The following is a 40992-nucleotide window of genomic DNA, read 5'->3' on the forward strand; positions in this document are numbered from 1 at the left end:
AAGACGACCGTCTATGCCCGGTCGTCTTTTCTTATTTTTGATTTGATTGCAAAGCTTCTTTTAACTCCTCAAACTTCTCATTTAATTGATCTGTCATCATTTTCATAACGGTTTTTCGATCTATTTGTTCTCCACCCTCAATTTGAATTGGATCTCCAAAAATCAATTGTGCCTTTTTCCCCTTTATTAATTCTTTTACACTTGATGGACCAACATAAGCTGCTGGTACTAACGGAACATTAGAACGCATCGCAATTGTCACAGCACCCGCTTTTAATGAAACATCTTCCGCTGATCTTGTTCCACTCGGAAAAATCCCTACTACCTTTCCTTCTTTTAATAAACGTGATGGAATTTTAAGTGTACTTGGTCCTGGATTCGCACGATCTACAGGGAATGCATTTACATTTTTAAAGAACCAATTTTTGAATTTCCCTTCAAATAATTCTTTTTTTGCCATGTAATGAATTTGAGTTGGGTACATCCCTGTAGCTAACATTAATACATCCATAAAACTTGTATGTGTACACGCAACAACATACGGACCACCTTCTGGTAGCTTTTCTCTTCCTTGCACTTCTACTTTCCCAGCTGTTTTAAATATATATTTCAACAAAAATGTAATTGGTTTATACATTTATTTCGTTCCTTTCTAAACATCCGAAGTATAATCATATTCTTACAATAATTATAACACTAAGTTTTAGGAGTTGGTAATAAAATTAAGGATGAATTGTTAAATTTCAATTCTTACAAAAGTGTAATTTTCTTGTAAGCTAATTCGATAGTTACTTCTTACTATATTTCATACAATTAAGTCAGAAACAGGGCAACAATTATTCGAAAAGGAGTGGATCAATATGATGAACAAAATGAAAACGAACAATTTCTTAAATACAATGGGCATGGTATTATCGGCTCTTTTCGATGCAAAAGCTGTTGCTTCTGCATTAAACAAGTAAGGAGAATGTATTATGAATAACATTACTTTTAACAAATTAGATTTTTTAGGATTAGCTAGCGGCTCTCTTCTTCTTACTGCTTTCATTTACGCTGCTACGCTTGTATAACTTTGTGTCCCCTTTCCCCTTTATTATAAATAGTAATAGAAAAGACGACCGTCTATGCCCGGTCGTCTTTTTAATTTTTTCTTTCTTTCAATTCTTTTAAAAGCTGTATCAGCTCAGCTTGTTGTTTTATCTTTTTACGACCATTTCGATTAATTGCTGCAAGCTCACAAGCAACTCCGACGGCGAAGAAAAACAATAAACTTTCTAACATGTGAAATCCTCCATTTGCCTATTAAACAGCTTGACGTAATTGTTCTTCTTGTAAAACTCTCTTATTTATATTTTCTTCTTTTCTCTGGCAAACGTTATTGCGAATAAGCGCTGCAATAACAAGTACAGTCCCTATAATATCAAACATTGTGATCTGATACCCTTGCATCATCATAATAACTAAAGTCGTAATTGGTACAAAATTAATAAATAAAATCCCATTAATGGATGATAAAATTTTCACACCATAGTTCCAAGCAAGTAGCGCTACAATACCTGGCAATGTCATCATAAATAACAAATCATACTTCACAATAGAAATCGTTCCCATACTAGGAACTGAAACATATCCAAGCGACGTAATAATTACCGTTATAATTCCTGTAACAGTCGTACCGAATACACACGTCAACGTAGAATAACGTAATGTTGACCAATCACTACACGTTTGACCACCCATCGTATAAATAACCCAGCCTACAACACCAATAAATATAAATGCTAATGAGAACATATTATCTTTCAATGTTACAAAGAAACTCATGTCACCTTTTGTAATAACAAACACAGCTCCTACAAAAGCAATAACCATACTCGTTATCATATACTTCTTCGGTTTTATATGCTTATATCCCCATAAAATACAAATAGAAATCATCGGCATAAGTGATTCCATAATGGAAGCTACCATTACACCCGACTTACCCATCAACATTTGCCCTAAAAATATGAGGACATTATATACTGTAAATGCCATCGTTCCAAAAAAGACGAGTAACTTTCCTCTTCCCTCTAAACGAAATGCCTGTTTTCCTTCTTTCATTAACAACAATACAATCAGCATTATCGCCACTGCTCCATAGCGAATAAGCGAAAAATAAAATGGATCTATGTATTCTAGCGCATGATCAGCAACTGGAAACATCGCTCCCCATGACATACTCGCAATTAAACACGCTACAGCCCCTATTATCATTTGACCTCTTCTCACCGCAATCCCCCGTTTCTTTCTATTTGCACAAAGAGAATTGTAAAAGAAAAAATATATCACGTAAAATGATTCAAAATGATGTTAACTATCATTTATAATGATAGTTAACATCAAGGGGGATTACAAAATGGAATTACGAGACTTACAAATCTTTAAAAGCGTTGCCGACCAGGGTAGTGTAAGTAGCGCAGCAAAGGAATTAAATTATGTACAATCAAATGTAACTGCACGTATTAAACAACTAGAAAACGAATTAAAAACCCCACTCTTTTACCGCCATAAACGAGGAATGACTTTAACAGCTGAAGGAAGAAAAATGCTCGTTTATGTTAGTAAAATTTTGCAAGATGTCGACGAACTAAAACAAGTATTTTTAGATAGCGAAACACCCTCCGGTATATTGAAAATCGGTACAGTCGAAACAGTAAGTACACTGCCTACCATTTTATCTTCTTACTATAAAAGCTATCCGAATGTCGATTTATCATTACAAGCGGGTCTAACAGAAGAATTAATTAGAGAAGTACTTGATCATCAATTAGATGGTGCCTTTATATCAGGTCCTATTAAACATCCACTAATCGAACAATACGATGTTAGTACAGAAAAATTAATGCTTGTAACACAAAATAAAGCTTTTCATATAGAAAAATTTACAACAACGCCTCTACTCGTTTTTAACCAAGGATGCGGATACCGTTCCAAACTAGAACGATGGCTGAAAGACGAAGGTTTGCTACCAAAAAGAATTATGGAATTCAATATATTAGAGACAATATTAAACAGCGTTGCACTCGGCCTCGGAATTACACTCGTACCACAGTCTGCTGTCCATCATCTTTCTAAAGCAGGTAAGGTACATTGTCATGCAATCCCTGAAAAATACGGCAGTATTTCAACGGTTTTCATACGCCGTAAAGATAGCTATATGACGAATTCAATGCGTAGTTTTTTAAAAACAATTGAAGACCATCATCATATCAATATGCTGTGAAAGACATTCTTACATGAATGTCTTTTTTTCTTACAAAAGTGTAAGTCTTTCGTAAGCTAATTCGATAGTTGCAAGTGGACATATTTCCTATAATTAAGACATAAGCAGGGCAACAACAATTCGAAAAGGAGCGGATACGCATGATGAACAATATGAAATCAAATAAATTTTTAAATACAATGGGCATGGTGCTATCCGCACTTGTCGATGCAAAAGCTGTTGCAACTACATTAAACAAATAAGGAGAGTTTATAATGAACAACATTACTTTCAACAAATCAGACTTTATCGGACTTGCAAGTGGAGCTACTCTTCTTACGGCTTTCATTTATACACTTGCTCAAGGTCTTGTTTAACACTTTGTTTCTCCAACCCCCTTTATATATAGAAAAAGCTGCTCGTCTTATAGACAAGCAGCTTTTTAGTTTGTTTCACATACAATTTGACCTGTTTTCGTAATATCATATCCGCCAATCGCATTTAATTCATTATGAAATTCTTCCGATTGCAGAATGTCTTTTACAACTTCAATCAACTCTTCATTTTCTTTATTCTTCAAAATTACTAAATCATACTGTTCTTTCATGATTGGAATAAAGTCCACATTTACAATTTGCGAAAACTTTTCTGAACCTACTCCTACATCAGCTTTTCCATTTGCAACTTGCGTGGCAACACCAAGATGATTCGATTCTTCCCATTCATATCCACTAATACGTTCTTTATTTAACTTTTGAATGCGCAATTGTTCATCGACTAACACCCTAATACCAGAACCTTTTTCTCGATTTACAAATCGTATAGATGATTGAGATAAATCGGCCCATGTTTTTATATTTTTAGGATTTCCCTTTTGCACATAAAACCCAACGTTCCTTGCTAATAAATTAATCATAGTACATGGTTGTCCAACTAAAATACGTTTTACGTAAGGAACATTATATGTACCCGTTTCTCCATCAAACAAATGAAGACTAACGATACTTCCTTCTCCTTGATACATTTTTATTAAACTCGTTAAACTACCTTGATATGCCCTTAATATATTTGAACTTGGCAGGCGATTTTCTATACGTTTTGCCAACATATCTAACGTTAGTTCTTGTCCGCTAATAATACATGTATCCAAGCCTCTACTATCTTCGCTCTTTACAGGAGTACCTTGTATTTTCCCTGTTTTCATTTGCTTTATATATTGTTCTAAATCTGCTGCATCAATGCGCATCTGTCTACCAACTCTATAAGAAGGAAGTTCTCCTTTTTTAATTAAGTCGTATACAGTTAATTTTGATACTTTTAATCGCTTTGCTACTTCTTCCGTTGTGTAGGAATGATGATCCATAGACGATTCCTCACTTTCTCCTTTCATTGTAACAAAGAAAAGAATATTTCTCCTATTTTTTAAAAATAGATATATGTTCAAATTACATTCAATTATAACTAGTTATATTTAGATATAATTAGTTATAATTAGATGTATCAAAACGAAAGGGGATTTTTTTATGAATAAATTTACATTACGTTCCATCGGGGCACTTATACTTTCTTTCCTTCTTATATTTAGTGCTGCTTGTACAAGTGGGGAAAAGCATACAAAGTCAGCTGCTAAAGAGGATAAAACAGTTGAACTGACTATCTCAGCTGCTGCAAGCTTACAAGATGCATTAAAAGAAATCGAAAAACAATATAAAGAAAAAGAGCCAAATATCAAACTTTCTTTTAACTTCGGTGCTTCTGGAGCACTTCAACAACAAATTGAACAAGGTGCACCTGCTGATTTATTCTTCTCTGCAGCAGAAGATAAATTCCAAACCCTTGTAAAAAAAGGATTCATTAGTGAAAAAGAAGGGAAAAATCTTCTTGGAAATGAACTAGTTCTAGTCATCCCTAAAGATAGTTCACTTACAAAATTTCAAGATTTAAAAGATGAGAAAATCAAAAAAATTGCACTTGGTACACCTGAATCTGTACCTGCTGGCAAATATGCAAAGGCTTCTCTAACACACGAAAACCTTTGGAATGATGTTCAAAATAAAGTCGTATTTACAAAAGATGTTCGCCAAGTGTTAACATATGTAGAAACAGGGAATGTCGATGCTGGCATCGTATACAAAACAGATGCTCTCATTTCGGATAAAGTAAAGATTGGTGAGACAGCAGCAGCTACTTCTCATGAGCCAATCCACTATCCTTTAGGTGTTATAAAGGAATCTAAACATAAGAAAGAGGCGACTTCATTTTATGAGTATTTGCAGTCAAAAGATGCACAATCTATCTTTAAGAAATATGGATTTACAGTTCTGTCGTAATCACTATGAGCATTGATGCTATTTTATCGCCTGTCTTTCTATCTTTAAGAGTAGCTGCGTGCGCCACTATTCTCGTTACAATTTTAGGGACAATTGTCGGGCGAGCACTAGCTCGCTCCTCATGGCGATATAAAGTACTATTAGAAACCATATTTTTATTACCAATGGTACTTCCACCAACTGTTATCGGCTTCTTTCTCATTATCATCTTTGGAAACAACAGCCCGATCGGAAAGTGGGTTGAATCATTATTTCAGCAGTCTATTATGTTCACATCTACTGCTGCGATTATCGCTTCTACAGTTGTTGCATTTCCGCTTATGTACCAATCAGCGAAAACGGGATTTTCTATCGCAAATGTACAAATTGAAGAAAGTGCTCGTGACCTTGGCGCAAGTGAATATCAAGTTTTTCTGCACGTTACACTTCCACTCGCATTTCCTGCCTTACTAAGCGGGATGATTTTGAGCTTTGTCCGCGCGCTCGGTGAGTTTGGTGCTACACTCATGTTTGCCGGGAACATTCCTGGTAAAACACAAACAATCCCAACTGCAATTTACATGGCTATTGATGCAAGTAATATGCAACTCGCCTGGACACTTGTAGTTATTACTATCGGTATGTCACTCGTATTTCTACTATGTATTCAACTTATTAATAAAAGAATTACTAACTCTTAAAGCAGCTTTTGTCGAAGCTGCTTCTTTATTTCTTAGGAAATAAAATATACCAATGGGAAATAACTGAATTTTACCTCTTATTTAAATATACATTTTATTTGAATTCACTTTCTAAAATAGGCAATTTCCTGTTATTATATGGAGGTGTTTCAAAAAATGAAGAAATGAAAACGCATTTATATTGTGAATTCTTCATCCTGTTTTAGCGATCGGTAATCTTCTACTCTATTAGTGGGGCATTACCGATCGTTAGAACGATATGTAACTATATTGGTATAGCAAACCGAAGGGAGTCTTGTAATGGACATTTTATTAGCGCTTCTTCCTGCAATTGCATGGGGAAACATCTTATTAGTAAGCGTAAAAATGGGCGGTGGTGCATATAGCCAAACGGTAGGTATGACAATCGGTGCTCTATTCTTCGCAACAATTATGTATGTATTTACTCAACCAGCTTTAACAATGACAATCTTAATTGTTGGTTTTATTTCAGGTTTATTCTGGGCTTTAGGACAAGTAAACCAATTAAAAACAGTTGAAAAACTAGGTGTTTCAACTACTGTAACGATTTCTACTGGTATGCAACTTGTTGCAACTTCTATCTTTGGGGTTATCGCTTTCCGTGAGTGGACTACTACTACAACGATCATTCTGGGAACGATTGCAATCCTATTAATTGTAGTTGGTGTTGTATTCACATCATTAGATGATAAAGAAAATGCTCAGCCACCTGGACAATTGAAAAAAGGACTTCTTACTTTAATTGTTTCTACTTTCGGCTATCTTGTATATGTAATTATTATTCGTTGGTATAATATTGATGGTTGGTCTGCTATTTTACCACAAGCAGTTGGTATGTTTGTTGGTGCGGTTGTACTGACGTCTAAACATAAACCGTTTAACAAATATGCAATCCGTAATGCTTTGTCTGGTTTACTATGGGGAACTGGAAACTTATTCTTACTTCTTTCATTACCACGTGTTGGAGTAGCAACAAGCTTCCCATTATCTCAAACTGGAATCGTTATCTCAACATTCGGTGCGATTGTATTCTTAGGTGAAAAGAAAACAAAACGTCAATTGATCTTTATTGCACTAGGTAGTGTTTTAATTATCGGCGGCGCTGTATTACTTGGTATGACAAAAGCATAATCTTATATTCTATTAGTAAACCCCTGAAGCATATATGCTTCAGGGGTTTATCAATTCTAATTATTTTCTAGATATAATTATTTGTATGTTCTTGCCCCTTATAATTGCTCTTCCACTCTAGCAAACCAGCTACACATATAAAGAGATTAATAACAGTTAATATTAGCATGAATTTCCGCCTTCTCATTATCCATTCCATCTACGGTAAGTCTTTTCTTTTTACAACATTCTCTTAAAGATGATATCGTTTTTATAACATATCTCTACTAGAAAGGAATAAAGAATATGCTAACTAAACATCGAATTTTATTTATTGGTGCCGGTCGTATGGCAGAAGCTATATTTTCCGGATTACTTAAAACAAGCAAAGAGTACATCGAAGAAATTATCGTCTCTAATCGAAGCAACGTAGAAAAGCTAAAACAGTTACAACATCGATATAATGTGTCTACTGCAACAGATTGGAAACAGCATGTTACATCTGTTGATACGGTTGTTTTAGCAATGCCACCTTCTGCTCATGAAGAGTTATTAGCTGAGCTATCTCCGTTAATATCAAATCAACTAGTCGTAACAGTCGCAGCTGGCATTGGACCATCTTATTTAGAAGCTAGACTCCCAAAGGGCACGCCTGTTGCTTGGATTATGCCTAATACAGCTGCTGAAATTGGAAAATCTATCTCCTTATATACAATGGGACAATCAGTAAATGAGATGCATCAAGAAACCCTGCAACTGCTTTTAAAAGGTATTGGTACTTCGCAACTTTGTACTGAGGAAGAAGTTCATCAGCTTACTGCAGTTACTGGAAGTGCACCAGCCTTCCTTTATTACTTTGCTGAAAGCTTAATTGAAACAACAAAAAGTTATGGAGTCGATGAAGAAACCGCAAAACATCTTGTCATTCAAATGATTTCTGGCTCTGCTTCTATGCTCGAACAAACGCAAAATCCAGCTAACCTCCGCGAACAAGTAACAACGCCAGGTGGTTCCACAGCTGAGGGTCTCAAAACTTTATACGAATATAATTTTTCAGAGGCAATTCAAAAAGCAGTAGAAGCAACAAACAAAAAAGCTAGGGGGAAATAATATGATTTTAACAAGTTTAAAAGACTATACAACATTACATAACGGTGTAAAAATGCCTTGGTTTGGTTTAGGTGTTTTTAAAGTAGAAGATGGTTCAGAAGTAATTGATTCTGTAAAAGCAGCAATTAAAAATGGCTACCGCAGCATCGATACTGCAGCAATCTATCAAAATGAAGAAGGCGTTGGACAAGCGATTCGTGAATCCGGTGTTTCACGCGAAGAATTATTTATTACCTCAAAAGTATGGAATAGCGATCAAGGATATGAAACAACACTTCAAGCATTTGAAACTACATTAGAGAAATTAGGTCTAGAATATTTAGATTTATATTTAGTACATTGGCCTGTAAAAGGGAAATATACCGAATCATGGAAAGCATTAGAAAAACTTTATAAAGATGGCCGTGTTCGCGCTATCGGTGTGAGTAATTTCCACATTCACCACTTACAAGACGTATTTGAAATTGCTGAAATTAAGCCAATGGTCAACCAAGTGGAATACCACCCACGTTTAGCACAAGAAGAGTTACATGCATTCTGTAAAGAACATAATATTCAGCTTGAAGCTTGGTCACCATTAATGCAAGGACAACTACTAGATAATCCAACATTACAAGAAATTGCGACAAAATATAATAAATCAACTGCGCAAATTATTTTACGCTGGGATTTACAAAACGAAGTTGTAACAATTCCCAAATCAATTAAAGAACATCGCATTATTGAAAATGCAAACATCTTCGACTTTGAATTAAGTGCTGATGATATGAAATCAATTCAAGCTTTAAATGAAGATCGTCGCGTTGGTCCAGATCCAGATAACTTTAACTTCTAGTAGAAAAACCACTGCCCTATGCAGTGGTTTTTTTGTTTAAGAAAACTGAAAATTTAAACTATATTTCATTTAGTTGACACTTCATTATTCAAGGTGTAAGATTTTGAATTATCAAAGAAACACAAAAATTAATAAAATTTATTCGTTTACTCATTGTATCAAGAGAGGTGGAGGGACTGGCCCTTTGAAACCTCGGCAACAGGTTCATTTTGAATACTGTGCCACTTCCTGCAAGCTTTATGCTTGAAAGATAGAATGAGGGACTTCGTTTATATACGGGTGCATAACTTGTACGTAAAAATCCCTCTTTCTCAATATGAAAAGAGGGATTTTTTATTTTTCATTTCCCTCATCATCATCCAAACTTAATTATTTAGGAGGAAAATCAAATGAAAAAGAAGTTTGTACCCGGTATTGCATCAGTTGTAGGAGTAAGTATTTTATTAACTGGTTGCGGTAGTTATAAAAACGAAGCAAGCGGAGCAAATGCAAAAGACGAGGCACCTAGTAAACAGGTTTTAAACTTATCTTCACCTACTGAAATACGAACAATGGATACGGCTCGTGCTACAGATACTGATTCTGGTCAAGTAATGAGAAACGTATTTGAAGGTTTGTATAATCTTGGTGAAGGTAACAAACCTGTTCCTGGTGTTGCAAAATCTCATGAAGTAAGTGGCGATAAAACGAAATACACATTCCATTTGCGAGATTCAAAATGGTCAAACGGCACTCCTGTTACAGCTAAAGATTTTGTGTTCGCTTGGCAAAGAGCCGTAGATCCAGCAACAGCCTCTGAATATGCATTTCTATTCTTTGATATTAAAAACGCAACAAAAATTAACAACAAAGAACTTCCAGCCGACCAACTTGGTGTAAAAGCAGTTGATGACCATACGTTTGAGGTAGAATTGGAGCGTCCTGTTCCGTATTTTATTAGCTTAACAGCGTTCCCAACATTTCTACCAATTAACGAGGAATTCTTTAAAGCACAAGGTGATAAGTACGCTTTAGAAGATAATACAATCTTGTACAACGGGGCTTTTACACTAAGCGATTGGAAGCACGAACAAAGCTTTAAATTCAAGAAAAACCCTACCTATTGGGATAAAGATACTGTCAAACTAGAAGAAATCAATTTTAACGTCGTAAAAGAAAAATCAACAGAAGTAAATTTATTCGAGTCAAAACAATTAGATCGTATAAAACTAACATCTGACTTCGTCGATAAATATAAAAAGGATGCTAACTTTAAAGAACGTCCAAACGTAGGCGTACAATTTTTACGTATGAATCAACAAAACAAAGTGCTTCAAAACGTTTCTGCACGCCAAGCAATTGATCAAACAATTGATAGAAAATCCTTTGTAAATACGTTATTAAATGATGGATCTACACCAACATTTGGTCTCGTTCCAAAAAACTTTGCAAAAGGACCTGAAGGAAAAGACTTCCGTACTGCAAATGGCGATTTAACAAAAGTTGATACAAAATCTGCACAAGAGTTATGGAAAAAAGCTAAACAAGAGCTTGGTTCTGAAAAGATAACATTAGAATTATTAACGAGTGATGCTGACCTTGATAAGAAAACTGGTGAATTCTTAAAAGGACAACTAGAAAAGAATCTAGATGGATTAACAGTAAATATAAAACCGCAACCGCGTAAGCAACAAGTTTCGCTTTTATTAAAAGGTGACTACGAAATCGGAATTGATGGCTGGAGCCCTGACTTTGCGGATCCAATTACATTCCTTGAGCTATTTACAACGAATAACCCTTATAACTTAGATCATTACTCTAATAAGGAATTCGATGAAACAATAGCAAAAGTGAAAACAACTTTAGCTGGTGATGAAAAAGCTCGCTGGGAAGCATTACTAGCATCCGAGAAAATATTATTTAAAGACTCTGTTATCGCTCCTCTTTACCAAAAAGGCGAATCTTATTTAGAACGTTCTTATGTGAAAGGAATTGTGCAAGTAGACTTTGCAGGTCAATTAAACTTCAAGTGGGCAAAAATTGAAAAATAAAGTGAAACTTTAATAAGTGGGGGTTTCTTCATCCCCACTTATTATTAGCCCACACCAATTGTTTTTTTAGCAAAATATATTTAAAATAGGTTCTCTCACACATGAGAATCTGCTTTCTCAATATATTATTCTAAGAAATTAACAATCTATTTTTATTATTGACATATAGTTCTTTTCAGTGTTAATATTCTAAATAATCAAAGAAACGAAATATTTCACCATCAAAATATAATGTCTACTACGTTGAAACATATAACGATAGATTATAGATCAACATGTATATACATATAGAACACCTGATTACCTATAAACAAATATTTATAATAGGTTTTATCTCCTTCTATAGCTACTTCAGACATGGACATTATGACGTTACGAACAACACATTTAGGGAGGAACGAACAATGAAGAAAAAAGTTATACCTGTTGTTGCATCTGTTTTAGGGGCAAGTCTATTACTAACTGCTTGCGGGGGAAATAAAGATAATGCAAGCGGAGCGAAAGCAAACGATAAAGCACCTGATAAACAGGCAATTAACTTATCATTCGCTTCAGAAATTCCAACAATGGATGTTGCAAAAGCAACGGATGGGGAATCCATGAACGTAATGCGCAATGTTTTTGAAGGGTTATATGCAATGGGAGAAGATAATAAACCGGTTCCTGGTGTCGCTGAGTCGGTTGACATTAGTCCCGATAAAACAAAATATACATTCCATCTGCGTGATTCAAAATGGTCAAACGGTACTCCTGTTACAGCAAAGGACTTTGCCTTCGCTTGGCAACGTGCCGTAAATCCTGATACAACAGCTGAATACGCATTCTTATTCTTCGATATAAAGAATGCGAAACAAATAAACCAAAAACAATTGCCAATTGATCAACTAGGGGTCAAAGCTGTCGATGACAAAACGTTAGAAGTACAACTAGACCGTCCTGTTCCCTACTTCTTAAGCTTAACGACATTCTCAACATTCTTACCAATTAATGAAGAGTACTTAAAATCTCAAGGTGATAAATATGGTTTGGAAACAAATCATTTAATTTACAACGGTGCTTTCACATTAGAGAACTGGAAACATGAACAAAGCTTCCAATTGAAGAAAAACCCTAACTATTGGGATGCTAAAACGGTAAAATTAGAAGAAATCAACTTCAATGTCGTTAAAGATAAGTCTACAGAAGTGAACTTATATGATTCAGGACAAATTGATCGCGTTGCTTTAACTGCAGAGTTTGTTGATAAATATAAGAGCGATCCAAACTTCAAGGAACGCGCTGAAGTCGGCATTCAATTCTTACGACTAAATCAGAAAAATGAAACATTAAAAAATCAACATGCACGCCTTGCTATTAACGGCGCAATGAATAAAAAAGCTTACGTAGAAACAATTTTAAATAACGGCGCTGTTCCAGCTGAAGGAATGGTTCCTGCGAAATTCGCAAAGAGCCCAGAAGGCAACGACTTCCGTAAAGAAAATGGAAATCTAGTCAAGGATGATGTGAAAACAGCGAAAGAAAACTGGAAAAAAGCAAAACAAGAACTTGGTACTGACAAAGTAACAATCGAACTATTAACAAGTGACAATGCTTTAGCTAAAAAGACTGGTGAATATTTAAAAGGTGAATTAGAAAAAAACTTAGACGGATTAACAGTGAATTTAAAACCACAACCACGTAAACAACAGCTAAAACTACTATTAAGTGGTGACTATGAAATTGGTATTGACGGCTGGGGCCCTGACTTCGCTGATCCAATTACATTCTTAGATCTATTTACAACAGATAGTGCTTATAACTTCGATAAATACTCTAACAAAGAGTACGATGAGCTAATTCATAAAGTGAAAACAGATTTAGCTGGCGATGAAAAAGCACGCTTTGAAGCAATGAAGCAAGCTGAAAAAATTCTATTACAAGACGGCGCTGTCGCTCCTTTATACCAACAAGGTCGTTCTTACTTACAACGCTCTTTCATTAAAGGACTTGTAACAACTGACTTCGGTGGTGAGTTTAACTACAAGTGGACAGAAGTTGCAAAGTAACAAAAGTAAAAGGTATCCCATGAAGGATACCTTTTTACTTTTATACAACTTTAACTACAGAGCTTCCTCTTCCCTTTGCCATTCCTTTTATAGCTAAAATCATACCTGCTACTAATTGTATAACCAATACAATAACTAATAATGAAATAATATTTCTTTCTAAACTAACTCCTCCAAATATTATTGTATAATAGCCATTTCCTGCATATATTGCAGGAAATAATTCACCGATTGTTTGATATGTTTTAGAAAGCATTTCATGTGGTACAATTACACCCAAACTTACAAGTTGTAACGATAGTGAGATGATATTGAAAATCATACCTGCATCTCCAAAAACAGTTACAACCATTTGTGTTAATGAAAGAAAGGCGAAGAAGACTATTGTCAATAATCCTCTTTTCCTTCTTTTTGCATTGAACCAAAACTCATCATAAATATAAACACAAACATCAAATATGTTCTCCACGTCAAAGAAGGTATATGCCCTGACCAAAGATAGCTAACTAAATAATTAATTCCCATAATACAAGACGATATTACTAAACTAATACTTATTAGTTTTACATATTTGAGCATATCTTTTCTCCTTGTTTTTTATTTTTCTACTTCTTCAAATTGTAGATTCACTGGCTCTTCTAAAAGTGTTTCATAAAAGTTCTCTGCCAAATCTGTTGAAGGAATTTTTTCATCTACTTCATCAAATCGAATACTATCTAGCCACACACAACCTTCTCCTGATAATAAAACACCAAATGCAATACCAAGTGCTTCTTCTTTTATATCTAATACAACCGAGTACGATTGCCAGTTATTCGTATTTTTAATGGGGCGATTTTGCATATTATCCATAGCGAGCGGTTCTGTATCTTTTCCATCTACTCGCATCCACAATCCTGCCCAATCTCTTACATTTTCACTCTTAATAAATGCTGTAAAACGTAATCTCTTTCCTACATATTTATCCGCTCGGAACATTTGCATTAATGTTGAAAATCCTCCGTGCGTAACATTCTCTTTTGCTTTTATGTATGCAGATACTTTCCCCTGATGGACAACTTCATAATCTAAACCCATCTCATATTCAGCAGGATGACTTCCACTTAAGATCCATCCTTTCGGTATACCTTTTTGCATTGAAACACCCTCTCTTTCTATATAAAATGACTGAAAGTACTTTCGATATTTCTTTGGTGGCAATTGAAACATTCTTTTAAAAGCTCTCGTAAATGCCTCTTGTGAGGAAAAACCGTATTGCACTGCAATATCAATAACAGCTCTCTCCGTTGACACTAAAACTTGCGCAGCATGAGTTAACCTTCTCTTTCGAATATAATCTGTTACACTCATCCCAACATATCTTTGAAAGATGCGATGAAAATGGTACATCGATACTGCACTGTGAGATGCCACTCTTTCTGTTGTAAGCTCCTCATGTAAGTGATTCTCTATATATTCAATTGATTTTTTTATTATCTCTTTATATTCTTCATGCATTTTAGCCCCTCCTCACAACTTCAATTTACCATATACATACAAATCTTTTTTGATTTAAATTGCGGATTAGCCCTTGCAACTACAGAATAATAATTTATTTTCAACACATACATAATTACATGTTTTTGGGAAAAACTTGTATAGAACGAATTTACATAAGGAGGAATTTATAATGAGAATTCTACTATCAGTTTTATTAGCTCTTATGCTAGTACCTGCATTAACAGGATGTAAAGCTCCTGCAAAAGAAGACACAACTTCTAATAAAAAGACGACTGAAGAAGCAAAAAATGAGGCTCCTGCAGATTTAAAACTAAACTTCAATGAATTCGATTTAAAGGCAGACTACCAAGATACAAAGAAAGACTACGAAGCAGACTATAAAAATGTAGCAGCTGATAAGAAAATGGAAGCAAAAATTGAAGATCATAAAGCAGATGTAAAATTAACAGGAGACGAGGCTATCACAAAATTAAGCCCACTCTTACAAGAATTAAAATTTGATAAAAATACTGCTGACCAAGAAGTAATCGATCAAGTAGTGAACGTGTTCAAACTTGATAAAGACTATCAAAAATTTGATTTAGAAGTTGTCTTCTCTGATGGAACGAAAAAAGAATACAAAAGAGAAATAAAATAAAGAAGTAGGCGGTAGTAAGAAGAAAAAATAACCTTGCACAGGCAAGGTTATTTTTTCATTTCTGCTTGAAAACGTTTATAGTATGTTGATGCTGTTGCAAAATTAATTTCTATATCACGAATCAACGATGAATCTTCTTCTTTAGCTAACTTCTGTAATTTTTTCATTGCTTGCTCCGATTCATTCAAGAAACCAACATATACTTCATGTTCTTGCTCTTTCGACTTCGGCACACGAATTTCTTTACGTATATGATCAATATCTTCTAACATGCTCGTTGTTACCTTTTGCACATCTTCTTTATATGTAGCAGTCGTTATTTCCTTACCGCCCTTTTCTTTTGCTACTTCAAATAACTGCAGTGCTTTATTAATTTCTTTATTCATTTTCATATCGTATTTTTCATGTACTGCACGGTATTCTTTCATCTCTTCTGTTTGTTCTGTAGATTGCTCTACCTTTTCTTTCGGTTCTTTCGTATCTTTATTTCCATTACATCCTGCTAGAAGGAGCATTCCTCCCATTACGGCAATACCCAAAACCTTCTTCATCTCTTCTTCTCCTTTTATCTACAACTATTACTCATTATAGTTTCTTTTATCTCCACTTGTTATTATACCGAGAACATCCTACTTTTTACACTTAAGACGACACCGTAATATATATACCAACATGTTTGTCACAGTATCGTCACTTTATACAAATAATTTTTGCAATGCTTTACTACATCACCTTACAAAACTGTATGAGGTATTTCAAAGAAATGAAAAAAGAACTGATTCAAACATTCCCTTTGAATCAGTTCTTTTTTGTTAAGCCTCTAGATTTTGTTTTTGTTGCAGTTCAAACTGTTTCTCACTTCTTCTGGCCATAAATAGATAACATAACACTGCTCCTACTTCACAAAGCGCAATAACAATACCCATCGGTAATGCTGTATTACTTCCACCGATACCTACTAGCGGAGCAACAAGAGCTCCTGAAATAAACTGTAATAAACCTAATAAAGCTGATGCTGTTCCTGCAGCTTGTTTCTGATTTCTCATCGCTAATGAGAACCCAGTTGTTGATACAACCCCGACACTTGATACAACAAGGAATAACGAACATAAAACACCAATTAAACCTATTCCTAGTACGATTGTCAGTAGTAAAGATAGACCACCAACAGCTGCGATAATAATACCCGCAACAAATAATGTCTTCTCATTCACTTTCCCCGCTAAACGACCCGTTACCTGACTAGCAATAATAATACCGATGCCGTTAATCGCAAAGAATAAACTAAATTGCTGTGGTGATGCTCCGTATATGTTCTGCAACACAAATGGTGAGCCCGAAATGTATGCAAACATTGCCGCTGTTACTAATCCTTGTGACAATGCATATCCCATAAACAGACGGTCCTTTAACAATTTTCCGTACGTCGCCAAAGTCCCTGACAAACCACCCGTTTCTCTTTCTTCAGGAGGTAATGTTTCACGTAATACAAAAGTAGCTGAGATTAACATGAATACGCTAATTGCTCCAAGAACGATGAAAACACCGCGCCACGTTGTAAACTGTAACAATTGCCCCCCAATAATCGGTGCCAAAATAGGTGCTGCTCCGTTTACTAACATAAGCAGTGAGAAAAACTTCGTCATTTCAGAACCTGAGTACATATCTCTTACCATCGCACGTGATATAACAATCCCGGCTGATCCTGAAGCTCCTTGTAGGAAGCGCAATAATACTAATGTCCAAATAGATGGCGCAACAGCACAAAGTAAAGAAGAAGCAACATAAATAATAAGAGCAATAATAAGTGGTTTGCGTCTTCCGTAAATATCACTAATTGAGCCAACAAATAATTGCCCTACTGAAAGCCCAAGTAAACAAGCTGTTAATGTAAGCTGCGCTAGGGATGCACCTGTTTGCAAGTCATCCGTTAACTTCGGTAATGAAGGCAAATACATATCAATAGATAATGGCCCAATTGCCGTAAGTGTCCCTAATACAAGAATCATCCACAACCTGTTTGCCTTTACAGGTTTATATATTTCGTGATTAACTTCATTCACTTTTTCAATTCACCCTTTCCTATACACACTGAATCGTAACAATTATAGTTACATCATAAACATACGTCAAGTACAGTGCATTTTCCTCTTTCATAATGTAAAAAAAGCGATAGAAATTCTACCGCTTTACTTTTTCACATTGCTATTCGTAAATTTAGATACCGAGGCCATCGTCTCTCCCGTATCTAAATATGTAATTTGAATTGGATCTCCTACTTCTGTAAACATAGCATATGGAAATTTCTTCACTGGTATCATAAATACCTTTTGTTCATTCTCTAAAAGTACGTACACGATTGTATTTTCACCAGATTTTTCTTTATATACACGTTGTACAATACCTTCTTTTTGCGCTTCTTTTCCTGTTGAGGTTGGTCTAAATGTATCACCATTACCGCTCATTACGTTTTTATAATTCTCAAGCGCTTCTTTCTGCGAAGAACCTGTCGCAAATATTTTTGCATTAGCAGCATATACAACTGTATGCGCACGTACTAGGCCTCCGTCATCAACAACCGGAATAATCCAAGCTGGTTTACCGTATACGTTATAAATGACAGGCATTGTCCCATGCCATTTCTCTCTCTTAAAGGAATTATCCACTACTTCTGTAGCTGCTGAACCATCCATAATCCCCTTTACTTCTTTTCCATTATAATAATATAGCTTGCCTGTGCGTGCATCTACTAATGAATAGCCTAGAGCTGAATCTACTCCTTCTTTTGGAGAAGTAAAGTCTGTAAAATAATACAGTGTTCCATCTTTACCAAAAATCGGGGTCACGCCTTCTTTCGTTCCCCACTCAGTCGGAATTTTCATATCTGTTTGTGAAAATTTCGTATTCCAAAATCCGTGAATATATTTACCAAAGTACGTATTTAACGTAGATGCAGTCTCATGATTTAATACACCATCAACAAATTTAGGTGCCTTTCCTTTATCATATCTTTTCACTTCACCTGTTTGTGCATCTACTACGACAACACCTTCTACCTCAAATCCAGATCTTCCTGAAATAAATTCACCATACGTCATTGTATAATATGGTTTTCCTTTATCATCAACCTCAAATTTAGGTTTTCCTTTAAAGATTAAATTTGGTTCTGCTTGCCTTACCACACGCTCTAAATTATTACCAAAAAACATGCTTGGCACATATTTCATTTTATAACCGAGGTGCAGTTTCGCTTCCGCATCAGGATTCGTACCTGACATCGTTACATACCCTGGAATTGTCTCAGCTTTACGTGCTTTAAAAAAACCTGAAACTTCAATCGGCGCTACATATAAAGCTTCGCCGTTTATCATTTGTGGCGTTAATTCTCCTAGCTCAAAATAAGCTACTTTTGGAATATCACCAAATACTTTTTTCATCTTATTCTCCGCTGTCTTTGGCGGCACTGTAAACGGCTGGTCATTTTCAGTAAATGGCTCTGAAATATCTTTCTCTACCCTAACAACAGAATCATATTTCTTTTGCGAGATTACTATATCGTGCAAATAACCAAAGTAGCCGTAACTTGCGAGTAAAATAAACATTAGAAGTCCTTTTAATGTACCTTCTAATTTCCCTATTTGATCTTGTGAAAATAAAACAAGCCCAATTAAAATTGCTACTGCAACAGAATAATGAGTAAGAATCGAATCTACTCGATCATCAATTAGCCAAAAGTATTCATAGATTGCAATACCTATCCAAAATAAAACAGGAATAACTAAAATAGATGATTTCTTACCCTTTACAACCTTCTTATCTCCCTTCTTATCCACTGCTCGAAGCTTACTACTACTTCTTGTCCATGGAATCAAAAACAAAGTAAGAATAGCTAAAACTACAAATTTCATCAAAGGCACTGTCCCCTTTTCTTTTGTATTCCCTTTTAGTATAACAAATAAAGGGTATTAAGGTGAAAATAGGAATAGTTATATTTTTTTACTACTTAATACAATCCCGCTCACTACATATAAAATAGATGCAATATAAAAAATTGTACCAATTGTAAAGAAATCTACTAAATATCCCGTGGCAATAACCGCTACTGCTCCGCCAATGGATGTCCACACATGGTATTTTCCAATCTCATAACCAGCCTTTTCCTGCGCAACCTTTCGTGCTAACGAAGTCTTCTCAGTATTACGCTGCACAGCACCTAAAACGCCCATTACAATTTGAAGAATATACACATGCCAAACTTCCGTGGCAATTGGAAAGCAAAGCATTAAGATTGCCATGGACCAAGCGTATATGATTAATAATTTTTTATCCCCTACTTGATCAGATACCTTTCCCACTAGTGGATATACAAGTGCTGATGTTAAAGCAAATAAGCCATACGCCCAGCCAAATTGCGAGAAGCTATTTCCAACGTTTCGAAGCAATAATATATAAAAAGGAAATACCATACTTCCTGCCATCATGATGATACTTTGCGAAGCCACAAATCTTCTATATGTCATTTCGTATACTCCCTATAAAATAAATTCACAAATCTCTCTTCTGAATCTACTTCCTTCTTTTTCTTGAGAAATTCTTCAATGCGAGGATATGCCCTCTTTAACTGCTCTTTCGTTGGATAAGAATAATACGGCAAATAGTAACTACCATTATGCTTTAAAGTAACATCAATCATCTTTCGAATGACATCCTCTGTTTTCTTTATCTCACTCTCTGAGCGTCCCTGGTTAATCAAAAGAACCAGCGCAAACATATCATCTTTCGCATAGGACAAAACTGCATTTTCATTCTTTTCCACGTAACGAATCGTAATGTTGAGTAAATTAAACTCTTCTTCATTTAATACGTTACGTAAATCATCTATATACTCTGTGAAAGCATCTATAGGCACAAAGTATTCTTGTAACACTTCGGTCCTATTTGGATTTTCATATTCCATAAAAGCACTATCTGATCTCATAACATTATTACGCGTCTCATAATTTCCATCTGTACGTTCAAAATAACCTCTTTGTATATCCCAAAATGTATTCTTTCCCCAATCACTATAACGTGATAAACCAAGTAAAAATTTCGGTGCAGCTATAATATTTTCTTCCTTTAATTCACTGTACTCTTCTCTCATATTTTGATTTTGTGCCAAAGTATAATCTGTCACATACATCTCTTTTAAAAATGAATTTGGAGCAACAGAAATACGCGCTAAGTGCATACGAACATTCTCATCTCTTTTCACTTTCTCTTTGAAATAAGATGCGTATTCTTTATAATCTATCATTCTCGTGTGCATTTCATATAATTCATCATCTGTTAACTTCAGCGTCACATCTAAAATAACTCCAAATAAACCGTAACCCCCAATGACATATGGAAATAACTCTGCATTTTCTTCTCTACTTACATTACGTACCGTGCCATCTGCCATTAACAATCTAAATGAATCTACTGTATCAATCAGTGCCTCATGACGAATATCACGCCCGTGTACATTTACACTTAATGAACCGCCAACAGTAAAAATATTTTGAGACTGCATGACCTGTACCGCAAGGCCATAAGGATTTATTTTCTTCTGAATATCATTCCAGGTGACACCACTTTGAACTGTAATCCGCTTCTTCTCTGGATCAAATTCTAATATTTTATTATATCCTTTCATATCGAGCATCGTTCCATTCGGATAATATGTCTGTCCTCCTTGGCTATGTTGCATGCCTGCAATGGAAATTTTCTCTCCTGAAACTTTTGCATCTCGCACTAATTTTATTAACGAGTGCTCTTCCGTAGCACCTTCAACACGTTTTATTTTTGTCGGAAGCAATTTACCTACATCACTCATAATAGGATGATCAATTTGTTTTTTATACGTATGTACAGACGTTGCAAGCAAAACCGTATATGCGACAATGACCACTGCTATCTTTCTTTTTTTCAAAGGACACTCTCCTTATTAGCAACAAAAAGAGATACCCGTTCTTTCAGGTACCTCTCTTGACAGTGATTACTTTGCTGCTGGCAATTGTATTGGATCAAATTTATCATACGATGTAAACTTTGCATCCGTAATAATGTGCGCTTTATCCTCACCATTGCTACTCATAACCATATCTATCTTTGCTGATTCATATTTAAAATCTTTTGTAATAATATATTCCCCATCTATTTCTTCTATCTTTGCATTTTGGCCTTGTAGCATTTGTTTCTGCTTTTCATCCATACTAGCTAACATACTCTCTGTCTCTTGCCCTTTTAATGCAAACTTCAGCTTATAATTATCTCCACTTTTCTCCATCTTCACTTTATTTAAAATTTCCGATGGAATCTCTAAATTATCTACCATTCCTTGAGTCGCGTTCATTCCGTTAGCATTCAATTGTTCCTCTGGTACAGACATAATTTCACCCGTATTAGGATTTTTTAACTGACCAGCAATTTTGCCACCCACATCATAAACAACAACCTCTGTACCAGAAACATTCATTTCAGAACGAGAATTTTTTTTCTTCGGCTCTAGTTGCATTTTAGCCTTTATTACATTCATCTCTGTTCCTTCAGCCTTTATTCCCACATCATATGTCATCGTTACATTTTCTTCGTTTTTAAAAGCTTCATTCGCTTTATTAAAAACATCCTTCGCTGTTAATTCCTTTTCTTTCTGCACAGCTTCTTTTTTCGGTTCGTCAGTCTTTTTTGTTTTCTCATTACTACACCCTACTCCTAGACCGACTGCAAGTACTAAACTTGAAATTAAAATAAGTTTTTTCATAACGTCCCCTCCTTCCCAAAAATAATATCATCTCTTTTCCTATGAAATCTATATAATTCGTAATATTTATCTTTAAATTTATTTCCTATATAACAACATGTTTGAGAAAAAGTTTAAATATGATGTAAATAATAACAACTCATTTCAGGAGGTCATTATGAAAGCGATTATTTGTACAAAGTACGGACCACCTAATGTTCTCCAGCTTCAAAATGTAGAAAAGCCTAAACCTAAAAAAAATGAAGTATTAGTTAAAATTCACGCAACAAGTGTATCGACTGGAGATTGTAGAATACGTGGCTTTAATAGCCCACTCTTATTTTGGATTCCTATGCGGATCATATTAGGTTTCAGAAAACCGAGAAAACCTATACTTGGCGTAGAGTTATCCGGTGAAATTGAAGACATTGGAACAGATGTAACACAATTTAAAAAAGGAGATCAAGTTTTTGCATTAACAGAACTAAACCTTGGTGGTTATGCGGAATACACATGCGTGCATGAAAGTGGATTAATAGCATTAAAACCTACCAATGTGACATATGAAGAAGCTGCCGTTATTCCTTTCGGCGGAACTTCAGCATTGCACTTCCTTAGAAAAGGACAGATAAAAAAAGGGCAACGAGTACTTATATATGGCGCCTCTGGGTCAGTAGGGACAGCTGCCATACAACTTGCTAAATACTTCGGGGCGACTGTCACAGCCATTTGTAGTAGTTCGAATTTCGATTTAGTAACAACTTTAGGGGCAGACAACGTAATTGATTATATGAAAGAAGATTTTACTAAGCGGGGCGAGCACTACGATATTATATTTGATGCAGTTGGAAAATATAAAAAGTCTCTTTGTACAGATGCATTAATGCCTAATGGAAAATATGTATCTGTGAACGGAATGATGGCAAAGGTCAGTAAAGAAGATATGAACCTGCTAAAACAACTAGCTGAAACAGAAAAGCTAAAACCTGTTATTGATAGAACTTACCGATTAGAAGAAATTGCTGAAGCTCATATATATGTAGAAAAAGGACATAAAAAGGGGAACGTTTCGATTACCTTAAAGTAAAATATATTCTGAAAATATTATTGACAATTCTTTTTGTAAGATTTACTATTAGTACCATATTCAAAACTACATACACATACTCTTATCAAGAGTGGCGGAGGGACTGGCCCGATGATGCCCGGCAACCGAGCTTATGACGTATAAGCTAAGGTGCTAATTCCTGCAAAACGAGTTTTCGTTTTGGAAGATAAGAGAGGAATCTATTTCGTCTATTCGGCACCTCTCTTATTTTTGGGAGGTGCTTTTTATTTTGGAACGTATATGAAGGGGGATTTATAGATGAAAAAGGTATTATTAAGCATTGTAAGCGGAGCAGTATTATTATTAGGCGCATGTAGCGTGAGTTCAGATAAAGAGGTAAAAGCATTAGACGAGAAAAAGATTACTGTCGGTGTAACAGGTGGACCACATGAACAAATTTTTGAAAAGGTAAAAGAAGTTGCAGCAAAAGATGGTCTCGAAATTGATATAAAAGTATTTAATGATTATGTAGCGCCAAACGTATCTTTAGATGAAAAAAGCCTTGATGTAAATAGCTACCAAACGAAATCGTATTTAGATGTATTTAAAGCTGAACGCAATATGAAATTAGCTGAAGTATTTTCAACAGTAACATTCCCTATGGGCGTATATTCTAAAGATATAAAAGATGTAAAAGACTTAAAAGAGGGCGACGCAATTGCTGTACCAAATGACCCAACGAATGAACTTCGAGCTTTAAAATTATTTGAAAAAGCAGGGGTTTTAAAAGTTGATCCGAAGGCTACAGAAAAAGCGACTGCAAAAGATGTAATTGAAAATCCAAAAAAATTAAAGATTGTCGAATTAGAGGCATCTCAATTACCAACACAACTAAGTGAAGTGAAAGCAGCTGCTATTAACACAAACTTTGCATTAGGTGCAAAATTAAGTCCAGCGAAAGATTCTATCTTCCGCGAAGGAAAAGATTCACCATATGTGAACTGGGTCGTTGTTCGTACTGAAAATAAAGATGATGCCGTTGTAAATAAATTAAAGAAAGCTTATCAGTCTAAGGAAGTAAAAGAGTTTATCGAGAAAAAATTTGATGGTTCAGTTTTACCATCTTGGTAGGAGCTGACGATAATGATTGAATTACAAAACATATCCAAAGTATTTACAACAAAAAAAGGGAATGTTGAGGCTCTTAAGTCTACTTCCCTTAAAGTAGAAAAAGGCGAGGTATTTGGAATCATTGGGTATAGTGGCGCTGGTAAAAGTACATTGATTCGATGTGTAAATTTATTAGAAAAACCAACGACAGGAAATATCATTGTAAACCAACAAGACTTAACAACATTATCGACAAAAGAACTAGCAAAAGCGAGACAAAGAATCGGAATGATCTTCCAAGGATTCAATTTACTTAAAACTGTTACCGTTTATGAAAATATCGCATTACCGTTACGGCTTGCTGGCATTCCAAAAGCAGAAATTGAAAAAAGAGTAGAAAAGTATTTACGCATTGTCGATCTTTTTAATCGAAAAGATGCGTATCCAAGCGAACTTTCTGGTGGTCAAAAACAGCGTGTTGCAATTGCTCGTGCGCTATCACATGAACCTGAAGTGTTATTAAGTGATGAAGCAACGAGCGCATTAGATCCCGAAACAACCGATTCTATCCTTGATTTGTTATTAAAGATTAACGAAGAAATCGGAATTACGATTTTACTCATTACACATGAAATGAATGTCATCCAGCGTATATGTGACCGCGTTGCTGTTATGGAACATGGATCTGTAGTCGAAAGTGGGACTGTAAAAGATATTTTCACAAACCCACAACATGTAACAACGAAGAAATTTGTAAATAGCGCATTTGCAGCGAAAATTCCAGAAGAGGTACAGAAAGAACTACAAAGTACTGGAGAAATTGTAACACTTTCATTTATTGGCACTACTTCAGGGGAACCTGCCTTAGCCGTTGCCACAAAACGTTTCCAAGTGTATCCGAATATTTTATCCGGTAATATTACGCAGTTAAAACATGAAACATATGGGAAACTAGTCGTTCATATGCAAGGGGAACAAAATGAAATCCACCGTGTTTTATCATTTTTACAAGGGCAAGGAATCATCGTAGAAGGAGGTAGAACAGACTATGGGAAACAAGTCCTTTTTGGATGAATGGGGTAAAGTCATATGGGAAGCAACAATCCAAACATTTCAAATGACATCTATTTCATTACTCATCTCGATCCTTATTGCACTGCCACTTGGCGTCACACTTGTTTTAACGAGACCTGGTGGGCAACGTGAAAATAAAATCATCTATCCTATTCTTAATACAATTATTAATATCATTCGCTCTCTTCCATTTATCATTCTATTATTCTTCATCTTACCTTTTACAAAGTTTCTAATGGGAACGTCCATTGGCGTGCAAGGTGTTATCGTACCGCTTGTCGTCTTCACAGCCCCTTATATCGCACGTTTAATGGAGACAGCTTTACTAGAAGTCGATCGCGGTGTCATTGAAGCCTACCAAGCGATGGGCGTTTCTACTATAAAAATCATTTGGCACGTTATGGTGAAAGAAGCACGTCCCTCCCTTGTACTCGGATTAACAATCGCAACGATCGGCTTAATCGGCGCAACAGCAATGGCTGGCCTTGTAGGTGCTGGCGGGCTAGGGGATTTAGCATACCGCTTCGGACATTTACGCTACGAGCCTGAAGTAATGTATGCAACTGTCTTTATTTTAATTATCCTCGTTCAAGGATTACAGTCTTTAGGGAATGGTGTTGCACGAAGATTGAAGAAAGATTAAAAAAGAAGGCATCTCACCCTGGTGAGATGCCTTCTTTTTTATCTTTTAAATCCACCTTCTGAATGAATAACTTGCCCAGTAATCCACTCGGCTTCTTCACTTACTAGAAATTTAATGAGTCTAGCTGCATCCCTTGGCTCACCAATTCTGCCAAAAGGAAACATCGGCTTTAACCCTTGTTTTATCTCTTCAGTCATCCATCCTGTATCGGTTGGTCCTGGATTAATTGCATTCACTGTTATTCCTAAATGAGCTACCTCTGCTGACAACGTACTAGTAAGAGCATCAATAGCTCCCTTCGTTGTCGCATAAGCTAGTTCTCCTGCCATAGGACCTTGAAATTGCCCCGAAGTAATATTAACAATTCTACCACCAGATTTCTTATCAAATCCCCGGGAAAATTGACTACTGAGCAATGTAGTCGCACGAACATTTACCATATAATGCTTATCTAATTCTTCAGCAGTCAACGTAGAGAAATCATTATTCGTAGAATATGCTGCATTATTAATTAATATATGAGGGTACCCTAATTGTTCAGTAACTTTATTTATAAGCTCTTTTGGTGCATCATTCTGAGTTAAATCTAACTCCATACTTGATACTTTAACACCGTTTTTTAGTAACTCTTCTTTTAATTGTATTTGTTCATTTTTATCAACGCCCCAAGGCATCTCTTTATCGTAAGCTGTCCAATACGTAAAAAATATATCGTATCCTGATTCAGCTAATTCTTTACAAATCGCTGCCCCTATACCATCTAGACGACTTACCCCTGTAATAACTGCTACTTTATTTTTTAATTGGTTCATCATATACTCCTCCAAGTTTAAAGGACGCATATTTTATATAAGAGATATAAACTTTCCCACAAAAAAGACAGATACATAAAATAGGCACCTATCCTTATAAAAGGGATGTACAAGCCAAGTATGCATTCCTTGAATGATTTACAGATAACTAAATAAACCCTCGCTTATGAGAGCAAAATTTATCTATCTAGTTTCTAATCATTACAAGTTCATCCACATATTGAGTCTTTGTCTCCTTTACATATATCTCTATTCTTAGTTTATCAAAGCAGATAAAATGTTACAAAAAATAAAACAATTATTCACAACCTATCCTTGTTCACATTCTCTCCATTGTGAATCTTTTCACATTGGATATATAATAAACGTGTAAATACAATATTGGAGGGATTTCAATGGTTATCAATTTTTTAAGAACTGATAAACGTGCTACTTTCATATTATTACTTTTACGGCTTTACATAGGATATACATGGCTCGCTGCTGGGATAGGCAAAGTCTTCGGACAATCTTTTGACGCAAGCGGTTTTCTAAAGGGTGCTATTGCTCAAGCATCAGGTGACCATCCTGCAGTACAAAGTTGGTGGGCAGATTTTCTTCAACATTTTGTCCTTCCAAACGCAGACCTATTTAGCTTTTTAGTTCAATGGGGAGAAATTTTAGTAGGTCTAGGTTTGATTTTAGGCGGATTAACAAAAACAGCTGCATTTTTCGGAATCATAATGAATCTTTCATTTTTATTAAGCGGAACTGTTAGTGTAAACCCAAACCTGCTTATTTTGACTATGTTCATTTTAGTTGCAGGGCAGAACGCTGGACGTATTGGATTAGATGGCTATGTTTTCCCTAAACTTTTCCGTAAAAACAACCACGGAATATATAAATTAAGTAAAACTGCGTAGTAACAATTTACTTTTAAAATATAAATAAGAAAAAGAGCCTGAATATAGGCTCTTTTTCTTATTTATCCTAATTTAAACTTTTAACGAACCACGAAAACCTCTGGCAGCATAGTAAGAGTCTGCTCCATTGTGGTACACGAAAACATGTCCAAAGCGATAATCGCAAAATAGAGCACCACCAAGCTCTCTAATATCTGAAGGTGTTTGTACCCAACTCGATGATTTCATATCAAAATCTCCAAGTTGTTGTAACTCTCGATATTGTTCTTCCGTTAATAACTCAATACCCATAGCGGCCGCCACATCAATAGCGTTATTTTCTGGTTTATGCTTTTTTCTTGATTCTAACGCTTCAAGATCATAACAAAGACTTCTGCGGCCTTTAGGACTCTCCTTTGAACAATCATAGAAAATATATTCGTCCTTTTCTTCATCATAACCAATAACATCCGGCTCACCACCAGTTACTTCCATTTCGTTAAGTGACCATAATTTTTCAGCATTAGCTTCTATCTTCGCTTCAACTTTAGCCCATTCAAGACCTTCATGGCGGTTCATGTTTTTCTCAAAACGAGCTTGCAATACTTTCAATAACTCTTCACGTTTTTCTACTAATAAGTCATTTTTATTTCCTGTCATATTAGTCCTCCCTGATATATGTACTGATAGTAGTTTAAGTATATATTTTATAATAAATCATCTCAATATGAAGACCGTTTCAATCATATATCTTGTACAAACATCTATTACAAAGTCCTAAAACCCTCCATACTCTCTTCAAGCATATAGTGTGAAAACCACATCAAGTTCTGCTTCATAATAGCCACATGAACTCCTGGTTGGTCAGAACTATATGCCATTCCTTTAAATATAATTAATTCTGTATCAACTTCCATATCCATTAATCCTTGATATAGATCATATGCATTTGTAATCGGAATTCTTGCATCCTTTTCCCCATGTTGAATTAAGGTAGGCGTACAAGCTGATTTAATATACGTCATAGGTGATGTCTTCGTATATATATCTGGATCATTCCATGGAGTATTTCCTAAATACATTCTAATAAAGTAAGGTATATCTGTATTTACATAATGGGTACTCCAGTTAGTTATTCCACCGCCAACTGAAATAGCTTTAAACCTGCTACTAAATGTAGAACAAAAAGCTGATACATATCCACCATTGCTCCATCCCATAACTCCTACTCTATCTTTATCTACTATCCCTTGATCAACTAGTTTATCAACTCCTGATATAACATCGTCGTAGTCAGCAATCCCCTGTTTTCTATAGTTAGCTTTTAAAAATTCATTACCATAACCTGAACTTCCTCTGTAATTTGGCTCTAAAACGATAAAGCCTTTTTCAACAAACTGTTCAATCGGATATTTCTCATTGAAGCAGTCTGAAAATATCGGAAAAGATGCCCAAGCCGGACCACCGTGAATTACTACTAATAAAGGATATTTTTTATTAGTGTCAAACTCTACTGGCGTTGATAAAACACCTTCTATTTCAAGACCATCACTACTTTTCCATGAGATGATTTCCCTGTTACTTTTAAGTTTCCCTTTGAAAAAGCTATTTTCATCCGTTATTTTTTTATCGTCTAAATAGATTTCAAAGGTTTCATTTGTTATAGCCTTATTATAGGTTATATGATTTCCATCCTTTGTTATAGAGGCATCCATTATAAAGCCATCTACCTTGTCGCTTAATGCTTCCACAGTGCCATCTTCAGCTAGTAATCCAATACGATAATTCGTTTTATCCTGCCATCTAATTAAAATTCCTTTAGCTGTCCACTGTAATGGCATAACTGTACTATCAAAGTTTGTTAGAGGCTGAATTACCTCTCCAGTATTCATATCATATATCTCTAACGTACTATCTTGTATATGGTTTCTATAGTAATCCTTCTCTCTTATGCTTGCTGTGTAACATATTTTACTGCCGTCAGGAGAAAAGCAAACACTCCCTCCCAACAACTTATCCACATTCAGCTTTTGTAGCTCTCCAGCTTTAATATGGAGTATGTATAGATCTCCATTTATATAATCTGCCATATTTGAGCTTGGTGTCGCCATAAATACAACCTTTTTACCATCATTTGAAATATCAAATTCATGGATATGAAAATCCTTACCATCCGTTAATTGATAAACAACTCTGTTCTCGTGTTCATCTGTATCACTTTGTATCACCTTTTCTATTTCAATGTAATATAAACAATTATTCTGGTGTTCCTTACCTATATGTTGAAAATCTCCATATAGGTTCTTACGTTTCTTTATCTCTTCACATTCTTTTGACTGCGTAACATAATAAAGACCCTTGCCAGTAGGACCCCATTTGAATGTACTGACTCCTTCTTTCTCATCAGTAATTTGAACCTCTCTATAATCATCTAGTGACTTAACAAATATCTGATTTCCCCCATCACCAACTCGACTAAGATATGCGATACACCTAGCATCTGGAGACCATAATGGGTGTGTACTATCTATATCACCATTTGATAATGGGTAACTCTGCTTCTTATCTTTTTCATATATCCATACATGATTCCTATATATATTGTCTTTCCAATCAGCCGTCTTCTTAACAAATGCTACGTTTTTACCATCATCACTTATGTTTGTACTTGATACGGTTGGTAATGAAATAATCTCTTCTATACTTAAATATGTTTTTGCTTTCACTTTCATATAATAAGCCCCCTTGTAATGTCCATGAATCTACCGTCTCTTCTTGTCGTAATAAAGGAAATTGTTCACGGATACTTAAAATATTAACGGAAAATTCAGATAAATAAAAGTGAATCCGATAAAGTAAAACTTTAATCTATAGGGCTCTTTCCGCTTATCAATTTTAGATGTTCTTTTTCGACACAAAAATACCCCTTTTAGATACAAATTTGTAAATTTATTTTAAAGCTATAACTATATGTTGGTTTGGAATAAAATTTGATAAAAATGAAGTCATAAATCTTTATTTAACAACAAAAAATCCATTTTGAAAAAGCGATTGATCAAAATAGAATTACTCTTTTTAACTAAGTATGAGATTTTTATAAAAAAATTTTAATCAAAACTCACTTAGAATCTTTACTTGAAGAATAAAGCTTCGCATCTTTTTTGTAAACATCGTTAAACTAAGATAAATTTTGACCGCATCTGTAATTAATTGTAAAATATTACACATAGAAAGGTATTATAAAATAAATATAGAAGGGATATGTTTTTTAGTTTTAAAGGGGCTAAAGCACATCTATTTTATGTTTTTAGAGGGAGAATTGAAAAATCATATGAAGAATTTCAAAAAGAGTACAGGTAAAATTTTACTAGCATCCGGATTAGTAGTTTCTATGTCAGCTTGTAGTGTAACTAGTTTATTTGGAGAAAAAGAAAAAACAAATGCTGAATCTGGTAAACAAGAAAGTAAAGAAACTAAGACAGAAGGTAAATCATCTGAAACAAAGGAAAAATCAACTAACTCAAAAGAAGAAAGTAAAGATGTTAAGATGATTATGGTTTTACCTGAGGATTACCCACAACTTATGGTAGACATTGAAGAAGACTTATTAAGACGTCTAGATTACTATGATGCTTCTGTGAGGGATAATAAAAAGGGAAGTAAGTCAAATGAAGAGGTACGAGATAGTATTAAAGACTTAGATAAAGTATTTAATAAAATAGAGCGTATAGATGCACCAGGAAAATACAAGGAAGATCATAAGGAAATTGTAACAGCTGTTCAAAAGTTAAAAGAATCTTTCAAAGAAGTATCGAAGTTATTTGATTACTCTAAAACACTTAAAGATACGGATGATGCAATCATAGATAAAGCAAACAATAAATTAGATGAAGCAAAACGCATTTGGAAACCTGTATTTGATAAGTTAAAAGCGGAAGCTAAGAGTAGTTCAACAACTACTTCTACAACAAGTGGTACTAGTTCTTCTAACTCACCGAGTTTATCTAGTGGTAATACAGTTAAAACATACAGTACCCAAGATAAAACTGGTATATTCAAAGGAAAAATTGATACACCAGACGAGGGTTCGGCTAAGTTTAAGAATGTACAGAACAACTATAAAGACGGTACAGAGCTTGTAGGTAATTGGGGTATTGATTACGGAGACGGAGTCAAAACTACGTTAGTCCTAAAAGCAGATAAGACATTTGAAACATATGCAAATGGTTCTTATCCAAATAAAGATAATTACTTAACAGGAACATACCAAGCAGACGTTTCTTCCCATCAGTTAACGCTAATGGTGGAAAAAGGAACTCAAAATGGTCAAGAAGTGAAATTGGAACGACCTATTTATTCATCATATGAGGTTAAAAATTTAGATGGTAAAGCATTACAGATTTTCCACATAGACGAACAAGTAACAATTTGTTATGTAAAACAATAAATAACTAAAAGAACTCTGTAAAATGATTTTTACAGAGTTCTTTTCTTAGTTTTAATTTATTATAAACGATCAGACTTTTTTATAAACTATCAAAATTTATTTCAAACGCATAACTATATTTATTAACCTACCAATCTCCTACTCAACAGTAACAGACTTAGCTAAGTTACGTGGCTTATCAACGTCACACTCGCGGTGAAGTGCTGCGTAGTATGAGATAAGTTGTAATGGAATAACTGCTACTAGCGGTGCTAGCGCTTCGTGTACAGCTGGTAATACGAAGCTGTCACCTTCCATTTCTAAGCCTTTCATTGAGATGATACATGGGTTAGCTCCGCGTGCTACTACTTCTTTCACGTTACCACGAATTCCAAGGTTTACGTGCTCTTGTGTAGCAAGTGCGATAACTGGTGTACCATTTTCAATTAAAGCGATTGTACCGTGTTTTAACTCTCCTCCAGCGAATCCTTCTGCTTGGATGTAAGAGATTTCTTTTAGTTTTAACGCACCTTCTAATCCTACGTAGAAGTCTACGCTACGTCCGATGAAGAAACAGTTACGCGTTGTTGCTAAAAATTGTTTTGCTAATGCGTCCATTTCTTCTTTTTGATCACAAAGTTCTATCATTGCATTTGCTACAAGTCCTAGTTCGTGTGTTAAATCGAAATCAAGAACTTCACCTTTTGCTTTAGCAATATCAGCCGCTAAAATTGAAAGTACTGCAAGCTGTGCTGTGTAAGCTTTCGTTGATGCAACTGCAATTTCTGGTCCAGCGTATAACGGAAGTGTATAATCAGCTTCACGAGAAAGCGTAGAACCAGGCACGTTTGTAATTGTTAATGCTTTATGACCCATTTCATTTGTTTGTACAAGTACTGCACGGCTATCAGCTGTTTCACCACTTTGTGAAATGTAAATGAAGAATGGTCTTTCTGTTAATAATGGCATGTTGTAAGAGAATTCACTTGCCACGTGTACTTCAACTGGCATTTTTGCAAACTTCTCGATAAATTGTTTTCCAACAAGACCTGCATGATAACTCGTTCCACATGCAATGATGTAAATACGATCGCTATCTAAAATCGCATTGCGGATGTCTTGATTTAATTCAATTTCGCCATTTTCATCTTGATACTTTTGAATTATATTACGGATTACAAGTGGTTGCTCATCGATTTCTTTAAGCATGAAATGAGGATATGTTCCTTTTTCAATATCACTTGCGTCTAATTCCGCTGTAAACGGTGCACGTTCAATCGTTTCACCTTGTAAGTTTTTAATTGTAATACTTTCTTTCGTTACGATTACGATTTCTTTATCCATTAACTCAATGAATTGATCTGTAACTTGTAACATCGCCATAGCGTCGCTTGCCACAACATTAAAGTTGTCACCAACACCTACTAATAGCGGGCTTTTGTTTTTAGCAACATAAATCATGTTTGGATTTTCAGCATCAAGTAATCCGATTGCATAAGAGCCATGTAAAAGAGATAGCGTATTACGGAACGCTTCTTCTACACTTAATCCTGTGCTCACTTGTTGTTCCATAAGCTGTACGATAACCTCTGTATCTGTTTCACTTACGAACGTTACATCTTGTAAATATTCCTTTTTCACTAATTCATAGTTTTCAATTACACCGTTATGAACTAATGTAAAGCGTTTTGATGTACTTTGATGCGGATGCGCGTTTACTTTACTTGGAACACCGTGTGTAGCCCAGCGTGTGTGTCCGATACCTACGCTTGCTGCTACGTTCTCATCTACGATTTCACGAAGTTTTGCGATACGGCCTTTTTCTTTGTATACAACAACACCGTTCTCTGCTTGTACTGCAATACCTGCTGAATCATATCCACGATATTCTAGCTTTTCTAAACCTTTTAATAAAATTTCCTTTGCATCTTGCTCTCCAATAAATCCTACGATTCCACACATGTTTAGTCGCCGTTACAAATGCTTACACTGCTCTGCGAACATGTAACGACATAGTCCGATACCATTTTTATTTATACTAAAAAACGGATTACATATTGCTAGCCCTGTAAGCTTGTAACGGCTTTCACCTTCCTCTCGATTGGGTTTAAGTCCGTATATACTTATACAGCTAGTTTTCATCCGTTCCTCTTCTCTCATCACACTTTCACCTTTGTCCACTAAGTCACCTTAATGATTTAAGTAAAAGCTTGCGGTTGTGATGAACAACCGGGAGTCATCCGCCGAAATCTCGATAAACCCCACCTCGTCAACTACACTATTTGTAGTTCTGGCGCTTTTATAACTTACAATATTTCCTTTGAGAAAAAGAACAAGACCATCTTATAACAAACATGGATAAACCGTCAATGAAATTTTTTTCATCGTCTATAAAACATATGAAAAAGGAGCACTTTTTGTGCTCCTTTTTCATATAAATTCAGCTAATTATTCAGCGCCAACTTCGGCTTTCACAACTTCTACAATGCGATGTACATATGCATCACAAACTTCTTGTGTTGGTGCTTCTGCCATTACACGAATAAGTGGCTCTGTTCCAGATGGACGAACAAGAATACGACCATCACCGTTCATTTCTTCCTCTACAACACGAATAATTTCTTTGATTTTTTCATTTTCTAATGCTAATTTTTTATCTGTTACACGAACGTTTACTAGCAATTGTGGGAATTTCGTCATTTCTCCTGCAAGCTCAGATAATGGCTTTTTCGTCATTTTCATGATGTTTACAAGTTGAAGTGCACTTAACATTCCATCACCAGTTGTAATGTAATCAAGTAAGATAATATGGCCTGATTGTTCTCCACCTAGGTTGTAACCTCCGCGCTTCATTTCTTCCATTACGTAGCGGTCACCAACTGCTGTTTTATCACTTGTAATATTATTTGCTTCAAGTGCTTTGTAGAAACCTAAGTTACTCATAACAGTTGAAACAACTGTATTATGTTTTAATTGACCAGTTTCTTTCATGTACTTCGCACAAATGAACATAATTTGATCACCGTCAACGATGTTTCCTTTTTCGTCTACAGCAATTAAACGGTCGCCATCGCCATCAAAAGCAAGTCCGATATCCGCTCCTTTTTCTTTTACCAATTCAGCTAAGCCTTCTGGATGTGTAGATCCTACACCCTCATTAATATTCATACCATTTGGGGAAGTTCCCATCGTTGAAATATCAGCTTCTAGGTCTGCAAATAAGTATGGAGCTAGAGAAGAAGTTGCACCATGTGCACAATCTAAAGCGATATGTAGGCCAGAGAAATCTTCTTCAACAGTTTGTTTAATGTACTGTAAATATTTTTGTCCACCTTCAAAGTAATCGCTCACTTGTCCAAGATTAGTACCTGTCGGACGTGGTAGTTCATCAACTTCTTTGTCTAATAAAGCTTCAATCTCAGCTTCTTGCTCATCTGTTAATTTAAAGCCGTCTGAACCAAAGAATTTAATACCGTTATCTTGTACTGGATTATGAGATGCAGAAATCATAACACCCGCTTGTGCGTCTAGTGCTTTTGTTAAATAAGCAACGCCCGGTGTAGAAATAACGCCAAGGCGCATTACTTCTGCTCCAGTTGATAATAGCCCTGCTACTAAAGCTCCTTCTAACATATGGCCAGATACACGTGTATCACGACCGATAATTACTTTTGGACGATCTGTATCTTTTGTTAATACATAACCACCAAAACGTCCAATTTTGAAAGCTAATTCAGGTGTTAACTCCTTATTTGCAACTCCGCGTACTCCATCTGTACCAAAATATTTACCCATTATGATTCGCTCCTTTTTCTTGCTCTTTTTGATTGTGATTATCTACTGTTGGTTCTTGACTCGTTTCTTTATCTTTATCTTGATTTTGATTTTGGTTTTGATTCTTTTCCTGTTCTTTTTCTGAATCAGGTTCAGGATTTTTTGGTTTCTCATTTTGATTTTCTTGATCGGTGTTTGAATCCGGTTGTTGACCGTTACCCTGTACTTCTTTATCTGGTTTTTCTTTCTTCACAATAGTAACTTTAGCACTTTTTTGTTTTGGCTCTATTGAAATATTACCAGGACCACTCACTTGAATGGAAATATCTTTCGTTCCTGGAGATACATTTTGCAGATTAATTACCGCTGTTATTTGAGCAGCTGTTATTTTATCTACTATACTTGCTTCTCCTGAAATATCAACACTTATCTTTCCATCTTGCGGCGAAAGTAGCTGAGCAGTAACATCTTTAGAAAGTCCATTTTTCTGGATTGGGATACCATCAATCGTTTTTGTTTTCGTTTGTTTTGTTTTTTGCACTCCCACCGAAACCTTCACTTGATTCGGTTTTGCACTTGTTACACCCTTGGGTAATAAAACAGAGGCATCGAATGTTGTAGACTCTGTCAATTGACTAAGATCTACTTCGACCCCCTCTAGCGATTGTATATTATCCAAAATATCTTTTGGACCTGCTATAGTTACTTCTCTCGGCTCAACACTGATATTTGTAACTGCCAATCCTTCTGCTAAACTCCCCTTCTTCGTATACGTTACAGGAACAGTTTTTTCAGTATTATTGGCTGTATTTTGCGTTGCCACATTCAACGTTACACTAATCTTAGATGGACTTGTTCTTACATTTAAACGTTTTCCTTCTTTATTGTATAATGTAACTTCGGGCGTTTTTGTAACAGTTTTATTAACACCTTTTAAATCAACATACGCTTTGGCAGATGAAATGCTTTCAATTTCTTCTTTCGTCCCAACTACCTCAACAGTATCCGGTTTAAGGCTTGATTTTTCTAGAGTAGCCCCCGCTGGCATCTGATCCTCATTTGATAATTTCAGATCTACATGAACATATTTTCTCGCCTTTTCATGAAGAGTAACTTTAATTGTTGATGGCTGAACTGTTCCTTTCACATCATCTGGAAGCCCGTTCGTTTTTAAAGAAATCTCATAAGTTCCTTTTGGACTATCTCGCAAATCAACCGGTATGTCAAATTGTTTTTTTGCTTTTGCTGTAGCAACTGATGCTTTTGGGCCTTCTAATTTTACTTTAACGCCCTCTGCCGGAATACCACTTACAATATATTTCTCCTCATCATACTTAAGATTAATAGCATAATTAGTTAATGTTTCTTTCGTATCATTTGCAAAAGGTAATATACCTGATGTCGTATTTTTTTCAGTTAACGTCGCTGACATAAAAAGCATACACGCCAATAGTAATGAGATCCCTTTTAAAAACCAATGATTCTCCATTAACTTATCCATGACGCTTTCTCCTCCAATTCCATAAAGACGAAGAAGTCGTTTTTTCGTTTCCACTAAATTCAGCTAATAACATATCCTTCAGCTGTTCTGTCTTCAAATCACGATGCAACTTACCATTTTTCGTTAAAGAAATTTGACCAGTTTCTTCAGACACAACTACTGTAATACTATCAGTAACTTCACTAACTCCCATTGCAGCACGATGTCTAGTTCCTAATTCTTTAGAAATAAACGGACTTTCTGATAATGGAAGATAGCATGCTGCTGCTTTAATTGTACTTCCTTGCATAATTACCGCTCCGTCATGAAGAGGTGTATTTGGAATAAAAATATTAATAAGTAATTCCGATGATACGTTTGCATTCAGCGGAATACCCGTTTCCACATAATCACCCATACCGGTCTCTTTTGACAAAGTAATTAATGCACCAATTCTACGTTTCCCCATATATTCGGTTGCTTTTGCTATCGCTGTTGCAACCATTTCAGGTTCATCATCCTCATGCGTTCCAACACGCGAAAATAAACTTCCGCGCCCTAGCTGCTCAAGTGCTCTTCGCAATTCTGGCTGAAAGATAATAATAACGGCTAAAAATCCCCACGTTAATACTTGTTCAGTTAGCCAAGATAGCGTACGCAATTCAAGGAAAATACTGATCATCTTAACGACGATAATAACTGTAATCCCTTTTAAAAGTTGAACAGCTTTTGTCCCTCGGATTATAAGAATTAGCTTATATATAATAAACCATACAATGGCAATATCTAATGCCGTACTAAGATATTTCAAAATGGTCGTATCTTCAAAAGGCATGCTATCCCTTCCTCCTACTTACGAGCAATTCTATCCATATATTGAAATATTGTTTTATGCTCTATCTGTATGTATTTCCAACAACTAGTTAATTATACCATACATGAAACAAACGACAATTACAAACAACCCCCTTTAGCTCAAATTGGTAAGATGTCAAACATTTTTATTGTACAGTATAATATAAATCATTATTATACGCCTATTTTCAAATAAAAAAAGCAACTTCTCAGTTGCTTTTCTTACATTTATTTTAGTTTTTCACCGAATAAAGAACCCATTAAAGCAACTGCTGTTGTTGCCGTTCTATTTCTCTCATCTAAAATCGTATTTACCTCAACAAATTCAGCAGATGTGATAATATCAGCTTCTGCTAACATTTCCATCGCCAAATGACTTTCACGATAAGATAGACCGCCAATTACAGGCGTTCCAACACCTGGTGCATCATGAGGATCAAGACCGTCTAAATCTAATGATAAGTGTACACCATCAGTATGAGATAAATATGCGATTGTTTCTTCCATAACAGCCGTCATCCCCATACGATCAATTTCATGCATTGAGAACACTTTAATACCTTCATTGCGAATGAAATCTTTTTCTCCTTCATCCAATGCACGCGCACCGATAATTACGACATTCTCTTTTTTCACCTTTGGATATGCTCCGTATAAATCTACAAGTGAAGAATGTCCATAACCTAAACTTGCTGCAAGTGACATACCATGAATATTTCCAGATGGTGAAGTTTCCTCTGTATTTAAATCACCATGTGCATCATACCAAATAACGCCTAAGTTTTTATAATGTTTTGCTACACCAGCTAATGTACCGATAGCAATACTATGGTCACCACCTAATACAAGTGGAAAACGACCTTCTTCTATAATATGATCCACCTTACTTGCTAATTCATTACATACAGTTGCAACTTGTGTAAGGTTTCTTAATTTTGTATTTTCATCTATCTCTTTTTCTCTCTCTATACATATATCTCCCATATCTTTAACGTCATATCCAATTTCTTCAATTCTTTCAATTACCCCTGCATAACGGATCGCGCTCGGTCCCATATCAACTCCACGACGCATCTGTCCTAAATCCATTGGAACTCCAATAACTGAGATTTCTTTTTTCATAGATAGTATCCCCCTTTTATGCCTTCACTAAATATTTTAAATCTTTTATATAGTCTGACTCAACTCGACATTTTTCTGTATGGATATACAATTTATTCACTTATATTCATACTGAAAACCAAATTTCAAGACTATTCTATGTATAAAGTTAACTTAATGAAACAATCGCAATCACTATTATTAAATAATAATAATAAAACACTCCTACATTTAGAAGTGTTTTTCTGATGCTATTTTCCATACTATTGCAATATTTTTTGTTGTCATTTCAATATTTTCTTCTGCTACTTTATATGCTTCTTCTAGTGTCATCGGTCTCGTTGTAATACTAAATACCGCATCTATTCCTTTCTCGTACACAGCTGAATAATCAGATGATACAGACCCTCCAATAGCAATTACAGGCACCGAAAAACGTTTCGCACGCCCCGCAACACCCACAGGAGCCTTTCCATATGCAGTTTGTTTATCTATTCTACCTTCACCAGTTATAATGAGATTTGCATCTTCTATATGTTTATTGAAATTTGTGTAATCTAATACAATTTCAATGCCCCTCCGCAAGTCTCCCTTTAACACTGAAATAACAGCCGCTCCCATTCCTCCCGCTGCCCCTGCACCAGGTATTTCAGATACATCAAAAGATACATATTGTTTAAGCATATTCGCATAATGTTGTAAATTCTCATCTAGCTCTTTCATCATCTCTACATTTGCACCCTTTTGTCTCCCAAATATGAAAGATGCTCCCTGCATTCCGACTAATGGATTATCCACATCACATGCCGCTTCTATCTTTACCCCCTTTAAGCGTGGGTCCATTCGTGAAAAATCAATAGCAACAATCGAATGTAATGTGCCTCCAGATGGATCTATTACTTCACCCTTGTCATTTATAAATCTTACTCCTAAAGCTGCTAACATACCTGCCCCACCATCATTTGTAGCACTTCCTCCAAGTCCTAAAATTATGTACTCCACTCCTTGATCTAGCGCATGTAATATAAGTTCTCCTGTTCCTTTTGTCGTTGTAATAAGTGGGTTGCGCTTTTCTACTGGAACGTGCTGTAATCCTGATGCTGCTGCCATTTCAATAAACGCTGTCTTTTTATCTTTAGAAATGCCATAAAAAGCTTGTATACCTTCTCTAAGCGGTCCTGTCACACTAATTGATATAATTCTCCCCCCTGTAGCATCAACAAGTGATTCAACCGTCCCTTCTCCTCCATCTCCAATTGGTATTTTCACATACTCTGCATTAGGAAAAATTGCTCTAAAACCTCTTTCAATAGCTCCACATACTTCTATAGCTTTTAGGCTTTCTTTATATGAATCAGATGCAATAACAACTTTCACAATTATCTCCCCATCCCTTATTTTTACGTTTTCTTCATTTTAAACGACAAGTATAAAAGTTGTCTTTTTAAAAACAAAAAAAGCTTACATCATATGATGTAAGCTT

40 protein-coding genes and 2 riboswitches are annotated in these 40992 nt (G+C 35.4%); of the genes, 17 read left to right on the forward strand and 23 right to left on the reverse strand.

What is annotated here, in order from left to right; all coding sequences use genetic code 11:
* Positions 1–31 precede the first annotated feature (31 nt).
* On the reverse strand, positions 32–637 hold the full coding sequence (locus tag HMPREF2590_RS23435) for a lysophospholipid acyltransferase family protein (RefSeq protein WP_000277780.1): 606 nt from the start codon (positions 635–637) through the stop codon (positions 32–34).
* A gap of 337 nt (positions 638–974) precedes the next feature.
* On the opposite strand from HMPREF2590_RS23435, the gene HMPREF2590_RS30090 reads away from it, so the two are divergent.
* Positions 975–1070, forward strand: a complete 96-nt coding sequence (locus HMPREF2590_RS30090) for a DUF3948 family protein (protein WP_001060007.1) — start codon at positions 975–977, stop codon at positions 1068–1070.
* A gap of 70 nt (positions 1071–1140) precedes the next feature.
* Here the strand turns inward: HMPREF2590_RS30090 and HMPREF2590_RS23450 are convergent, their stop codons facing one another.
* Positions 1141–1281 (reverse strand): YrzO family protein, encoded by a 141-nt coding sequence (locus tag HMPREF2590_RS23450; RefSeq protein ID WP_000894065.1) that lies wholly within the window; start codon positions 1279–1281, stop codon positions 1141–1143.
* Positions 1282–1302: 21 nt separating this feature from the next.
* Positions 1303–2271: a DMT family transporter gene (locus HMPREF2590_RS23455; RefSeq protein WP_002098913.1), complete on the reverse strand. Its 969-nt coding sequence runs from the start codon at positions 2269–2271 to the stop codon at positions 1303–1305.
* A 127-nt stretch (positions 2272–2398) separates the two neighbouring features.
* Between HMPREF2590_RS23455 and HMPREF2590_RS23460 the strand changes: the two genes are divergently transcribed.
* Positions 2399–3265 carry a LysR family transcriptional regulator gene (locus tag HMPREF2590_RS23460; RefSeq protein ID WP_000423034.1) on the forward strand — a complete coding sequence of 289 codons (867 nt, stop codon included), beginning with the start codon at positions 2399–2401 and terminating at the stop codon, positions 3263–3265.
* A gap of 254 nt (positions 3266–3519) precedes the next feature.
* Positions 3520–3621 carry a DUF3948 family protein gene (locus HMPREF2590_RS23470; protein ID WP_001060018.1) on the forward strand — a complete coding sequence of 34 codons (102 nt, stop codon included), beginning with the start codon at positions 3520–3522 and terminating at the stop codon, positions 3619–3621.
* A 65-nt stretch (positions 3622–3686) separates the two neighbouring features.
* Here HMPREF2590_RS23470 and HMPREF2590_RS23475 read toward each other — a convergent pair whose 3' ends face one another.
* Positions 3687–4634 carry a substrate-binding domain-containing protein gene (locus HMPREF2590_RS23475; protein ID WP_000675609.1) on the reverse strand — a complete coding sequence of 316 codons (948 nt, stop codon included), beginning with the start codon at positions 4632–4634 and terminating at the stop codon, positions 3687–3689.
* 133 nt (positions 4635–4767) lie between these two features.
* Between HMPREF2590_RS23475 and modA the strand changes: the two genes are divergently transcribed.
* The 7 genes from modA to HMPREF2590_RS23510 all read left to right on the forward strand — a co-directional run bounded on the left by modA (position 4768) and on the right by HMPREF2590_RS23510 (position 13405).
* Entirely contained in the window at positions 4768–5574 is an 807-nt protein-coding gene (modA, locus tag HMPREF2590_RS23480) for a molybdate ABC transporter substrate-binding protein (RefSeq protein WP_001032229.1), read from the forward strand.
* 5 nt (positions 5575–5579) lie between these two features.
* The gene (gene modB, locus HMPREF2590_RS23485) at positions 5580–6254 is read left to right on the forward strand and encodes a molybdate ABC transporter permease subunit (RefSeq protein WP_000020526.1); all 675 of its coding nucleotides are present in this window, start codon (positions 5580–5582) and stop codon (positions 6252–6254) included.
* Positions 6255–6554: 300 nt separating this feature from the next.
* The gene (locus tag HMPREF2590_RS23490) at positions 6555–7406 is read left to right on the forward strand and encodes a GRP family sugar transporter (RefSeq protein ID WP_000353544.1); all 852 of its coding nucleotides are present in this window, start codon (positions 6555–6557) and stop codon (positions 7404–7406) included.
* Between the two features lie 285 nt (positions 7407–7691).
* Positions 7692–8495 carry a pyrroline-5-carboxylate reductase gene (gene proC / locus HMPREF2590_RS23495; RefSeq protein ID WP_000956278.1) on the forward strand — a complete coding sequence of 268 codons (804 nt, stop codon included), beginning with the start codon at positions 7692–7694 and terminating at the stop codon, positions 8493–8495.
* A 1-nt stretch (position 8496) separates the two neighbouring features.
* Positions 8497–9330, forward strand: a complete 834-nt coding sequence (locus tag HMPREF2590_RS23500) for an aldo/keto reductase (RefSeq protein ID WP_000604197.1) — start codon at positions 8497–8499, stop codon at positions 9328–9330.
* Positions 9331–9482: 152 nt separating this feature from the next.
* Positions 9483–9587: riboswitch (SAM riboswitch) on the forward strand.
* 132 nt (positions 9588–9719) lie between these two features.
* Positions 9720–11360, forward strand: a complete 1641-nt coding sequence (locus tag HMPREF2590_RS23505; protein WP_000726474.1) for a peptide ABC transporter substrate-binding protein — start codon at positions 9720–9722, stop codon at positions 11358–11360.
* A gap of 404 nt (positions 11361–11764) precedes the next feature.
* Positions 11765–13405, forward strand: a complete 1641-nt coding sequence (locus HMPREF2590_RS23510) for a peptide ABC transporter substrate-binding protein (RefSeq protein WP_000730945.1) — start codon at positions 11765–11767, stop codon at positions 13403–13405.
* A 40-nt stretch (positions 13406–13445) separates the two neighbouring features.
* Here HMPREF2590_RS23510 and HMPREF2590_RS23515 read toward each other — a convergent pair whose 3' ends face one another.
* From HMPREF2590_RS23515 to HMPREF2590_RS23525, 3 genes are read right to left on the reverse strand one after another with little or no spacing between them, the layout of a single operon-like run.
* The gene (locus HMPREF2590_RS23515; RefSeq protein ID WP_000156941.1) at positions 13446–13796 is read right to left on the reverse strand and encodes an ABC-2 transporter permease; all 351 of its coding nucleotides are present in this window, start codon (positions 13794–13796) and stop codon (positions 13446–13448) included.
* Positions 13793–13984 (reverse strand): hypothetical protein, encoded by a 192-nt coding sequence (locus tag HMPREF2590_RS23520; protein ID WP_000922547.1) that lies wholly within the window; start codon positions 13982–13984, stop codon positions 13793–13795. Before HMPREF2590_RS23520 ends, HMPREF2590_RS23515 begins: the two co-directional genes overlap by 4 nt.
* An 18-nt stretch (positions 13985–14002) precedes the next feature.
* Entirely contained in the window at positions 14003–14902 is a 900-nt protein-coding gene (locus tag HMPREF2590_RS23525) for a helix-turn-helix transcriptional regulator (RefSeq protein ID WP_000544203.1), read from the reverse strand.
* A 172-nt stretch (positions 14903–15074) separates the two neighbouring features.
* Here HMPREF2590_RS23525 and HMPREF2590_RS23530 point away from each other — a divergent pair, with 172 nt between their 5' ends.
* Complete coding sequence (locus HMPREF2590_RS23530) at positions 15075–15542, forward strand: YusW family protein (protein ID WP_001221553.1); 468 nt, start codon at positions 15075–15077, stop codon at positions 15540–15542.
* Between the two features lie 47 nt (positions 15543–15589).
* Here the strand turns inward: HMPREF2590_RS23530 and HMPREF2590_RS23535 are convergent, their stop codons facing one another.
* The 6 genes from HMPREF2590_RS23535 to HMPREF2590_RS23560 form a co-directional block, all read right to left on the reverse strand.
* Complete coding sequence (locus tag HMPREF2590_RS23535) at positions 15590–16093, reverse strand: hypothetical protein (protein ID WP_000756516.1); 504 nt, start codon at positions 16091–16093, stop codon at positions 15590–15592.
* 261 nt (positions 16094–16354) lie between these two features.
* Positions 16355–17614 (reverse strand): multidrug effflux MFS transporter, encoded by a 1260-nt coding sequence (locus HMPREF2590_RS23540; RefSeq protein ID WP_223153447.1) that lies wholly within the window; start codon positions 17612–17614, stop codon positions 16355–16357.
* A gap of 117 nt (positions 17615–17731) precedes the next feature.
* Positions 17732–19450 (reverse strand): DUF3981 domain-containing protein, encoded by a 1719-nt coding sequence (locus tag HMPREF2590_RS23545; protein ID WP_003311616.1) that lies wholly within the window; start codon positions 19448–19450, stop codon positions 17732–17734.
* Positions 19451–19528: 78 nt separating this feature from the next.
* A complete protein-coding gene (locus HMPREF2590_RS23550) occupies positions 19529–20062 on the reverse strand; it encodes an MFS transporter (RefSeq protein ID WP_000222367.1) in 534 nt (177 codons plus the stop codon).
* Positions 20059–21495: an FAD-binding oxidoreductase gene (locus HMPREF2590_RS23555; RefSeq protein WP_000746284.1), complete on the reverse strand. Its 1437-nt coding sequence runs from the start codon at positions 21493–21495 to the stop codon at positions 20059–20061. The genes HMPREF2590_RS23550 and HMPREF2590_RS23555 overlap by 4 nt, the downstream gene beginning before the upstream one ends.
* Before the next feature lie 66 nt (positions 21496–21561).
* Entirely contained in the window at positions 21562–22326 is a 765-nt protein-coding gene (locus HMPREF2590_RS23560; RefSeq protein WP_000733612.1) for a DUF6612 family protein, read from the reverse strand.
* A 157-nt stretch (positions 22327–22483) separates the two neighbouring features.
* Between HMPREF2590_RS23560 and HMPREF2590_RS23565 the strand changes: the two genes are divergently transcribed.
* The 4 genes from HMPREF2590_RS23565 (at position 22484) to HMPREF2590_RS23580 (ending at position 26180) form a co-directional block, all read left to right on the forward strand.
* On the forward strand, positions 22484–23392 hold the full coding sequence (locus HMPREF2590_RS23565) for an NAD(P)-dependent alcohol dehydrogenase (protein WP_000643864.1): 909 nt from the start codon (positions 22484–22486) through the stop codon (positions 23390–23392).
* A gap of 79 nt (positions 23393–23471) precedes the next feature.
* Positions 23472–23586, forward strand: a riboswitch (SAM riboswitch).
* Positions 23587–23671: 85 nt separating this feature from the next.
* Positions 23672–24484 (forward strand): MetQ/NlpA family ABC transporter substrate-binding protein, encoded by an 813-nt coding sequence (locus HMPREF2590_RS23570; protein WP_000756992.1) that lies wholly within the window; start codon positions 23672–23674, stop codon positions 24482–24484.
* A 12-nt stretch (positions 24485–24496) separates the two neighbouring features.
* On the forward strand, positions 24497–25537 hold the full coding sequence (locus HMPREF2590_RS23575) for a methionine ABC transporter ATP-binding protein (protein ID WP_000571622.1): 1041 nt from the start codon (positions 24497–24499) through the stop codon (positions 25535–25537).
* Positions 25512–26180 carry a methionine ABC transporter permease gene (locus tag HMPREF2590_RS23580; RefSeq protein ID WP_000527151.1) on the forward strand — a complete coding sequence of 223 codons (669 nt, stop codon included), beginning with the start codon at positions 25512–25514 and terminating at the stop codon, positions 26178–26180. Before HMPREF2590_RS23575 ends, HMPREF2590_RS23580 begins: the two co-directional genes overlap by 26 nt.
* 38 nt (positions 26181–26218) lie before the next feature.
* On the opposite strand, the gene HMPREF2590_RS23585 is transcribed toward HMPREF2590_RS23580, so the two are convergent.
* Entirely contained in the window at positions 26219–26995 is a 777-nt protein-coding gene (locus tag HMPREF2590_RS23585) for an SDR family oxidoreductase (protein ID WP_002098920.1), read from the reverse strand.
* A gap of 392 nt (positions 26996–27387) precedes the next feature.
* Between HMPREF2590_RS23585 and HMPREF2590_RS23590 the strand changes: the two genes are divergently transcribed.
* Positions 27388–27894: a DoxX family membrane protein gene (locus HMPREF2590_RS23590; protein WP_000236366.1), complete on the forward strand. Its 507-nt coding sequence runs from the start codon at positions 27388–27390 to the stop codon at positions 27892–27894.
* 72 nt (positions 27895–27966) lie between these two features.
* Here the strand turns inward: HMPREF2590_RS23590 and HMPREF2590_RS23595 are convergent, their stop codons facing one another.
* Complete coding sequence (locus HMPREF2590_RS23595; RefSeq protein WP_000147387.1) at positions 27967–28533, reverse strand: DUF4256 domain-containing protein; 567 nt, start codon at positions 28531–28533, stop codon at positions 27967–27969.
* Positions 28534–28640: 107 nt separating this feature from the next.
* On the reverse strand, positions 28641–30605 hold the full coding sequence (locus HMPREF2590_RS23600; RefSeq protein WP_000864887.1) for a S9 family peptidase: 1965 nt from the start codon (positions 30603–30605) through the stop codon (positions 28641–28643).
* Between the two features lie 587 nt (positions 30606–31192).
* Between HMPREF2590_RS23600 and HMPREF2590_RS23605 the strand changes: the two genes are divergently transcribed.
* Positions 31193–32320 carry a DUF3994 domain-containing protein gene (locus tag HMPREF2590_RS23605; protein WP_074596557.1) on the forward strand — a complete coding sequence of 376 codons (1128 nt, stop codon included), beginning with the start codon at positions 31193–31195 and terminating at the stop codon, positions 32318–32320.
* A gap of 138 nt (positions 32321–32458) precedes the next feature.
* Here the strand turns inward: HMPREF2590_RS23605 and glmS are convergent, their stop codons facing one another.
* From glmS to HMPREF2590_RS23640, 7 genes are all read right to left on the reverse strand, one after another.
* The gene (gene glmS / locus HMPREF2590_RS23610) at positions 32459–34261 is read right to left on the reverse strand and encodes a glutamine--fructose-6-phosphate transaminase (isomerizing) (RefSeq protein ID WP_000334163.1); all 1803 of its coding nucleotides are present in this window, start codon (positions 34259–34261) and stop codon (positions 32459–32461) included.
* Between the two features lie 12 nt (positions 34262–34273).
* Positions 34274–34459 (reverse strand): hypothetical protein, encoded by a 186-nt coding sequence (locus tag HMPREF2590_RS23615; protein ID WP_001206405.1) that lies wholly within the window; start codon positions 34457–34459, stop codon positions 34274–34276.
* A 288-nt stretch (positions 34460–34747) separates the two neighbouring features.
* A complete protein-coding gene (gene glmM / locus HMPREF2590_RS23620) occupies positions 34748–36094 on the reverse strand; it encodes a phosphoglucosamine mutase (protein ID WP_000521476.1) in 1347 nt (448 codons plus the stop codon).
* Positions 36087–37574, reverse strand: coding sequence for a CdaR family protein (locus tag HMPREF2590_RS23625; RefSeq protein WP_000359598.1), 1488 nt, complete (start codon positions 37572–37574; stop codon positions 36087–36089). Before HMPREF2590_RS23625 ends, glmM begins: the two co-directional genes overlap by 8 nt.
* A complete protein-coding gene (gene cdaA, locus HMPREF2590_RS23630; RefSeq protein WP_001115697.1) occupies positions 37567–38388 on the reverse strand; it encodes a diadenylate cyclase CdaA in 822 nt (273 codons plus the stop codon). Before cdaA ends, HMPREF2590_RS23625 begins: the two co-directional genes overlap by 8 nt.
* Positions 38389–38636: 248 nt before the next feature.
* Entirely contained in the window at positions 38637–39530 is an 894-nt protein-coding gene (rocF, locus tag HMPREF2590_RS23635; protein ID WP_000711563.1) for an arginase, read from the reverse strand.
* Positions 39531–39740: 210 nt separating this feature from the next.
* Positions 39741–40886 carry a glycerate kinase gene (locus HMPREF2590_RS23640; protein WP_000869582.1) on the reverse strand — a complete coding sequence of 382 codons (1146 nt, stop codon included), beginning with the start codon at positions 40884–40886 and terminating at the stop codon, positions 39741–39743.
* Positions 40887–40992 lie beyond the last annotated feature (106 nt).

Origin of the sequence: Bacillus sp. HMSC036E02, assembly GCF_001836235.1 — a bacterium.
Lineage (GTDB): Bacteria > Bacillota > Bacilli > Bacillales > Bacillaceae_G > Bacillus_A > Bacillus_A cereus.

Bases quoted from the DNA above. Each gene is read 5' to 3' on its own strand.
- HMPREF2590_RS23435 (WP_000277780.1), bottom strand. From the start codon at position 637: ATGTATAAACCAATTACATTTTTGTTGAAATATATATTTAAAACAGCT.
- HMPREF2590_RS30090 (WP_001060007.1), top strand. From the start codon at position 975: ATGAATAACATTACTTTTAACAAATTAGATTTTTTAGGATTAGCTAGC.
- HMPREF2590_RS23450 (WP_000894065.1), bottom strand. From the start codon at position 1,281: ATGTTAGAAAGTTTATTGTTTTTCTTCGCCGTCGGAGTTGCTTGTGAG.
- HMPREF2590_RS23460 (WP_000423034.1), top strand. From the start codon at position 2,399: ATGGAATTACGAGACTTACAAATCTTTAAAAGCGTTGCCGACCAGGGT.
- HMPREF2590_RS23470 (WP_001060018.1), top strand. From the start codon at position 3,520: ATGAACAACATTACTTTCAACAAATCAGACTTTATCGGACTTGCAAGT.
- HMPREF2590_RS23475 (WP_000675609.1), bottom strand. From the start codon at position 4,634: ATGAAAGGAGAAAGTGAGGAATCGTCTATGGATCATCATTCCTACACA.
- modA (WP_001032229.1), top strand. From the start codon at position 4,768: ATGAATAAATTTACATTACGTTCCATCGGGGCACTTATACTTTCTTTC.
- modB (WP_000020526.1), top strand. From the start codon at position 5,580: ATGAGCATTGATGCTATTTTATCGCCTGTCTTTCTATCTTTAAGAGTA.
- HMPREF2590_RS23490 (WP_000353544.1), top strand. From the start codon at position 6,555: ATGGACATTTTATTAGCGCTTCTTCCTGCAATTGCATGGGGAAACATC.
- proC (WP_000956278.1), top strand. From the start codon at position 7,692: ATGCTAACTAAACATCGAATTTTATTTATTGGTGCCGGTCGTATGGCA.
- HMPREF2590_RS23500 (WP_000604197.1), top strand. From the start codon at position 8,497: ATGATTTTAACAAGTTTAAAAGACTATACAACATTACATAACGGTGTA.
- HMPREF2590_RS23505 (WP_000726474.1), top strand. From the start codon at position 9,720: ATGAAAAAGAAGTTTGTACCCGGTATTGCATCAGTTGTAGGAGTAAGT.
- HMPREF2590_RS23510 (WP_000730945.1), top strand. From the start codon at position 11,765: ATGAAGAAAAAAGTTATACCTGTTGTTGCATCTGTTTTAGGGGCAAGT.
- HMPREF2590_RS23520 (WP_000922547.1), bottom strand. From the start codon at position 13,984: ATGCTCAAATATGTAAAACTAATAAGTATTAGTTTAGTAATATCGTCT.
- HMPREF2590_RS23525 (WP_000544203.1), bottom strand. From the start codon at position 14,902: ATGCATGAAGAATATAAAGAGATAATAAAAAAATCAATTGAATATATA.
- HMPREF2590_RS23530 (WP_001221553.1), top strand. From the start codon at position 15,075: ATGAGAATTCTACTATCAGTTTTATTAGCTCTTATGCTAGTACCTGCA.
- HMPREF2590_RS23535 (WP_000756516.1), bottom strand. From the start codon at position 16,093: ATGAAGAAGGTTTTGGGTATTGCCGTAATGGGAGGAATGCTCCTTCTA.
- HMPREF2590_RS23545 (WP_003311616.1), bottom strand. From the start codon at position 19,450: ATGAAATTTGTAGTTTTAGCTATTCTTACTTTGTTTTTGATTCCATGG.
- HMPREF2590_RS23550 (WP_000222367.1), bottom strand. From the start codon at position 20,062: ATGACATATAGAAGATTTGTGGCTTCGCAAAGTATCATCATGATGGCA.
- HMPREF2590_RS23560 (WP_000733612.1), bottom strand. From the start codon at position 22,326: ATGAAAAAACTTATTTTAATTTCAAGTTTAGTACTTGCAGTCGGTCTA.
- HMPREF2590_RS23565 (WP_000643864.1), top strand. From the start codon at position 22,484: ATGAAAGCGATTATTTGTACAAAGTACGGACCACCTAATGTTCTCCAG.
- HMPREF2590_RS23570 (WP_000756992.1), top strand. From the start codon at position 23,672: ATGAAAAAGGTATTATTAAGCATTGTAAGCGGAGCAGTATTATTATTA.
- HMPREF2590_RS23575 (WP_000571622.1), top strand. From the start codon at position 24,497: ATGATTGAATTACAAAACATATCCAAAGTATTTACAACAAAAAAAGGG.
- HMPREF2590_RS23580 (WP_000527151.1), top strand. From the start codon at position 25,512: ATGGGAAACAAGTCCTTTTTGGATGAATGGGGTAAAGTCATATGGGAA.
- HMPREF2590_RS23585 (WP_002098920.1), bottom strand. From the start codon at position 26,995: ATGATGAACCAATTAAAAAATAAAGTAGCAGTTATTACAGGGGTAAGT.
- HMPREF2590_RS23590 (WP_000236366.1), top strand. From the start codon at position 27,388: ATGGTTATCAATTTTTTAAGAACTGATAAACGTGCTACTTTCATATTA.
- HMPREF2590_RS23595 (WP_000147387.1), bottom strand. From the start codon at position 28,533: ATGACAGGAAATAAAAATGACTTATTAGTAGAAAAACGTGAAGAGTTA.
- HMPREF2590_RS23600 (WP_000864887.1), bottom strand. From the start codon at position 30,605: ATGAAAGTGAAAGCAAAAACATATTTAAGTATAGAAGAGATTATTTCA.
- glmS (WP_000334163.1), bottom strand. From the start codon at position 34,261: ATGTGTGGAATCGTAGGATTTATTGGAGAGCAAGATGCAAAGGAAATT.
- HMPREF2590_RS23615 (WP_001206405.1), bottom strand. From the start codon at position 34,459: ATGAGAGAAGAGGAACGGATGAAAACTAGCTGTATAAGTATATACGGA.
- glmM (WP_000521476.1), bottom strand. From the start codon at position 36,094: ATGGGTAAATATTTTGGTACAGATGGAGTACGCGGAGTTGCAAATAAG.
- HMPREF2590_RS23625 (WP_000359598.1), bottom strand. From the start codon at position 37,574: ATGGATAAGTTAATGGAGAATCATTGGTTTTTAAAAGGGATCTCATTA.
- cdaA (WP_001115697.1), bottom strand. From the start codon at position 38,388: ATGCCTTTTGAAGATACGACCATTTTGAAATATCTTAGTACGGCATTA.
- rocF (WP_000711563.1), bottom strand. From the start codon at position 39,530: ATGAAAAAAGAAATCTCAGTTATTGGAGTTCCAATGGATTTAGGACAG.